Origin of the sequence: Halococcus sediminicola (genome assembly GCF_000755245.1) — an archaeon.
Lineage (GTDB): Archaea > Halobacteriota > Halobacteria > Halobacteriales > Halococcaceae > Halococcus > Halococcus sediminicola.
The window spans coordinates 1-53714 of record NZ_BBMP01000008.1; the positions used below are offsets into that span (position 1 = coordinate 1).

Sequence of the window (53714 nt, forward strand, 5' to 3'; positions counted from 1 at the left end):
TCAGCTCTAGGTCATGACTGTGTTGGCTATTGTGTGTTTGGTCAAGATCCATGTGTTAGTTGTGCACTTAGAGTTGTGCGGATCTCCGGCTTCACGTAGATATGCATGTTTACGAGTGTATTTGACTAATGCATGGTCTTATTTACTACTCTTTTTTTTTTTAATGATACGGCGACCACCGAGATCTACACACTGCATATCGTCGGCAGCGTCAGATGTGTATAAGAGACAGTCGATGCAGCACTCGATGCCGGCCCGACGCGCCCGTGCGTAGTCGTCGGCCGAGCGCGAGACCATGTGCATGTGCGGGTCGATGATCTCCATGCCGGCAGTTGTGGGCCGAACAAACTACTATGTACTGATTGTGCTATCGTCAGTTCACACTCCAATCGCTGTCGGGACGGTTGGCGCGCGGGAGTGCCGGAAGGCACGACTCGCGCGAGGGATGAGCGGAGCGAATCGGTTGGGGAGGCATGTGGGCGGTGCGGTTCTCGTTTGAGTCGGGATTCGTCGCATTGGAGCCGGCTGCTGTACTGAGCGTGAGTTCTACTCTTCAAAAATATCCGACCGACAATCACAGCGCTCGATGCCCACATCGCAAAGTAAGTGTGTCTCGGAACCCTTCTCTTAGAGGATGCAGCGACGGAGTTTCGCACCGACAGGGAAACAGGGGAGCGAATTACAGCCGTGCCAGAACGGGAAGCCGAGCACCACGACAGTCAGCGGGTGGTCGGGGTGAGCGCGGGCACGACCGGCGTCTGGCTCGTTGGCGCGCGCGGGAACGTCGCCACGACGGCGATGATCGGCGCGCGTGCCATCGCCCGTGGCGCGGCCGACACGACGGGGATGGTCACCGAGCGCGCGCCGTGTACGGGCCTCGACCTTCCGGGAATCGACTCGCTCGTCTTCGGTGGTCACGACGTCCAGGACGGCAGCGTCGTCGAGACGGCCGAGCGCCTCGCGGAGCGCAATGGTATTCCAGGCCCCACGACGCTAGATGCCGTCCGAGAGGATCTCGCCGCAATCGACGAACGCATCGAGACCGGCACGGCACGCAACTGCGGGCAGGCGGTCACGGAACTCGCCGACGGGGGCACCGACGAATCGCTCTCGCTGCAGGCGATCGTCGGGGACATCCAGGACGATTACGACGCGTTCCGCAAGGAGAACGATCTGGAGCGAGTAGTTATCATCAACGTCGCCTCCTCCGAGCCGCTACCGGCCGATCCCGAGAAGTACGATTCCATCGAGGCCATCGAGCGCGCGCTCGACGAGGACGAGCCGCTGCCGGCGAGTTCGCTGTACGCTTACGCCGCGCTCGCCGACGGGCATCCGTTCGTGAACTTCACGCCGAACGCCGCGAACGCGCTCGGTGGACTGCGCGAGCTGGCCGAGCGCGAGGGCGTTCCGCACATGGGCAAGGACGGCAAGACGGGCGAGACGCTGATGAAGTCCGCGCTCGCGCCGATGTTCGCCGGGCGCAACCTCCGCGTGCGCTCGTGGGAGGGCCACAACATCCTCGGAAACAAAGACGGAAAAGTGCTCGAAGACGATGCGAACAAGGCTGGAAAGTTGGCGAGCAAGGGTGGCGTGCTCGATGGCATCCTCGACGAGGACCTCCACAACCGGGTCCGGATCGACTACACGCCCGCGCTCGGCGACTGGAAGACCGCATGGGACGACATCCGTTTTCGGGGATTCCTCGACACCGACATGAAACTCCAGTTCACCTGGGAAGGCTCCGATTCGGCGCTCGCCGCACCATTGATACTCGATCTCGCGCGATTGCTCGCGTTCGCCGACGAGCGGGGCGAGTCGGGATTGCAGCGCCACCTCGCCTCCTTTTTCAAAGCGCCGCTCGGCGTCGACGAACACGACCTCTCCAAACAGTTCGGGATGCTCGAAGAGTACGTCGAAGCGCACGCCGCACAGCCGAACGCGGTCGGCGCGGAGGGCGACGATGACTGACGGCGACGCGGGGCGGGCGATCGTCCTCGACGTGATCGGGCTCGAACGCGAGCACGTCGAGAGGGGTCTCGCGCCGAACATCGCCGACCTCGTTGACGACGGCGCACGCGCTGACCTCCAGTCGCCGTTTCCAGCTGTGACGCTCCCCGTTCAGAGTACGCTCGCGACGGGCCAGTCGCCCGAAAACCACGGCGACGTGGCCAACGGCGAGTACGACAGGGGGAACGACACGGCGGCGCTCTGGGAGCGCGAGCGCGAGGACAGGAATCGCCTCTGGGAGAGTGCGAGCGAGGCCGGACTCACCACCGGAGTATTCTGTTTTCAGCATCTCATCGGCACGACGGCGGACGTCGCGCTCACGCCCTCGCCCATCGAGGACGAGGACAACAACATCCTTGAGATGAACTGCTGGACGAATCCTGATGATTTCTACGACGAACTCGAAGCCGAGTACGGCCACTTCCCGCTGCACACCTACTGGGGTCCCGGCGCGAACGAGGAGTCGACCGCGTGGATTCTCGACGCCGCCCGCGAGGCCATCGACCGCTACGATCCCGACCTCCTCTGGATCTACATCCCGTATCTCGATTACGCGGGGCTGGCTCACGGGGCGAGCAGCGACGAACTCCACGAGGCGATCGGTGTCGCCGACGAACTCGTCGGCGATTTCCTCGACTTCTTGCGCGAGGACGAGCGCTGGGGCGACACAGTAGTAAACGTCGTCAGCGAGTACGGCTTCAACGACGTCGACACACCCGTGTTCCCGAACCGTGCGCTGCGCGAGGCGGGATTGCTCGCGGTCCAGGATGACGGCGAAGGTGGCGAGGAGATCGACCTGAAGAGTTCGGAAGCGTTCGCGCTGGTCGATCACCAGGTGGCCCACGTCTATGCCGACGAGGACGTCGTCGACGAGGCGCGCGAGGCACTCTCCGGGCTGGATGGCGTCGAGCGGGTACTCGACGAGAAAGGAAAAGAAGAGTACGGCGTCGCCCACCCGAACGCCGGCGAACTCGTCTGCGTCGCCGAGCCGTCGGGCTGGTTCCAGTATTACTGGTGGCACGACGACGCGAACGCGCCGTACTACGCCCGCGACATGGATATCCACGCGAAACCCGGCTTCGACCCCGTCGAGTTGTTCTTCGGCGACGAGGGGCTCGTCTCGCTCGATGCCTCGAAAGTCGGTGGCTCGCACGGCCGTGCCGACGTCGACGGGTTCTACGGGCTGGGCGGTCCGGCTGCCCCCGATTCGGTGCCCGACGACGTTGACGCCCGCGCGGTCGCGCCGACGCTGACCAATCTGCTCGGTGTCGACGTGGCGATGGAATTCGAGCGCGACGCGCTATAAAAAGCGAAATCTACTCTTTGCGCCCGGACAGCAGCCGGGCCGCACCGATCGTCAGCCCCGACAACGCCGCCAGAACGCCGAACCCGGGACCCGAATCGCTGCTCGTCCCGCCCGAGACACCGCTCTCGCCGGTCGTTTGCGCCGCTTCGGTCACCGTCCGTCCGGCCGTTTCCCGTGCAGTCGCCGGCTTTGTGGTAGCGGTCGATTCGCCGATGCCGGTCGTGCCGGGAGTTCCGTTCGCGGCGGCCGTGGCGTTCGTGGTGACTGTGGCATTTCCGGTGGTCGTGGCGTTCGTGGTGGCCGTGGCGTTCGCGGTCGTCGCCGAACCGTTTGGGGCGCTCGCGTCGCCGGTGGCGGTCCCGGTCCCCTGAGATCCTTTCGACGGGACGATGCGGTGGACCGCGCCGGTCGCCTCGTTGCCCGGGTTCGCGGTCGTCAGCACGTAGAGCCGTCCCTCGTTGTCTCGGCCCAGCGCGAGGATGTAGCCGCCGACGAACCCGCTGTCGGTGTTCGCGATGGAGAGCTCCGCGACGTCCCAGAGACCCTCTTCGGCTGGCGTGGCCGCGAGCAGCGAACCCGTCGGGGTTTCGGTCTCCTGTGTCTTGCGGAAATCGCCGAAGACGTACTTTCCAGTGAGGGCCGGAATATCGTCGCGTCCGTAACTGTAGCCGCCGATGGCCGCCGACCCGACACCCTCACCTCCCTCGCTGTGTGGGTACTCGATGACCGGCGGGATGAGGCGCTCGCCGCCGCGGACGTCGGGGGGCAGTTTGCTCGGGCACTCCTCGGGCGGGTTGCGACTGCCCTCCGGCCCGGGTTTGAAACAGTGGGTTCCCTCGCGGACGTTCCAGCCGTAGTTCTTGTCCTTCTCGACGATGTCGATCTCCTCGAAGCCATTCTGGCCGACGTCCGAGGCGAACAGTTCCCCGTCGGAGAATCCCATCCGCCACGGGTTGCGAAAGCCCCACGCGAACTGCTCGTCCAACCCCTCTTTTCCCACGAGTGGGTTGTCGTCGGGAATCCCGTAGGCCTTGTCGCCGTCTCGACCGTCGACGTCGATGCGCAGGATCGATCCCAAGAGGTTCTCGGTGACGTCCTGCCCGTTGCCGCCCTCGTTGTCCTCGTACCAGTCGCTCACGTGACCGAGGTCGGTGTCGTGTGCGCCGCCGCCGTCGCCCATCGCCACGTAGAGGTAGCCGTCGTCGGGCCCGAAGACGATCGCACCGGCGTTGTGCGTGTCGTACGGCGACGGGACTTCGAGCACCGTCCGTTCCGAGTCCACGAGACCGCTCGACCCGTCCTCGCTCGTCTCGAACTCGGCGAGGACTTCCGTGTGCGAGAACTCCTCGGGCGTGCCCTCCCGCGATGGCGCGCTGTAGCGCAGGTAGAACCTCCCGTTCTCCTGATAGTCGGGATGGAACGCCATTCCCAGCAGCCCCATCTCGCCGGTGATCTCGGTCAGTTCGTCGCTCACGTCGATGAACGGCTCCTCGTTCAGACTCCCCGACTCGTGAACGTACACTTGCCCGAGTCGGTCGACGACGAAGTATCGGCCGTTCTCGCCCGGCGGCACGCCGAAATCGAGCGGTGCGGTGAGCGTTCCCTCCGTGAGCGTCTCGATGCGTACCGTGGGTCCGTCGCCGAAGTACGACGAGGACCCGCCCTCCCCATCGTCGCTTTCGGTCGTGGTCGCCGTCTGTGTCTCCTCGCCGAACGAGATCGCGCCGTGCATCGAAGCGCTGTGTGGCTCGCAGACGTACTCGGCCATCGCCTCTTTGGCAGTGAACTCGACGGTCTGGGTCGCGCCCTGCTCGCTCATCACCTCGGTGCGCTCCAGTACCTCGCCATCGCCGTCGAGCAGTGCGAAGTTGTGGCCCTGGCCGTCGATGTTCTTCCAGACGACCCGATAGTCGGTGCCGGCGTCGAGGCGGAGGGTCGGGTTGCTCTCGCCGGCTATCGAGTCGGGTTTCCGACCCTGCCAGCCGGCGATTTCGCCACCGAGGCGGATCGTTTCGGGGTCGGACTGTGCACCGGCGAGACCGACTGCGCCGACGAACGCACCGGTCGCGGCGCTCGCACGGAGGAATCGTCTGCGGGTCGTTGCGTGCCGGTCTGTCGGTGAGTTCGTGGTCATTGCGGTTGTGGGGTCGTCGGTCGTACGCTGCTTGTCGTCTCGCTGCGACGGCGAGTCATGATGGCTCATTGCTCCTCGCCACCCAACAGGCGGGCAGCACCGAGGGCAAGTCCGGCAAGCCCGGCGAGAATCCCGAACCCGGGACCGTCGCCGCTCACGATGCCGCCGCTCTCACCACTGCGCGCCGTGCCGGTGCTGTTGGTCGTCTCGCTCGCCGTTTCGGTCGCCGTCCGCGTCGCGGGCGGCGTCGATGTCGGTTCGGGCGTCGCGGTCGCCGTCGGCGGTCGGGCTGGCGTCTCGGTGCTCGCGGTCTCGCGTGCCTCGGCCTCGGGTGGCCGCAGGCGATGGACCGCGCCGGTCTCGCCCTTGACGCCGAGGTTGTCGGTCGTCAGCGCGTAGAGTTCGCCGTCGTTGTCGCGGGCGACACAGAGGAGGTAGGCACCGAGTTCCCCGTTCTCACCGTTCGCGATCGAAACCTCCTCGACCGACCACGAATCACCTTCGACGGGCGTCGCGGCGAACAGCGAACCGCGCGGTTTGCCGTCCTTGCTGTAGTCGCCGAAGACGTACTTCCCCTGGAGATCGGGGATCGTCGCGTTCTCGTAGATGTAGCCGCCGATGACGGCGACGCCGACGCCCTTCGTCTCGTAGGTGTGTGGATACTGGATGACGGGGTCGATGAGCGGTTCGCCGCCGCGCACGTTCGCCGGCGTGTTGGTGGGACACTGGGAACGGTAGGGGTCTGCGCCCTTGGTGGCGACGAAACACTGCCCGCCCTCGCGAACGTTCCAGCCGTAGTTGCCGCCCTTCCTGACGACATCGATCTCCTCGTACCGGCGCTGGCCGACGTCGGCGGCGATCAGCGTCTCGCCCGAGAAACCGATGCGCCACGGGTTGCGAAAGCCCCATGCGTAGTGTTCGTCGAGACCCGCCTTCCCCACGAGCGGGTTGTCCTCGGGGATCCCGTAGGCCTTGTCGCCGTCTCGACCGTCGACGTCGATGCGCAGGATCGACCCCATCAGGTTCTCCTCGATGTCCTGGCCGTTGCCGCCGAGGTTCGCGCCGTACCAGTCGTTTGGCTGTTTCGAGGATTTGAGCGCGCCGCCGCCGTTGCCGATGCCGATATAGAGGTAGTCGTCGGGACCGAAGACGATCGCGCCGCCGTTGTGTGTGTAGTACGGCGAGGGGATTTCGAGCACCGTCCGTTCGGTGTCGGGCAGCGCTTTCGTACCCTCCTCGTTGATCTCGAACTCCGAGATGACCTGCGTATGGGTGAAGTTCTCGGGCGTTCCGGGGCGCGATTTGGCGCTGTAGTGGACGTAGAATTTACTGTTTTCCTGAAAATTCGGATGGAAGGCCAGCCCGAGCAGGCCGCGCTCGTCGATGGTCTTGATCTCGGGGAGGTTGTCGAAGTCGATGAGCTGATCGCGCACATCGAGGAACACGTCGCCGCCGCTGCCGTCGGCTCCGTACCGACGGATGACGCCGATCTGGTCGATGATGAAAAACTCCCCGCGCTCGCCGGGCGGGACTTCGAGACCGAGCGGGGCGGTGAGATCGCCGTCGACGACGGTGTCGGTTCTGATGGACGGTCCTGTGGGGAAGAATCCTTTCGGCTCGTCGGACTCGTCCTCGGTCGTCGTCTCGGTCTTCGCGCCGCCGTTCGAGAAGGTGATGTCGCCGCGCATCGAGTTGAGGTGGGCCTGACAGACGTACTCGTCCATCGCCTCGGTCGCGGTGAATTCGAGGGTCTGGGTTTCACCTTCGTTCGACATGTACTCGGTGCGCTGGAGGACGGCGTCCTCGCCGTCGAGCAGCGCGACGTTGTGCTGTGCGCCGTCGATGTTCTTCCACGTCAGTCGGTAGGTCGTGCCGATTTCGAGTTCGAGCGTTGGGTTGATGGTGCCCTGGATCCCTGACGGTTCGCGCCCGACCCAGCCGGTCGTCTCGCCGCCGAGACTGATCTCCTGTGGCTGGGATTGGGCCTGTACACCGGTGAAGCTGCCGACGCCAGCGAGACCGGTCACGCCAGCGGCGGCGGTGGCGGCGAGAAAGCGCCGGCGCGAGGGGGCAGCGGGGTCGGTGTCGTGTATTCCATTCGTCATGTATTGATCGAACCACTCCGCGGTTCCGACGGGGCGTTCGTCGGTGGTGGAGACTACGAGAAACCGGGGTCGGTATTCACTTATGGGTTGTGATACACTCAGCAGTGAGCGAAAATCGACCGACAGAACCCAGTGAGTCCTCTCGTCTCGACCCGCGTCAGTCGTGACGGAACGCGCGCTGACCGGTGTGGGCCATCGCGATCCCCGCTTCGTCGGCGGCCGCGATCACGTCATCGTCGTTCACGGAGCCGCCGGGTTGGACGACCGCCTCGATGCCCGCGTCGACGGCCGCCTCGATGCCGTCGGGGAACGGGAAGAAGGCGTCGGAGGCCATCACCGCGCCCGCTGCCGATTTCCCCTCGGCGTGCTCGTCGGCCTTCATCGCCGCGAGTCGTACGGCATCGACCCGCGAGACCTGTCCCATGCCGATGCCTACAGTCTCGGTGCCGTCGGCGAAGACGATGGCGTTCGATTTGACGTGTTTGATGACCTGCCACGCGAAACACATCGTTTCCAACTGCGCGTCGCTCGGTTCGCGTTCGGTGACGATCTCTAGGTCCGCCGGTGTGATCACCTGTTCGTCACGCTCTTGGATCAGTCGTCCGCCGGCGAGCGGTTTTTCGGCGAACTGCGCCGCGTCGGCGTCGAACTCCTCGATGTCGAGCACCCGGAGGTTGTCCTTCTCGCGCAGCACCGCGAGCGCGTCCTCGGTGTAGCCCGGCGCGAGGACGACCTCCTTGAACGACTCGACGATCTGCTCGGCGGTCGCCTCGTCGCACTCGCGGTTCAGCGCGACGATCCCCCCGAAGGCGCTCATCGGGTCGGTAGCGAGCGCATGCTCGTAGGCCGCCGCAAGTGTGTCGGCGGTCGCACAGCCCGCGGGATTGGTGTGCTTTATCACTGCGGCCGCCGGCTCGTCGAATTCTCTGACTAAGCCGAGCGCCCCGTCGGCGTCGTTATAATTGTTGTACGAGAGGTTTTTGGCACCGGGGTTCAGCTGTGGCGCATCGACGACGTTGGCCCCCGTGTCCGCGTCGGTGTAGAGCGCGGCCGACTGGTGTGGGTTCTCGCCATACCTGAGCTCCGCCGCGCGCTCGCTTCCCTGCACGCGCCGGGGCGGGAAATCACCGCGCTCGTCGTCCGTGACCCGTATCTCGCGTTCGTCGCCCTTGTCCTCGATGGTCAGTTTCCCTTCGGCGAACAGCCTGACGGCGCGCGGATAGGCTACGAACTCGGCCTCGTGAAGCACGCGCTCCTTGAGTGACTCTTGATCGTCGTCCGCATAGACGGCGACCGGCTCCTGGGTGACGATCGGGCCGGCGTCGACCTCTTCGGAAACGAGATGGACCGTGCAGCCGGTGACGTCGACGCCGGCATCGAGGACCTGCTCGTGGGCATCCATGCCTGGGAACGCGGGCAGCAGCGACGGATGAACGTTGAACGCTGGCGGCGCGCGCTCGACGAACTCGTCGGTGAGCACGCGCATGTAGCCGTCGAGACAGACCAGTTCGGCGTCGTACTCGGCGAGTCTGTCGAGCAGTCGTCGTTCGTGGGTCGCGCGCGATTCGTTCTCCTCGGGTTCGACGACTTCGGTGGGGATTCCGCGCTCGGCGGCCGCGTCGAGCACCGGCGCGTCGGCGTCGTTCGTCAGAACGACGCTCAGTGCCGCGCCACCGGGCGCGCGGTCGGCGATCCGAACGAGGTTGCGGCCGCGATTGCCCGCCAGTCCCGCGATCGGTGTCATGGCTGAAGGGGATGCGCCGTGCGCAAAGTGCGTTCGGATTCGAGAGCGGTGGCTGCGGGCCATCGTTCGATGAAATTCGCGAGAAATTCGACGCCCCACACGGCGCGAGGGATGAGTGAGCGAATCGGTTAGGGAGGTATGTGGACTGTGCGGTTTTTGTAGCCCCTAAGAGTGGGTTCGGCCACTGACGAACAGCTCTCACTCCGCCGAATCGGCCAGCTCTGCCGCCAGCCCGGTGTAGCCGGCGGGCGTGAGCGCACGTAGCTCCGCACGGGTCGCCTCGTTCACGTCGAGGTCGGCGAACAGCTCGCGGAAATCGTCGAGATCGGTGCGTCGTCCGCGGGTAAGTTCCTTCACCCGCTCGTAGGCGTCGGTGTGACCCTCGCGGCGGAGCACAGTTTGAACCGCTTCGCCGATGACTTCGGGGTTGTCCTCCAACTCCTCGCGCATCACTCGCTCGTTCGGGACGACCTTCGAGAGGCCGGCTTGCGTCTTCCGGTAGCCGATGAGGCTGTGAGCCAGCGCCGCGCCCACGTTCCGCTTGACCGTCGAATCAGAGAGGTCGCGCTGGAGGCGCGAGGTGGTGAGGGTCTCGGCGAGAAAGGAGAGATCGCTATTGGCTTTCGAGAGGTTGCCCTCGCTGTTCTCGAAGTCGATCGGGTTGACCTTGTGCGGCATCGTCGAACTTCCCGTCTCGCCCGCGTCGCTCTCCTGACCGAGATAGCCATCGGAGACGTAGCGCCACATGTCACGGTCGGCGTCGAGCAAGATTGCGTTCGCGCCCCGGAGCGCGTCGAACAGCGCAGCGAGGTCGTCACACGGGTTGATCTGTGTGACGGGTTCGACGTGGACGAGTCCGAGCGAGTTGACGAACTCCTCGGCGAACGCCCGCCAATCGACATCGGGATAGGCGGCGTGGTGAGCGGCGTAGGTCCCGCTCGCGCCGGCGAGCTTGCCCGCGAGATCGCCGGCGGCGCTCGCGATGCGCTCGATCGCTCTCTCCAGCCGGCCGGCATAGACGGCCGTCTCCTTGCCGAACGTCGTCGGCGTCGCCGGCTGGCCGTGCGTGCGCGCCAGCATCGGGGTGTCGCCGTGCTCGCGCGCCATCGCCCCGAACGCTTCCCGAATCACATCGAATTCGGGAACCAGCACTTCCTCGACGGCGGGCTTGAGCAGCAATCGGCGCGCGAGGTTGTTGACATCCTCGCTCGTCAGCCCGAAGTGAACCCACGGCGCGACGTCCGGGTCGGGAAGCCCATCGCGGACGAAATACTCGACGGCCTTCACGTCGTGGTTGGTTGCCGAATGCTCCGCGGTTCCCTCGGTCTCGATGCGCTTGATCCTGGCTGCGTCTTCCTTGGAAAAATCCTCGTAGAGCGCTCTGAGAACCGCTCGGTCGTCGGCATCGATCACGAGCGGGGTGGCGTCGAGGTCGGCGAGCGCGACGAGATACTCGACCTCGACGCGGACGCGAGCGCGCAGCAGGGCCGCCTCGCTCGCGTACTCGACGAGCGGTTCGGTGTAGCGTGCGTACCGGCCATCGAGCGGCGACACGGACGAAAGCGGACCGCGGTCTGTCATGCCTACGACTGACCCGAGTCCGGTGAAATGGGTGTCGAATCGCCAATCGCTCTCACGTGTCCGATTCGATTTTGGGTACGATGTCGTTCTTCCGAGTTACCAAATTCAGTCTCGATCAGCAGAGCGATCGTGACCGCGATACCTGACGACGATGATTCCTGCAACCGCGCCCTCATCCTCCCCAACCGATTCGCTCGTCGCTACACTCCTCGCTCATCCCTCGCATAATGTCCGCGCTCGGTGCTCGCTTGGCTCGCACACGAGCGCGAGCGCGCGCCATCGGTGGGAAAACAGCCGTCGCGCCGCGTCAGTCGTCGTATTCTTTCCGGTAGCCTTCGAACTCGGTGAGATGCTCCTCCTCGTCGGCGAGCAGTTCCGTAGCGAGGTCCTCGGTCACGGGGTCGTCGGCTTCCTCGGCGACATCGATGAGTTCGCGGTAGGTCTCGACAGCGCCCTTCTCGGCCTCGATGACGCCGTCGATGACGGCGAGCGTGTCGGTCGGGTCTGCGGGCGGCTGGAGGCTCTCTTGGCCCATCTCCAGTTCGAAGGAACCCTTCGGCTGACCCCCTAACTGAACGATGCGCTCGCCGAGTTCCTCGGCGTGACCGAGTTCCTCTTGGACGTCCGCACTCAGGCTGTCGGCGACCTCCTCGGCGGCGACGCCAGCGAGCGCGATGGCGTCGGTCTGGTAGTTGACCACCGTTTCGAACTCGTCGTTGCGTGCGTCGTGGAGCAGGTCGAGCACCTGCTCGTCACCCTCCATGCTCATGGGTCGCCTTCGACCGCCGCGTTCTTAAGTCCCAGTCTCCCGGAAGAGCGACGCGAGCACGTCGCCGAGCAGTTCGCCCGCGCGCTCGACCTCTGGAAGACGGACGTACTCGCGCTCGGCGTGGGCCACCGGACCGTCCGCGTCGGCGAGGACACCCGGCCCGAATACGACTGTGGGGGCCTCGGGGGCGAAATACGACGCCTCGGTCGCGGCGGTGAACGGACGTGTCTCACACTCAGCATTCCGAAACGCTTCCACTACCGCCGAATCGGACGGTGTCTCGAAGGCCTCCAAGAACGGCGTCTCGCGCTCGGTCAGCGCGAACGACACGGGCGAGTCCAGCCGTTCGCGGAGGTATTCGTCGAGCGCACGCTCGAACTCCATCGCCGTCTCGGGCGGCACGCTCCGCCGGTCGACGACGATGTCGCAGCCGGCGGGCACCCGATTGGTCGCCGTTCCACCCTCGACGACCGTCGGGGTGAGCGTCGGCTCGCCGAGGTCGGGGTGGGCCGCGAGCGTCTCGGAGTGCTCGCCGAATTCGGCGAGCGCTCCGATGACGGGCGCAGCCGATTCGATGGCATTCTCGCCAGTGTGCGGTTCGGCGGCGTGTGCGCTCTCGCCGTCGATCGTCACCGCGCCCTCGAAACGCCCCTTTCCAGCGGTACAGACGTCCAGCCCTGTGGGTTCGCCGACGATGACCGCATCGCCGCGCGCTCCGTCGAGGCCGAGTCCGGGAACGAGCGCCGCCGCCCCCGTCGAGTAGGTCTCCTCGTCCGGCGTCACCGCGAGCGTGAGCCGTCCCCGATCGGGCTCGCAGTCGAGAAACGCCGCCATCATCGCCGCGAGTGGTCCCTTTGCATCGCAGGCCCCCCGGCCGTGGAGTACGTCATCGTCCCGCTCGGCGGGCACGTGCGGCACGACCGTATCGAGATGGGTGTTCAGGACGATGTGCGGCCCGCTGCTGCCGCGCGTCGCCAGCACGCTTCCCCCGTCGTCGACGGTCGGCTCGACGCCGTGTTCGGCGAGTCGGTCGCACAGCAGCGCGCGCATCGGGTCGATGTCCTCGTGTGAGGGAGTCTCGACGGCCGTTTCGAGGAACGCGATCGGATCGAATCCCATCAGTCGCCCGCGGCCTCGTCGGTTTCGACAGTCGGCGACGGCCCTCTCGAAACGCGCCCCGCGAACTCCCGTTCCGTGGGGCCGGCGAGCGTCGCACCGCGGTCGGTAAACCGAACCGCTAACCGGCCGCCCGGCGGATGCACGTCGATGGAGTCGTGCTCGGTGAGATCGAGTTCGCGCGCGACCGCCGCGACTGCCACCGCGCCGGTGCCACACGAGCGCGTCTCGCCCTCGACGCCGCGCTCGTAGGTGCGCTGGTCGAAGCCATCCCCACGAGGACTGGCGAGCGTGACGTTCGCGCCACGCGGGAAGCGGTCGGCGTGGCGTACCGGCGGCGCGAGCGTTGCGAGGTCGGTGGTCGCAACGTCGTCGACGAACGCCACGGCGTGGGGCACGCCCGTATCGACTGCCGTCACGGACAGGTCCCCGACCGACCCCTCGACCAGTGACTCGTCGCCGGCGAGCGGCACGGCTTCGGGCGCGAACGTCGGACTTCCCATCTCGATGGTCACCTCGTCACCGACGGTCGCGCGCCGGGTGCCCGCCTGCGTGTCGACCATCACAGTCTCGGTATCGGTGCGCTCGGCCGCCCACGCCGCCGCACAGCGCGCGCCGTTGCCGCACATCGGCGCGGTCGAGCCGTCGGGCTGGACGAGCGTCATCACCACGCGCGGCGAGGCATAGCCCGTTTCGAGCGCGAGGAAGAGCACGCCGTCGGCCCCCGTCCGCTCGCCGACCGCGAGCCCCGTCTCGCCGTCACAGAACTCGATCGCGAGCCGCCGCCGGTCGGCGACGGGTTCGCTCGCGTCGATGATGAAGAAGTCGTTGCCAGTCCCGTGGTATTTCTCGACGTTCATGATTCGAGCCTCCCGAGGTCCGCAACCGTCTCGCGGCGCACGCACAGTTCGGAATCCGCTCCATCGAGCGCGACGACCGCCGGCCGGGGCCGGGCGTTGTAGGTGTTCGCCATCTCGTAGCCGTACGCGCCGGCGTTGCCGATTCCCAGCAGATTGCCGCGCTCCGGCGCGGGTAGCTCACGGTCGCGCCCGAGCACGTCGCTCGACTCGCAGACTGGCCCGGTGACGGTCGCTGCGACCGTTTCTCGCCCCTCGGCATCCGGCACGAGCGAGCGGATTTCGTGGAAAGCGTCGTAGAGCGCCGGGCGGGCGAGGGTGGTCATCCCGGCATCGACGCCGACCACGGTCGTCTCGGGTGTCGGCTTCACGGTGTTCACACGGGCAAGGAGCACGCCCGCGTCCGCGACGCAATACCGACCCGGCTCGATGCCCAGTCGGGCGTCCGCAGTGAACGCCTCGCGGGTCGCGCGAGCCAAAGCGTGGATATCGAGCGGCGGTTCGGATTCACGATAGGGAACCCCGAACCCGCCGCCGACGCTCACGGCGTCGAGAGCGATGCCCGCATCGGCGATGTCGCCAGCGAGTTCGCTCACCCGCTCGACCAGCGCGCGGTGGGCCGCGAGGTCCTCGGCGTCGAGGATGCCGCTGCCGGCGTGGGCGTGGATTCCCGCGACCGTGAATCCCCTCTCGTCGGCGTCGACGACCGCCTCCCGCGCCCGTCCGGCTGGAATCCCGAACTTCGGGTCGGTGCCCGTCCGCACCTTCGCGTGGTGACCCGCGCCGATAGCGGGATTAACGCGCACATAGACTGTGCCCGACCAGCCGCGCTCTTCGAGCCTGTCGAGCGTGTCGAGCGCGCCGATTGTGATGGTGATCTCGTTGTCGTCGGCATATTCGACCACTCTGTCGAGGTCCCTCGCCGGTGGATTGACGGCCGTGTAGCGCACGTCGGAAAACTCCGCCTCGCCCGCACGGACGACCTCGCCCGCCGAAGCGCATTCGGCCCCGAAACCCGTCTCGGCAATCGTTTCAAGTACCGACTTTCGGGAGTTCGCCTTCACCGCGTAGTCGATATCGGCGTCCGGGAACGCCTCTCGGAGGCGTGCGGCGTTCTCGCGTACGCGCTCGACGTCGACGACGTACAGCGGCGTCTCGTACTCATCGGCGAGGTCGCGCAGGCGCGCAGCCGACCAGTCGCCGAGCCGTCGAACTGGTGGGTTCGTCGCTACGGCAGCACTCGTCATCGAAGCGCCTCCTCGCGCTCGGTCGCCTCCAGCGTTCTGTCCTCGACGGCCGTCGCCACCACCGCCGGCTTGTACGCCCCGCCGTCGAAGAGGTCGTGCTCGCCAATCGAGGACTCGACGAAGCGGGTGAACGCGCGACGCTCCGGTGGCAGATGGCCGTAGACGACCTCCTCATCGACGAGGTCGTAGACCGGAATCCGCGGCGTGAGCAGCGTGTTCTCGCCGACCACCGAGTCGTGGCCGACGACGAACCCCGAGGTAACGCGACAGCCAGCACCCAACGAGACGCCCTCTTCGACGATCACGGGCGTGTTCTCGACGGGTTCGAGCACGCCGCCGATAAGTGTGTTCGCACCCAGTTTGACGTCCGCGCCGACCTGCGCACACGACCCGATCGTGTCACAGGAATCGACGAGTGTGCCGTCGCCGACGTGTGCGCCCGCGTTGACGAAGCTCGGACTCATCATGATCGCGTCGTCGCCGACGTACGCGCCGCGCCGCACGACCGTCCCGTCGGGCGTATTTCTGGTACCGCGCTCGCCGAGCTCACCGGTGGAACGGAGCGGAAGCACGTCGTGATAAGCCACGCCGCCGTACTCTCTCCGTTGGGTTTCGCGCAGACTGAAATTGAGCAGGATGCCCTGCTTGACCCACTCGTTGGCCACCCATCCGTCGCTATCCTGCTCGGCAGCACGCACCTCGCCCGCTTCGAGCGCGTCGAGGAATTCGTCGAGCGTCGCGCGCTCGTCCGTACCGGCGTCGCTCGTCGTCAATCCATCCTCCGAACGCTCCCACAGACTCTCGATATCGGACTGGAGACTCATGCGAGCACCTCCTCGAACTCGTAACGTCCGGGGTCGCGCCCGGCGAGCCAGATCGCCGCATCGAGCGCGCCCGAGGCGAACACTCCTCGACTTTCTGCGCGATGGGTGAACGTGAGCACCTCGTCGTTGCCCGCAAAGAGCACCTCGTGTTCGCCACGGATGCCACCCGCGCGGCGGACGTGAACGCCGATCTCGTCGTCGGCACGTGGCTGGTCACCCTCGCGGCCGTAGGTTCGGTCGTGTTCCCGTTCGCTCGCCGCGTCGATACCGTCGAGCAGCGTCGCCGCCGTCCCGCTCGGTGCGTCACGCTTGCGATTGTGATGAGTTTCGGTCATCTCGATGTCGTAGTCCGAAAGCGTCCCCGTGACGTCGGCGAGTGCCTCGCCAAGCGCGTGGACCCCCTGCGAGAAGTTCGTCGCCCACAGCAGGGGGACCCGCTCGGCGCTCTCGCGGAGCGCCGTGCGTTCGTCTGCGTCGAAGCCCGTGGTTCCGGTGACGAAGCTGACGCCCGCCTCCGCACAGGCCGCGGCGTACTCAGTAGTCGAGGCGGGACCGGTGAAATCGACTACCGCGTCGGGGGTGTGCTCGGCGAGCAGCGTGGGCAGGTCGGCCGCCGCGCGCACCTGCTGGCCGGCGACGCGCTCGTCGTCGGGCGAGCGATTGACCGCGAAACGCACGTCCACATCCTCGCGGTCGGCGGCCGTCTCCACTACTGTCGTTCCCATCGTGCCCGTTGCACCCGTGACGCCGACTGCCGTCACCGTTCGGCCTCCAGTAGCTGCTCGGATTCGAGGTCGTCGAGGATTTCTTGAAGTTCCTCGCGGTGCTCGGCGGAGAGCCGCGAGAGCGGCGTGCGCATGCTGGGGCTCGTATGCCCTCGCATCGACAGCGCCTCCTTCAGCGGGATGGGGTTGGTCTCCCAGAACAGTGCTCGAAAGAGCGGTCCGAGTTCGTGATGGCGCTCGCGTGCAGTTGCGAAATCTCCGTCGAGCGCCGCGTGGACCATCTCGCTCACCCGTCGGGGTTCGACGTTCGCCGCGACGCTGATGGTGCCACGCCCACCGGCCGCGAGTGTCGGCAGCGTGAGCGCGTCCTCGCCCGATAGAACTGCGAACGCCGCCTCGCGCGTGCGCTCTACGAGTTCGCTCAACCGGCCGAGGTCGCTGCTCGCGGACTTGTAGCCGGCGATATTGGGGTGGTCGGCGAGCGCCGCCGCGGTGTCGATCTCGATGCTCCTGCCCGTGCGCCCGGGCACGTTGTAGATCACTTGGGGGAGATCGATGGCGTCGGCGATCGTTCGGTAGTGCTCTTCCATTCCGGCGGGTTCGGGCTTGTTGTAGTACGGCGAAATCAGGAGGAGGGCGTCCGCACCCGCATCCCGCGTGCGCTCGGCGAGAGCGAGTGCCTCACGGGTCGCGTTCGAGCCAGCGCCCGCGATCACGGGGATCGAGACCGTTTCGACTACTGTTTCGACGACCGAAACGTGTTCGTCGTGCGAGAGGGTCGCGCTCTCGCCGGTGGTGCCGACGGGGACCAGCCCGTCGACGCCCGCCCGTTCGAGTCGTCGGGCTTCCGCGCGGAGTCGGTCGAAATCGATGCTGTCGTCCGATGCAAATGGCGTGACCATCGCGGGGAACACGCCGTCGAGGTCGATGTCGTGTGTCATGGTGGGTCGTGTCGCTACTCGGTGGGCTGTGCGCTCGAAAACGGCACGCGACGGGAGCGCTACGCCCGCCGCGCACCACACGCCGGGCGTTTTGTGTCCGCGCGAGCAGGAGTGCCACACCCGAGACTCGCCGTCCGAGCCTGCTGGGGTGTAGCGCCTCGCATACCCGACCCACTGCGCCCGGCACACTTATCGGTTGCGTCGTGTGCGATACCTGCCGGGCGCGACGACTCGTTTCGGTGACGAAACGCTTTAGCGGGCGGTCCGAGGAGTGCCGGCATGTCGAACGTCGTGCACTCGGCCCAGCGCGTCGCGGTGCTGGTCGACTCCCAGAACCTCTATCACACCACGCAAAGCGTGTATTCGCGCAACATCGACTACGCCGAACTCCTCGACGAGGCCGTCGACGGACGTGAACTCACTCGCGCCATCGCGTACGTCATTCAGGCGAACTCACCCGACGAGGACAGTTTCTTCGAGGCGCTCGAGAACATCGGCTTCGAGACCAAGATCAAGGAGATCAAGACCCACGCCGACGGCTCCAAGACGGCCGACTGGGACGTCGGGATGATCCTCGATGCGGTGACGCTCGCGCCCCATCTCGACAGCATCGTCATCTGTACGGGCGACGGCGACTTCTCTCGGCTCTGTTCACACCTGCGCCACGCGGGCGTCCGCGTCGAGGCGATGGCCTTCGGCGAATCGACCTCGGAAGAACTCGTCGGTGCCGCCGACGCCTTCACCGACCTCTCGGAGCGTTCCGAGCGCTTCTTACTCTAAACCGTTCCTTCCGAGGTGCCGATGAGCAACGAGCCGACGGCCATCGCGAGCGCGGCGACGACGGCGAGCGGGACCGGCACCGCGAAACCGAGGGTCGTGGCGGGAAACGCGAACAGAAGGATGATTATCGCCCCGATGATCAAGAGCACGCCGCCCGCACCGATCTGTGTCCGTTCGTCCATGACTGCTCCTGTGACCCACGGGATATAAATGGCTTCGAAAGCCCCGCGCCGGATGGTCGCCCTTTTGCCGGCCACCACCCGAACGGGGACATGAACGACGTCGCACGGCTACGCACGGTCGCCGACTACCAGTTCGGCGCGGGGGCCGGACGGGCACTGTTTCCCGAAAACGGGACGTTCACGGTGCGGCGCTCGCGGACCGGCCGGCCACAGCAGGTCTTCGCCGACGGCGAGCGCCTCGTTTCCTATGGTACTGACGGCCGCTTCACGCTCGGTCTCGCGGGCGGCGAACGACTTCGAACGACACTCGCCGCGCCACGGGGACGGGTCGTCGTCGGCGCGGAGAGCGATCCCTTCGTCAGGGAAGGCAAGAACGCCTTTGCGAAGTTCGTCCGCGAGAGTGATCCGGCCATCAGACCCGGCGACGCGGTCTGTATCGTCGACCCGGACGACGACCTCCTCGGTGTCGGACGGGCAGAACTGTCGGCGACGGCGATGGCGGACTTTTCGACTGGTGTCGCCGTCAAGACGCGCGAGGGAGCCGAAAAATAGAGGTTTCAGGCGAACGTCTTCGAGACCTCGTCGCTGTCCTCGTCGGTATCGATCTTCGCCCACGCCTCGTGGAAGTCCTCCATCCGCACCTCGGTCCGGTCGTCGCGGATGGCGAACATCCCGGCTTCGGTACAGATGGCCTTGATGTCCGCGCCGCTGGCCTCGGCGATGTCCGCCGCGAGCTGCTCGAATTCGACGTCGTCGGCGAGGTTCATCCCGCGCGTGTGGATCTCGAAGATTTTCTCGCGACCCTCGGCGTTCGGCTTGGGCACCTCGATGAGTCGGTCGAACCGGCCGGGACGGAGGATCGCTCTGTCGAGCATATCGAAGCGGTTCGTCGCGGCGATGATGCGGATGTCGCCGCGCTCCTCGAACCCGTCCATCTCCGAGAGGAGCTGCATCATCGTTCGCTGGACCTCGGCGTCGCCGGAGGTCTTCGAGTCCGTTCGCTTGGAGGCGATGGCGTCGATCTCGTCGATGAAGATGACCGCTGGCTCGTGCTCGCGGGCGACCTCGAAGAGGTCGCGGACGAGTTTCGCGCCCTCGCCGATGAACTTGTGAACCAGCTCGGAGCCGGCCATCTTGATGAAGGTCGCATCGGTCTGGTTGGCGACGGCCTTGGCGAGCATCGTCTTGCCCGTGCCCGGTGGACCGTGTAGCAGGACGCCAGAGGGTGGCTCGATGCCCACGTCGGTGAACATCTCCGGCGATTCGAGCGGTAGCTCGACGGTCTCTCGAACCTCGTTCATCTGCTCTTCGAGACCGCCGATGTCCTCGTAATGCACGCCCGGACTCTCCTGAACCTCCATCACGCGCGCTCGGACGTCGGTCTCGTCCGAGAGGTCGGTGACGATTGAGAGGGAGTTGTTCACCGCCACCCGGGAGCCGGGTTCGATCCCCTCGCGGGTCTCGTCGGTGACCTCGGTGAGCGCTTCCTGGTTGTTGCCGTGCTGTTTGATGATGACGCCGTCGTCGGTCATCTCTTGGACGGTGGCGACGAACAGCGGCGACTGCTTGAGCTTCTTGTTCTCGTGGGTGAGCCGCTCGAGTTTCTGTCGGTACTTGTTGTTCTCGGCGTTCGCATCGAGCAGTTTGTCACGCATCTCCTCGTTTTGGCTGTCGAGGATGTCGATGCGGTCTTCGAGCGATGCGATCTTCTCCTGTTGTGAGGCTTCGGTGTCGTATGGTTGGTCGACGTCGTCCACCGTATCGGTCATTGCCCGCGATAGGGCGCACTTTCATAAGAGCGTTCGGGTCGCCACGACCGTCCGGCCCGCGCGATGGCCGCGGCTCAGCGCCCCTCGTAGCGGATCGGCAGCGACTCGACGCCGTAGATGAACGAACTGCGCGTCGGCGAGAGGTCCGCATCCGCGAGCGCCAGCCCGTCGAGCGAGAGGATCTCGGAGAGCGCGACCCGCGCTTCGAGGCGGGCCAGCGGCGCGCCGAGACAGTAGTGGGTGCCGTGGCCGAAGCCGAGATGGCCGGTCGGCGCGCGGTCGACGGCGAACTCGTCGGCGTTCTCGAAGGCGCGCCCGTCGCGGTTCGCCGAGCCGAGCCACGCCACGACGCGGTCGCCCTCTTCGATGGTCGCGTCGCCGAGACTCACGTCGCTGCGCGCGACGCGGGTCATCGCCTGCACGGGTGCCCGATAGCGAAGCACCTCTTCGATGGCCGTGCCGATGGCGTTCTCGTCGCCCGCCAACTCGGAAAGGAGGTCCTGATTGCCGAAACAGCGCACGGCGTTCGTGATGAGGTTCGTCGTGGTGATGTTGCCGGCGATCAGTAACAACATACACATCCCGAGCGCCTCCTCCTGTGGAAGTTTGCTGCCATCGGATAGCTCGGCGGTCGCGATCGTCGAGAGGAGGTCGTCGCGAGGCTCCTCGCGGCGCTGCTGGATGAGATCGAGGAAGTACATCGCCATCTCGCGCTGGCTCTGCTGTTGGCGCTCGGCCGTCTCCTCGTCGCTCGCCGCGGCGACGAGCGAATCGGACCACTCCTTGAACTGCGCGCGGTCCTCGACGGGGACCCCCAGTAGCTCGGCGATGACGATGACCGGGAACGGGTAGGACAGTTCCTCGACGAGGTCCATCTCGCCGTCGTTGGCCGCGAGCGCGTCGTCCATGAGGTCGGCCATGAGTTCGCGCAGGCGTGGCTCCAGCTCGGCGACCGTCCGCGGGCTGAAGGCGTCGTCGACGATCTCCCGGAGGTCGTCGTGGCGCGGCGGATCCTGAAACAGCATCGTGTCGAGGATGAGACCCCCTCCCTCACCCTCGGGTTCGACGAAATCGCTCGCGGTGCGCGGGTTCACCGAGAACGTCTCGTCGTCGCTGATGACTCGTTTGACGTCGGCGTGCCGGAAAACGTCCCACGAGCCGCGTGCAGCGTCGTAGCGGACGGGTGATTCCTCGCGCATCTCGCGGTACCAATCGAACGGTTCGAGCCACGCGTCGGGTTCGGAGAGTGCCTCGGGGAACGCCTGTAATCCCTGCGGGTCTGCGGAACTCATCGCCTGTTAGTAGCTGCCTACTGACTATCAATCTTTCCCGCCGTTCGAACCGTGATTTTCGCCCGATGGCGGCGGAGGGTTTAAATACTGGCATCCCTTACCCATCATTGTCGAAGACTCCGTTGTACCGTCAGTCAACCCACCCATCCGAGCACGCGCTCACCCACCCGATATTGGAAGGCACTACACACATCCGACAGCGAGAACCGAGCGAACAGGACGAACGAGCCACCGAGGACGTCACCACCGACGAGACCGAGCGGGTCTGTCCCGAGTGTGGTGGCCGACTGGTCGAGGATTCGGCCCACGGCGAGACCACCTGCGCGGAGTGCGGGCTGGTCGTCTCCGCCGAGGAAATCGACCACGGTCCCGAGTGGCGCGCGTTCGATAGCGCCGAGCGCGACCGGAAGAAACGCACCGGCGCACCAACCACGAAGATGATGCACGACAAGGGGCTGTCGAGCCAGATCGGCTGGCAGAACAAGGACGCCTACGGCAACGCCCTGAGTTCGCGCAAGCGCCAGCAGATGCAGCGTCTCAGGACGTGGGACGAACGCTTTCGCACCCGCGACTCGAAAGAACGCAACCTCAAGCAGGCACTCGGCGAGATCGAGCGCATGGCCTCCGCACTGGGGGTCCCGAAGGACGTCCGCGAGACCGCCTCGGTCATCTACCGCCGCGCGCTCGCCGAGGACCTGTTGCCTGGGCGCTCCATCGAGGGCGTCGCGACGGCCGCACTCTATGCGGGCATCCGACAGACGGGTCTCCCGCGAAGCGTCGAGGAGGTCGGGGCGGTCGCGCGCGTCGACGAGATGGAGTTCAAGCGCGCCTACCGCTACATCAATCAGGAACTCGACCTCGAAATCGGCCCGCCGAACCCCAAACAGTACGTCTCGCGGTTCGCGTCCGATCTCGACGTGAGCGAGGAGACCGAACGCCGGGCGCGCGAACTGCTCAACGCCGCCGAGGCACAGGCCGTCCATAGCGGCAAGAGTCCCGTCGGGCTGGCCGGTGCGGCGCTCTACGCCGCCGGCATCCTCACTAACCGCAAACTCACCCAAGACGACGTCAGCGAGGTCGCCGAAGTCAGCAACGTCACCATCAGAAACCGCTACCACGAACTGATGGAGGTCGCCGAGGACACCGACGCCAACGGCCCGTCCGCGGCGGCCGCCTAGAGCCACACGCGGTCGACAGCAACCGTTTAGTGGTTCCGAAGCAAGGTTCGAGTATGCCGAGCGCGAAGGCCGAGGACTACCTCAAGGCGATCTATCAGCTCCGGGAGGGCGAGGAGCCGGTCGCCACCTCGACCGTCGCCGAGGCGCTCGACGTCACGGCTCCGACCGTCACGGCGACGATGAAGCGCCTCGAAGGGCACGGTCTCGTCGAACGCGAGGAGTACAAAGGTGTGCGTCTCACCGAGGAGGGCGAACTGGTCGCGCTCGAAACCATCCGCCACCACCGCCTGCTCGAACTGTTCCTCGCCGAGCATCTGAACTACGACTGGGCCGAAGTCCACGACGAGGCCGATAGGTTGGAACACCACATCAGCGAGCGCCTCGAAACCGAACTCGCCGCGACCCTCGGCGACCCGAGCGCCGACCCCCACGGAGCGCCGATTCCGAACGAGAAGTTGGAACCGACCGAAGCCGACGACGAGCCGCTCACCGAATACGAGGAAGGCGAGACGCTGGTCGTCACGCAGGTCGCCGACAGCGACCCCGACGTGCTCTCGTATCTCGCCGACGCCGGTATCCGGCCCGGCACCCGCCTCACGATCCGCGAGATCGCGCCGTTCGGGATGCTCACCGTCGCACCCGAAGAGCACGACGAAACCGTCTCGTTACCGGCCGAAATCGCCGCCGAGGTTCGTGTGCAAGCGGGCGAGCGCCCGGAAGACGAACCGGCGACCGCCGACTGATTCCCGCTGAACTCGGGGACTCCGTGACGACAGTTTTAATTGCCACTCGGTGAAATCACTCGGTAATGAAACGGCGAGGGTTCCTCCAGCGGACGAGCGCCGGGGTCGCTGGAGTGGCGCTGCTCGCGGGCTGTACGGGCACCGATAGCGGGAACGATGGCTCCGGAGCCGGCGGTTCTGGAACCACCGACGGGTCGGCAAGCGATAGCACGGCGACCACCGGAACTCCGTCGCCGAGCGGCACGTTGCGGGTCGCCACCTACTCGTCGTTCACGGGCGAGGGGACGGCCGGAAACTGGCTCAAAGCCGCCTTCGAACGGGAGTTTTCGGGAACGACCGTCGAGTTCGTCACCCCCGAAAACGGCGTCAACCAGTACGTCCAGCGCGCCGCGCAGGGCGCACCGATCGACGCCGACCTCTATGTGGGCTTGAACACGGCCGAACTCGTTCGCGCGCGGAAGACGCTCGACGAACCGCTCTTCCGGTCGGTCGGAAAGCGTCTCGACGGTGCCGAGAGGGTCAAAGAGGCGCTGCGCATCGACCCGCAGGAGCGTGCCGTGCCCTACGACACGGGCTACATCTCGCTGGTCTATGACGAAAACGCGGTCGAGGGGCCGAAAACGTTCGATTCGCTCCTCGAATCGCGCTACGAGAACAAACTCATCACCGAAAACGCCCAACAATCGGACCCCGGGCGCGCATTCTTGCTCTGGTCGATCATCACGCAGGGCGAGAAGCACTACCTCGACTACTGGAAGCAACTGCTCGACAACGGCGTCAAGGTGCTCACGGACTGGGAGCCGGCCTATCAGGCGTACTCGAACGGCGAGGCCCCGATGGTCGTCTCGTACTCGACCGATCAGGTGTACTACCACGGCCCGGACGTCGACATGGCGAAACATCGGATCGGCTTCCTCAACGGGCAGGGCTACGCCAACCCTGAGACGATGGCGCTCTTTGCCGACGCCGAGAACCCACGGCTCGCCCGGCGGTTCATGGAGTTCGTGCTCACCGAGAAAGCCCAGTCGAAGATCGCCGTCAAGAACGTGCAGTTTCCCGCTGTGCGGGGTGTCACGCCAAGCGAGGAGTTCGCGAAGTACGCCAAGGAACCACCCGAGGCGGTCACGCACTCCTACGACGAACTCGCGGGCAACGTCGAGACGTGGGTCGAGGAATGGTCGCGGCTGGTCGCAAGCGCGTGAACACCCGGCGCTGGGCTGAACGGCTCGTTTTGCCGGCTGCGTTCGCACTGACTGTGGGGGTGCTGGCGGTCGTCTTCTACTATCCCGTTTTGAGCGTGCTGCGCGAGGCGGTCGTCCGGGCCGGTTCGCTGACGGCCGCCCCGCTGCTCGACGTTCTGGGTGATCCCTTCTACATTGGCGCTGCCCACTCGCTGTTCACCGCGCCGCTTTCGGTGCCGGCCGGCGTGAGCGAGTGGATTCGAGCCGGATTCCCATCCGTCGGGTTCGGCTTGTTCGGGTTCACCGCCTATCAGGCATTCCTCTCGACGCTGGCGAGCGTTCTCATCGGGTTGCCGGGCGCGTACCTGCTCGCGCGCTTCGAGTTCCGCGGCCGACAGACGCTGCGCTCGCTAACCATTCTCCCCTTCGTGCTGCCGTCCATCATGGTCGCGGTCGGCTTCCTCGCCATGTTCGGCCAGAACGGCCTGCTCAACGATGTCCTTGGAGCGCTCGGTCTCGGGCAGGTGAACGTGCTGTTCACGCTCGAAATCATCGTGCTCGCCCACGCCTTCTACAACGCGCCGCTCGTGACGCGGCTGGTGACGACTGCGTGGGAGAGCGTCGATGCCCGGCGCGTCGAGACCGCCCGCGCGCTCGGTGCCGGTCCGTTCCGTGCGTTTCGTGACGTGGTAGTTCCCCACCTCGTTCCCGCGCTGCTGACCGCCGCACTGCTCACGTTCATCTTTACTTTTCTGTCCTTCCCCATCGTGCTGGCCCTTGGGGGACTTCGGCTTGCGACCGTCGAGGTCTGGCTCTACGCCCGCGTACAGGACCTCGAACTCGCCGAGGCTGCGACCCTCGGGACCATCGAGACGGTGCTGTCGCTCGCGCTCACCTACCTGTATCTCCGCTACGAGGCCCGACAGACGGCCGCGAGCAGCGCCATCGCACTCGCGCGCCGACCGCTCTCGCTGGGCTGGGCCACCCTCCGCGACCCGGTTCGGCTGGGTCTCGCACTCTACGGAGTCGGGGTGCTCGTGCTGTTCGTCGGCCCGCTTGCGAGCATGGTCATCGAGAGCGTCACCGGTCCCGGCGGGTTGACGAGTGCGTACTACGAGTTCCTCCTCAACCAGCAGGCGACGACGGCCGCCGGCACGACGAAACCCCTGCCGGCGATCGTGAACTCGCTCGCCTTCGGCGTCGGAACCCTCGTGCTCGCGGTGCCGATGGGCGTCGTCGTCTCGGTGATGGCGGCACGGGGCGGAACTGGCTCGCGGGTGGCCGAGACGCTGATGAGCGCGCCGCTCGCCGTCAGCGGCGTCGTCGTCGGGCTGGGACTGCTCCAGACGCTCGTCTTCGGCACCACGATACTGGGCTATCGGTTCACCGCCGGCGGCGCGCTCGCCATCGTGCTAGCCCACGCGGTCGCGGCCTACCCGTTCGTGACGCGAAACGTCGCCCCGGCGCTCTCCAGTGTCGATTCCCAGCTCGTGGACTCGGCGCGCTCGCTCGGTGCGAGCCGGTTCCGTGCCCTGCTCGATATCGAACTCCCCCTCGTGTGGACGGCGGTGCTCGCCGGCGGTGCGTTCGCCTTCGCCATCTCGATCGGCGAGTTCGACACGACGGTCTTACTCGCCGAGGGCGTCGAGAGCTACACGATGCCGGTCGCGCTCGAACGGTATATCGGGAATCGCTCGCTCGGGCCGAGCCTCGGCCCGGCGACCGCGATGGGCACAGTTCTCTTGCTGGTGACGGCCGCGAGCTTTCTGGTCATCGAGCGCCTCGGCGGGCGGTGGGAGCCGTGACCGACACCGGAACCACAGCACCGTCCGGCGTCGAACTCGAAAATATTACTGTGGAATTCGGCGGCGTCACCGCGCTCGACGACGTCTCGATAGCGGTCGCCGAGGGCGAGTTCTTCACGCTCGTCGGTCCCTCTGGCTGTGGGAAGACCACCACGCTCCGAGCCGTCGCTGGCTTCGAGACGCCGACCGCCGGCGAGATCCACATCGACGGCGAGCGAGTCACGGACCTCGCGCCCGAACAGCGCGACGTCGGCGTCGTCTTCCAACACTACGCCCTGTTCCCTCACATGACCGTCCGCGAGAACGTCGCCTACGGGCTTCGCTTCCGCGACTCACCCGACAATCTCTCGAACCGTGAACGGGTCGACGAACTGCTCGCGCTGGTCGATATGGAGGGGATGGGCGAGCGCGAGCCGACACAACTTTCGGGTGGTCAACAGCAACGCATCGCGCTCGCGCGGGCGCTGGCTCCCGGTCCCGATGTCCTCCTGCTCGACGAACCGCTGTCGGCGCTCGACGCACGCCTCCGCGAACGCCTCCGAGTGACCATCCGTGAGATCCAGCAGGAACTGGAAATCACGACGATCTACGTCACCCACGACCAGAGCGAGGCGCTCGCCATCAGCGACCGTGTTGCCGTCGTCGACGATGGAACCATCGAACAGGTCGCCACCCCCGAAACCGTCTATCGAAACCCGAGTTCCCGGTTTGTCGCGGCGTTCGTTGGCGAGAACAACCTCCTCGATGGCGAGGTGACGTCGGCGACCCCACCGCGTGCGACTGTCGAGGGCGTCGCCATCGCGCTTCCCGAAACGGCGTCGCTCGCCGTCGGCCAGTCGGTGACGCTCTGTGTGCGCCCCGAGGTGATTGCCTTCGGCGAGGAAAACGACGATTCTCGACCGACGAATGAATCGCACGAAAGCGGGACGACGCTGACGGCAACCGTCGAACACCGCGAGTTCCTCGGCGACGCCTACCGGGCACACTGCTCGTGGAACGGCCAGTCGCTACTGGTCAAAACCGATGGTCGCGACCCACCCGACGGCACCGTTCGGTTGCGTATCGACGCGGCGGACGTCCACCTGCTCGCGAGCGAAGTGCACTGACTCTCGAACTCACTCCCGCCGAGTGCGTTCGAGATCCTCGCGCGTGTCGATGTCCGTGACTGTCCCCGCGTCGTCGGTTTCGAGCAGCGCACCGTCGCTGTCGAGGAGGATTCTCCGCCCGCCGACGTCGCCATCGACCGAGCGGAGCGCGTCGAAATGTCTCGCCCCGAATAGGACAGGGTTGCCGCGCTGGCCCTCGAAAACGGGAGCCACGGCGTCGGCCACGCCCCCCTGAAAGGTACCGACGAGCAGGTCGACGGTCGCGCTGTCGACGAACGGCATGTCGCCGGGAAGGAAGACTGCCGCGTCCACACCGCTCCCGGCGGCCGCACGCGCACCGCGCTCGACCGATGTCGACAATCCCCGTTCGTAGGCATCGTTCTCGACGAACTCGACGTCGAGGTCGGCGAGCGCGTCGCGGACGGCGCTCGACTGGTGGCCGAGCACGGCGACGATGCCCGACACTCGTGAGTCACGCAGCGTGCGGGCGGCGCGCCGGACGAGCGGCGCGCCGTCGATCTCGGCGAGGAGTTTGTTTCGCTCGCCGAAGCGCGTGCTCCCGCCCGCCGCGAGCAACACGCCGAGCACAGTCGAATCGCATCCCGAGCGCTCCGAAAGCGCCTCCCTGACTGTACTTTCGTCGATGTGGCGCAACGCCTCGCTCATTCGAGCACCCGATAGGGAACGACTTTCACCGACTCACCGGCGTCGAGCGAGTGCTCGGCGAGGACGATACCATCGGCCGTCGTGACGCGCGTGTTCGCGGAGACGAGACCGGGCGCGAACCGTTCGTCGTAGATCCGGAGCGCCGACTCGGCGTGACCCAGCGGAACGGCCACATCGTCGTCGAGGACGACCGGCACCGCGTATTCGAGGCCGTCGTCAGGGAGTTCGACGCGGTGGGAGAGCGCTGCGGCGATGGAGGGAAGCCGCTGCTCGCCGGTGAAGAACGGACGGGCGACGAGCACGGCGGCGGTGTGAGCCGCGAGGGGCTTGCCCGGAAAGCCGATGGCGAGCGCGCCGTCGACGACCGCCGCCATTACGGGTCGCCCGGGGCGGAGGCGCACGCTCTCGAAGAGGGGGTCGTGTGCGCCGAGCACCGTGGCGACGTGGTCGGCGCTGCCGACGCTCGTGCCGCCGGTCGTGAGCACTACGTCGTAGTCCTCGGCGGCGCTCTCGATGGCGTGGCGCACAGTCTCGGAATCGTCGGGCACGCTTTCGAGGACGGTCGGCTCGTGGCCCCACTCCCGGACGAGTCCGGCCAGAAACGCCGAATCGCGATCGGGCTGGCGACCCTCGTGAATCTCGGTGCCGGTCGCCACGATAGCCACCGAAAACCGCTCGTGGACGTTTACCTGATCGATGCCGACGTCGCACAACAGCGCCGCGTGCCGAGGCGCGAGTCGCGTCCCGGCCTCGAACAGCACCTCGCCCGCCCGTGCCGTGCCGCCACGCGGCGAGACGTTCGTTCCCGGCGCGAGTTCCGGTCCCGACACGTGATCGTTCTCCACGGTGGCGTCCTCGCGTTTCAGCACCGCATCGGTCCGGGCGGGCAGCGGTGCACCGGTGGCGATCCGCGCGGCCTCGCCGGCATCGAGTTCGGGGGGAGCGTCCTCGGGAAACACTTCACGGACCACCGCCGGCGATTCGTCGTCGGTTGCGACGGCGAAGCCGTCCATCGTCGCGTAGTCGTGCGGCGGTACGTCCTCGGGCGCGCGCACGTCCGTGGCGAGCGTGCGCCCGGCGAGCGCGTCGATGATCACGTCCTCGGTCGAAAGTGCATCGAGCGCCGCCGTGCGGCGGACGAGCAGCCGCTCGACCGCATCCGTGCGGGTGAGCGATTCCATTCGGCTCATATCGGGGACGGGGCGAGCACGACCATATCGCTTCGCCCTCCGGTGTGCTGATCGAGGCGATTATCGACCGACAGTATATCAACGGGCCCACTCGAAACGCGCTCGATGGTCGGAGGGACGGCTCTCGCGGTGTCTGTCGACGGCGAGACGTCGCCGGTACTCGTCGTCGGGCTGGCGGTTGCTCTCGTGATGGTTCACCTCGGTGCCGGTCGGGTGGGACTGACCGGGCGGATTCCGCGGAGCGGCTGGCTCTCCTTCGCCGGCGGGACGTCCATCGCGTACGTGTTCGTCCACCTCCTGCCGGAACTCGAAGCCGGCGGCCGGGAGATAGCACCGGTCCGCGAGGCCCTTCCGTCGTTTCTCGAATACCACGTCTATCTCGTCGCCCTCGTCGGCTTCGTCGTCTTCTATGGGTTGGAGCGGTTCGTCACGCGGGCACGAGCGGGCGACGAGACAGCGCCCGACGGCGTATCGGGCGATGGCGTGTTCTGGATTCACGTCGGCTCGTTCGCCCTCTACAACGCGCTCGTGGGCTACTCGCTCTACGAGCGCGAGACCGCTCTGGCGGCGGTCCTGTTCGCGGTTGCGATGGGGTTTCACTTCGTCGTGAACGACGCCGGGTTCCGTCGGGACGACGAGGCACGATACCATCGAATCGGGCGGTGGGTGCTCGCCGGTGCCGTCCTCGGCGGAGCGCTGGTCGGGACCGTCGTCAGCGTCGACCGGGCGCTGCTCGCCGTCGTCAATGCATTTCTCGGTGGTGGCGTCATTCTGAACGTCATCAAGGAAGAACTCCCCGAGGAACGCGAGAGCCGTTTCGTGGCGTTCGCCGCCGGAGCAGCGGTCTACGCCGCTGTCCTCCTCGTCGTCTGATGGCTCCCAATCGAATCCCTTGATGGGCTAGCACCATCGCCACCGTCATCGGCACTCGGCCAGCGTGTCGGGAGAGTTTTGCCGAACCGGTGTGAACGACGGGTATGCCCAACGCCTGCATCGTCCGGGGGGAAATTCCGGCCGACGAGTTCGCGCTGTACGAAGCACTCAGTTCGCTCCCCGACGTCGAGTTCGAGGTCGAGCGCATCGTCCAGAGCGGCGACGAGGCGGCCATGCCACTGATGTGGATCCGCAACGCCCCGGCCGACGCCGTCGAGGAAGCCTTCGGGCGGGATCCGAGCGTCGAGGAACTCGAACTGCTGTCGGCATTCGACGACGAACAGCTCTACCGCATGCAGTGGGTCTCCGAGGTCGAGATGGTGCTCCAGATGCTGACGAACTCCGAGGCGACCATCACCGACGCCTACGGGACGGACGGCCGGTGGTACCTCCGCGTGCTCTACCCCGACCGCGACTCGCTCTCGAAGACGGTTCGGTTCGCCGAGGACAACGGGCTGACCTTCGAGGTGCGAGCCATCCGGCAACTCGAAGGCGAACCCGCCGGTCGCTACGGTCTCACCGAAGCCCAGTTCGAGGCGCTCGAAACCGCGCTCGAAGCGGGCTACTACGAGGTTCCCCGTCGGACCGACCAAAGCGACCTCGCCGACAGACTGGAGATCTCCCATCAGGCGCTCTCCGAACGGCTGCGCCGGGCGACCGGCGCGCTCGTCGAGGACGCGCTGCTGGTCGGTGCGGTCGAGACGCGCCGCGACGACTCCTGACGCAAGCGACAGAATATAACTGCTCGCCGCCGAAGTGGGTAGAAATGAGTTCGTCAGGTGCCGAACAGCCGACCGACACGCGCGAGGAGATCATGGAAGCGACCTATCGCGCGCTCTGCAAGCACGGCTACGCCAACCTGACGATGCAGGCCATCGCCGACGAGTTCGAGAAGACCAAGGCCGTCTTGCACTACCACTACGACACGAAAGACCAACTGCTCGCGGCCTTCCTCGAACACCTCCTCGATCGGTTCACGGGTCGGCTCGACGTCGACGACGACGATCCGGACGCACGCCTCGACGCGCTCATCGACGAACTCCTCCTCGGTCTCGGCGATGGAAGCGAGGAGAACCGCGAGTTCCACACGGCGTTGCTCGAACTGCGCGCACAGGCTCCGCACAATGCCGCCTTCCGCGAACAGCTCACGGCGAACCACGACCTCCTCCGGGAGCTTCTCACGACCGTCATCGACGATGGCATCGAGCAGGACGTCTTCCACGAGGTCGACGCCGAGCGGATGGCGGTGCTGATTCTGGCGACGATGCTCGGCGGGCGCGTCCACCACATCACCCTCGACCGCGAGGAGGCGGCCCTCGACGTGCGCGACGCCCTCGAAGCCGAAGTCCTCACAAATCTCCGAAAGGACTGAAATTCCGGCTCTCAGCGCCGGAGACGGCGCGCCGCCAGCCCACCGATACCGGCGAGCGCGGCGAGCACGCCAAAGCCCGCCCCGTCGCCACTCGTTTCGGTTCCGCCCGTTTCGCTCGATGCTGCGGTCCCGTTTGCGCCACCCGATTCGTTCGCGGTGGCTTCCGGCGCGGTCGCCGCGCCGCTCGTCGTCGTTTCGCCCGTGGCAGTCGTCCCGGTCGCGTCATCGTTCGCTGTGGCCGCTTCGGTCCGTGGCCCGGTCATCGCCGTGGCCTCGGTGGCGGTCGCGTTCGTTGTCCCGGCGGTTGCCGTTCCCGTTGTCCCCGTGGCGGTGATGCGGTTCACCGACCCGCCGAGGTCGCCGGCGGAGGTCAGGGCGTACAGTTCGCCGTCGGCGTCGCGGGCGATGGCGATGAGGTAGCCCTCGACCACACCGCCCTCCGCGCCCTCAACCTGTAACTGCTCGAACTCCCACAGTCCCTTCCTGGTGGGGGTGGCCGCGAACAGCGATGCGCGCGGTTCGCCCTCTTTGCTGTAGTCGCCGAAGACGAACTTCCCGTCGAGGGCGTCGATCGAGCCGTCGTAGAGATAGCCGCCGATGACCGAGATGCCGATGGTCTCGCCGTCGCGGGCGTGGGGATACTCGACGACCGGCTCTCTGAGCGGTTCGCCGCCGCGCACGTCCGTCGGGGTTCGACTCGGACAGTTCTTCGGCATGTCGCTCAGGCTCTCGGTCCCGTAACAATGGGTGCCCTCGCGGACGTTCCAGCCGTAGTTGCCGCCCTTCACCACGCGGTCGATTTCCTCGTAGCGGTTCTGGCCGACGTCGGCGACGTAGAGTTCCCCGTCGGAGAATCCCATCCGCCACGGATTGCGAAAGCCCCACGCGTAGTGTTCGTCCAACCCCTCCTTCCCTACCAGGGGATTGTCGTCGGGGATGCCGTAGGCCTTGTCGCCGTCGCGGCTATCGACGTCGATGCGCAGGATCGATCCCAAGAGGTTCTCGGTGACGTCCTGCCCGTTGCCGCCACGATTGCGCTCGTACCAGTCGTCGGCGTGGCCCGCCCCTGCATCCCGTGGTCCGCCGCCGTCGCCGTAGGAGGCGTAGAGATACCCATCCGGCCCGAACGCGACCGCGCCGCCGTTGTGGACCTTCCGGGGTTCGTCTACTTCGAGCAAGATCCGCTCGGAGTCGGGCCGTGCGCTCGTTCCGTCCGGGGTCGCCTCGAACTCGGCGAGAATCTCGGTGTGTGAGAACTCGTCGGGGGCGTCGTCGGCGAGCGGGGCGCTGTAGCGCACGTAGAACCTGCGATTTTTGGCGAAGTTCGGATGGGGCGCGAGACCGAGCAGGCCGCGCTCGCCGGTGAGTTCGGCGAGGCGGTCGCGTACGTCGAGGAACGGTTCCTCGCGGAGTTCCGTTCCCTCGTTGAGATAGGCGACGCCGGGGAGGTCGACCACGACTCGTCGGTTCTCACCCGGAAGGAGTGCCATATCCGTCGGCACTTCGAATCCGCCCACGACCCGTTCGAGACCGATCGTCGGGCCGGTCGGCACGGCGCTCTCGGATGAGTTGGTCGTCGTCGCGCTCGCGGACCCATCCGACCCGAAGCGCACGCTTCCGCGCATCGAGGAACGGTGTGGCTCGCAGATGTACTCGGCCATTGCCTCGCGCGCGGTGAATTCGAGGGTTTGGGTCGCCCCCTGCTCGCTCATCACCTCGGTGCGCTCGACGACCGCACCGTTCCCGTCGACCAGCGCGAAGTTGTGGCCCATCCCGTCGAGGTTCGTCCACGTGATGCGATAGTCGACGCCGGTTTCGAGATCGAGCGTCGGGTTCTCCTCGCCGGCAATGGACTCCGGCGCGCGGCCCTGCCAGCCGGCGATCTTCCCGCCGAGTTCGATGGTGCGGGTCTCCTGTGCGCGCCCGCGTCCGGCGGTGGCAACGCCCGCGAGCGCGCCGGCCGCCGTCAGCGAGAGAAAGCGCCGCCGAGTGGCCCGACTCCGTTCGTTCCGTGTGTGCTGTATCGAGTTCACGTGAGCGTTCGCTCGAAGCGAGTGGCGCTCGGAACAAAATCGTGACGACTCGCCGGCCATCCACCCCGAAAGCCGACCGAAAGCACTCGCTAAAAACCTCAAATAGCGATATGTTCCGGCTCCCATGCTGAATAGAGCGCGCGTATGCGGCACATCGTCCGCGCTCAATGCCGAGATCTACCCTGCAAGATCAGGTTAGCGAGGTCTTGACCTGCAACCGGCTGGTTCCTACGGCAATTTCATCTCGCGTAGTACCGTATGGGTAGGTAGATGCCCACTATTCAGACGGACGATATTGAGACCTACTACGGGGTGAGCGGAAACGGCCCACCTATCGTCTTCATCCACGGCGCACTATGGCAGGACTCATTCGCCTTATAGGTTACAACCGTGCGAAAAGCCTCATGTTGTGGTTCGGACGCAAACTAGAGCGCGATCAGACCACGATCTCCGTCCCGACACTCATCCTCTACGGCGAGCACGAAACCTCCATAATCAATCGCCACGCCCCGACACTATCCGTACAAATTCCCAATTCGACCGTCCAGGAAGTCCCTGACGCAGGCCATGCTTCTCCCTGGGATAACCTCGAGTTCTTCAACAGCACAATTCAAACGTTCCTCACGAACCAAACCTCAATCAAGGCAGAATAGAACGACATTTGTCTTGCCAAATCTGCTCTCTCCATAGTACTGGGTGTATTGCCAAGAAAGACGAGAAGCTACCGGTGGTGAACTTGTCGGAGTGCGTCGGCAGTAGCGGTTCCAGATATCCGGATGTACTTCTGAGCCGTCGCGAGATCGCTCCACCCCATGAGAGCCTGCAAAGGAACCGGTGCTACGCCTTTATACGCGTGGTAGCTGGCCGCTGTCGCCCGGAAACAGTGGGGATAGAGATTCGTCCGGTGAGGTCGGCCTCCTTGGCAGCTTCTTCGACCCGCCGATTGACGGTCACCCGTGACCGTGGAAACCCATCGTAGCGATCAGCAAATCGCTCGATGCACAACTCGATACGAAGCGATAGGTCGAATGGAATCGACCGGGCCGAGGAGACCGTTTTCGGATGCCAGCGTGAAGCGAGGGCACTGGCGACGCTGAGGTGATTGTTGTGCCTTGCTTCCTGTCGAGTCTGACGTCGACAGTAACCACAGCCACACGGCTCATGCTGTGGAATCCGGATGAGCTTGCGGTCCCAATCGATCCATGAGATCTGGAAGTGGGCTATCTCCCCTGCACGGAGGCCGAGTCGACCACCGACGAGACAGACGAGTCGCGCTTCGAATCCCTGCGGATCCGGAAGTGCGGTACACGCTTCGAGCAGGAGTTCAAATTTGCGGTCATTCAGTACATCCTCGTGGGTATGGCGGGTGGTCAGCGCCTTCCGGTGGCGATCCGCCCACTCGTTGTTGGAGCTTGGATGGTGAACCATCTCGTACGGACGTGCGTCGACGAGGAATGTGTCTTCCTCTCAGTGTGACGATAGCAACAATCCTTCTTACTGGATAGAGGAGCAATTGTACAGCGACTGGTTCAATGGCGAGATCTGGTATGTAGACAAGACAATGCTCTTCGGTCTACGTAATCATTGATTGGATCGAGATACCTTCTACAACTATCATACTCATGTTGGGTCTGTCGAGCAGTTCAAGAGAAGTGTGAGACTATGCACCGTCGGTCGAAACTCGCTACATCTCTTAGGTAGGGAAACCAAGGGACGACGAAGTGATCAATGGGATCCGTTCAGCAAATACTTCGACCATAGTGAGGGGTCTACCTACTCGCTTGTTCTTTGGCTCGGTTTGAGATCTGGAAAGGACACCTGCCTGAATTTTTCCTGTCTACAGGTGCGGCAGGTGCGTTGACCCAATGGAACGAGGCGGTCACGATTCGTCCACTGGCCTGCGAGAATGGTTCCACAGTTCTCACACATCAGTAGCCGATCGTTATCTGTTCTGCTGCTTTCCCGTTGCTGGTGAGAGGGCATCAACAGAAGTTTCTCGCAGTTTTGCTTACCCGTTCAGGTTGAGCACTCATGCTATCTTAGTTCGTCAGCCCAACCCCACAAATAGCAAGATTCCCACGATGACCCTCCATTCGAGCAGAGCCGTCACAGCGCAAGAGGACACAATCTTGCTTCCCTTTGCTGATCACGGTCTCAGTCAGTCAAATCAGTGATGGGGTATTGTGTAGCTGAGTAGAGCGTTCAGCCGCTCTCGCTAAGTAATAGCTGTCTATGACTCTACTCCCCTCGATTCTCTCATATTTCGATCATTGAATTCAACCCTCGGATCGTCATATTAGAGCACTTGGTCAGTCAGGGGATTCCTATTCTACGTCCTGAACGGCAGTCATGATCGATGCAAGAGTGTCAAAACTGTGGAGGCGAAGTCACCGATCAGTACGCACGCGTGTTCGCTCCGCCAGAGCTACACGGTGTGCGTCTATCCGAACTGTGAGGACAAACTTCGGGACGGAAAGGGTCAGGTCCGCGCATTGTGCTTCGCTGAACCCATCTCAGAGTTGGCCAGACGAGAGCTGGTAGGGATATAGTAACTCTGGACGACATGCTGACTACACGGCGCATATTCAGCGCAGATAAAGCTACACTATGAGGCCATTCAGGTCGCTCAAATATACTGCGAGACGAACGCTCGGTGTTCAGCCGCACGTTCGTCACGCTCCGAGGGACTGGCGTCGCGGTACCAGAGCGGCAGGCACGCCATCGCATCGATGCGACATGCGACCCGATAGACATCCATTCGTTTGTGAGTAGTGTTATCAAACGACCATTCTGGACGCATCTCGCTATAGCCAGATCGGAACGTTTGACGTAGCTCCTCCGTCCGGTCTGCGGGATCAACATCCAGCGTAAGGAGAAGTGATTCCGTGTTCGCGAGATTGTATGCGGGAGCACCAGCCGAGAAGATGCCCCAATCAAGGACTGCCTGTGCGTGACCGGTCGCCGACTCTACGAGGAGATTTCCACATCAATAATCATTATGACAGTATGTCGATGGCTGGGATGTCGGGAGTTCCGGGACCGTCTCTCTGAGATACTGTTGAAGGCTCGGGACGAGGTCAGCGAACCGCGCCTTGTCGTCAGCAAGATCCGGAAAGTATCCTCCTGAAGCGAGGGTATCTACATTGTCTTCGTAGGAAGCGAGCAGCCACTCGTGGAACGAGTCATAGGCAGGAAATTCAGCGGTGTCCAGTACAGTGAGTTCGCCGTCGACGACGCCGATCCTGCCGGTTTTGTGAAGCGGTCCAAGCATATGGAGCTTTGCGAGATTCTGCCCTGCCTCGTGAAGAACCTCTGTGCGTGCGGTCTTTGAGAGGCTGCGAACCCGCCCCTCGTAGTTTGCACCCTGAACGTGACTCATCAGATAAAATGGCGTGGGATACTCCGCGTGTTCATCACAATACCCGTACACTGTTGGGACTGGTATCGAAGTCTCTCTGCCGACGAACGAGAGGATGCGTGGTTCAGCGCGGGCTGTTTCGGGAGCTACATGATCGGCCGTCGTTACTTTGAGGACCGTTGTCAGTGGCCCGTTCGATGCTTGAACGTCCACGCTGGCCACAAGGTCGGTGCCGCTTGCGACACGGGCAATAGCCTCTACGTTCCATAACGGCCTGAGGAAGTGGATCATCTCAACGATGGTCTCATCGCTGAGATCCTTATCGAGTGATGAACCAGCAGTCACACGGTATGCTACGGGCGCTCATTTAAGAGATGACCGGCGCGGTCGGAGAATGACCTAATTAACTCTCTCGACTGCGGACTATTGCTCTGTACTGAATGAGCGCTGGGATCACCAGCACCAAGGGCTTGAGATGATACTGGCCGCTTGCTGAATACACCCTTTGTATGCAGCAAGCATTTTGGCCCACACCCGAGTAGATCAAGGATATGGACGTTCTTCGATTGCTTGACGAGCTCCGTGTTCTGGCTCAGGCTGGCCTGTTCTGGGCGGAGCGCAACGACCATCCGTATGATAAAGAGCGGTATGAGCGCATTCTCAAACTCGTCGCTCAACAGTACGATGAAACGTTGGAGGTACCCACAGAAGAGGCTCATGAGCGTCTCACCTGCAATCTCGGATATGTCACTCCGAACATCGGCGTCAAGGCAGCGATCTTCGACGAGGAAGGACGGATGTTGCTGATGGAGCGCCCTGACGAACCCGTGAAGGGGACGTGGGATATCCCCGGTGGTGCGGTCGAACCGTTTGAAGGACCAGCCGAAACTGCGGTACGCGAGACATGCGAGGAAACCGGGCTCGATGTAGAGACTGTCGAAGTGGTTGACGCCTACCCCATGGAACCCAATGCGCTCAATCCACACGGCCACGTTCTTCTGCTGTATCTCTGTGAAAAGATCGGCGGGACACTACAATTGTCGAGAGAGGGGACGGATCTCCAGTACTGGGATATCGAAGACGTTCCCGAATGGACGCTCAAATTCCAACAACCAGCGCTTGATGCACGTCAGCGATGGGCCAAAGAGAAGTAGATCCAGCATCGGTTGATTTTCTATTTGGACGAAGAGTAACGAATTTCATCTTCAACTACCGGCTATGCTGAATACACGCTCTGAATCAGTCAGGCGAGAGCTGGTAAGGATAGAGCAGTTCTTAACGACGATGCTGACCACACAGCGCGTGTCTTGCATCCGCTGGCTAAATTTATAGTTGGCCCCGGACACGTCTCTGCATGAGCGAACCGCTTCCCGAAGACCGATCTTCGGAACCGGTCACGGTCGATTCGATGGTGAGCGACCTACACGCTCTCGGCATCGAAACCGGCCACACGTTGCTCGTCCACGGGTCTCTCTCCTCGCTCGGCTGGGTCTGTGGCGGTGCGCCCGCCGTCGTAGATGCGCTCCAGTGCGTCGTAGGCGAGGACGGGAATGTCGTGATGCCGACGCATTCGCCCGGGAACAGGGATCCTTCCGATATGGAAAACCCGCCGGTTCCCGACTCGTGGTACGATACCATTCGCGAACAGATGCCGCCATACCGACCAGCCGTCACACCGACTCAGGGGATGGGTGCAATTGCCGAGTGTTTCCGTTCCTATCCAGATGTCCACCGGAGCGACCACCCACAGGTTTCATTCGCAGCGTGGGGCGCTGACGCTCAGTTCGTCACCGAGTATCATTCATTCAGCTATTCGCTCGGCGAGGAATCACCGCTGGCCCGTGTCTATGATCTCGGCGGCGACGTACTGTACCTCGGTACTTCCTATGCAACCAGTACCTCGCTCCATCTCGCTGAGTACCGCGCTGACCTTGATCTCGCCACGGAAACTCACGCCGGCGCGGCGCTTGTCGACGGAGAGCGTGAGTGGGTACAGTGGAAAGAAATCGATTATGATGACGGAGACTTTCCGGCCTGTGGCGAAGCGTTCGAGAGCGAGAATCCTGATGCCTTCGAGACGAGCACCGTCGGTGTCGGCGACGCTAAAATCGTCTCACAGCCGCCACTCGTGGATTTCGCGGTCGGATGGTTTGAGGCCAGTCGAGAGTGATATGTGATTTTTTAGTCACGGCTCTGCTGTACCCAGCCTCTACCTAGGGTGAAATCCTGACAGGTTCTGACTAGATTCGTGATTGATGCTCATCCTGCCTGCTCTGTAGTATGAGTGAATCAATAGGAGCAGGTGCGTCTCAGACCAACCAAAATTCGACGGGAGATCGCTCACTTCAGCCAGTTTCGTGACTGTAGATTCTGTGTCACTCTTTCGGAGCAGGTGGTTCATCGTGCCACGTTTCCCAGTTGTTAGCTATCGTGTCAGCAACAGCACGACCGACGCGATAGGCGTTGTCACAGGACGGGCCTTGCATGCGCCACTCACTATCCACTTCGCCCGCTTCGTCGGCATTGACTGGCGGCCGGTCGAAGTTTGATGCGGCACGGATACTGAGATAGCGATCAAGCGCACCGAACCGATCACAGGCAACGGCCGTGGCGAAGCCCTCGCACTCGGTTGTGGCGTATGTTCCCGCATCGTATCTCGAAACTAACGATTCGACTGCTGCAGCGCGGGTATGGCCATACCAGAAGTCCGCACCAGCAACGGATGTTCCAGTTTCCAATCGGGGAGGGTCAGTTGCCGGCGGTGCATCATACTTCGTCCGGTGTTCGCGGGCAGCGGCAGAATCTCGGAGATCAACGCCATCCGCCGCGCCACGGGCGGCAGTCACGAGGATTGTGTTGAGTTCATACGACTGAGACGGACCGAATCCCCACGGCTCGACGGTTGTGCCACCATCGTAGCGCATTTTCGCATCCCAATTGACGATGTGATCCGCAAGGACGACCGATCCAACGGTCCCTGCATGCGGCGAAATGCCAGCAACGCCAGCAGTAAGCAGATACGTATTATCGGTGTCAAGCGCATCAGTAGCGAGAAGCGCAGCAACGCTTACACCTGCGCGAGCCGGCCCTATCCCAGTAGCCGTGACACCGACACCGTGATCGGTGATCCATACCGGTGTGGGCACTCCCGATACTGTAATTTCGTGGGCGAACTCGTCGTAGCCATCGAGCCACCGGCCGAGCTCGCCGCTTCCGTCCGAGGCCTCATCAGGACCAAACGCCGTCAGTACGAGAACTCGTAACGGTTGGGAAGCCACAGCAGAAGCTGTCTACGCCGCATATTATTTCTTGTGAATCTTCGGGCTAGTGAGAGTATAGTGTAAATGGCGGAATTGGGGAACAGTTATGACACCACCCTTTGTTAGCAAGGCTCTCTTCTGTTTACGGAGAAGTCAAGAGATCACGTCTAAGGCTCCAGTCAATGATAGAATCGAGGCCGCCACCGCGGATGAGTGGAAAGAGCCTACGCGGAATCAGTACTTTCGAGGAGCGCATCGCGTGCTGGCACGAGTAAATCGCGCAATCCGTCCACCGATGATTCTCTACTGGGTTCCCAATCGTTCACCATCACAAGATCAAGCGGACAAAGAAGTGCTCCAGCATCCACATCTCGGTATTCTGCGATGGAGAATATCGTCGCAGCTTCCATCTCGACAGCCAGGACGCCCTCATCACGATAATGTTCGATTTCAGCGTCCGTTTCACGGTATATCGCATCCGTAGTCCATGACGAACCAGTCTGATGTTCCAATCCAGCAGCACCAAGAGCATTCTCCAACTGCGTCACGAGCGTACTGCTCGCGGAAGCATACATCTCGGAAGGGAGATAATGATGCGAAACACCTTCGTCACGAATGGCGCGGTTGCAGACTATCGGCTCATGACGAGCAACGTTGCCACCTAACCCACCACAGCCGCCGACAATACAGAATGTATCAGTTCCAAAACCGATGAGCTGTTCCATAGCAATAGCTGTAGTAGGAGCGCCGATGCCAAAGTTCCCTAACACGCCGACACGTCCCTCGGTATCTGAAAGAGTATAGAATCGGTCAGGGCTAAGAATGAGCCGATCCTCACCGAGAGTTTCAATTTTGGTCTCCGCATGCTTTTCGACAATATATTCAAAGAAACCCGGCTGATAGCAGAGAACGACCGCCTCCGGAACTTCAACATCATGAGCGTCCCTTGATCTCTCCATAGCCTCGGGGGTGAGGTGTGCCGACGCACCATACTTGTCGGGGTAGTTTGGGAACGGCATGTGGTAATCCAACTGTGCCGCTCGCTTAGATGTTCCCCTCAATCAAATGACGAACAGTCTGGTGCTGATAGCGATTATCGGAGCAACTCGTAGTTTTGCGCGAACCCTTCCCAGCAGTTGGGACGTGCAGCATGCGAGATACAAGGGGGGCGTATCTTGCAACCCAACTAATGGAACACTTTCGCAGGTCCCAGAGGTAGGTTGGGGAAGTGGCAATTACCCCGTCCACATCGAAGCAGTACATTTTTGATTAACCACATGAACTATCGAACAGATCGTTTTATGACCCACCGGTTCACGGCTCGCCCGGTATTCGACCCCTTCTCGCCGCCCGCTGCCTGACGGGCCCGATAGCCGCAGCACTCGGGTTCGTTTCGCTGCCTCTCCGGTAGCCGCACTTCCTCTCGACCACACACGCACATGCCGAAACCCGCCGAGTCGCCGGCCCAGCGTCGGCGCTCGCACGACCGCGTACCGACACACGAATCACGACCGAACCGCCCGCGCCGATGCCCGAAACTCTGGTGGGGGAACTGCCCGCCCACCCCACTCAAAGCCGTGCCGATGTCTCTGGCGGGTGATCGCTGATGAACGCTCTCGACCGGGTGCTGTGGCACAACGCCGATTTCCGACGCTTCTTCGCCGGGCAGTTCGTCACGAACGCCGGGGACAGCCTCTACACGGTGGCGATGCTCTGGCTCGCCTTCGAGCTGAGCGGCTCGACGCTAGTCACCGGCGCGCTGAACTCGATACTGCTGTTGCCGTGGCTATTACAGGTATTCGCCGGACCGCTCATCGACCGCCTGCCGCTCGAACGCGTTCTCGTTGGCTCGCAAATGATTCAGGGCACCGTCGTGCTGGCCCTGCCGCTAGCGGCGGCGACAGGGTACTTGGACGTCGGCGTCCTGTTCGTCGTCGCTCCGGTGTTGATGCTCGCGTCGCTGCTGATGGCACCGATGGAGACGGCGCTATTACCCCGTATTGTCGACGACGAACGTCTTTCCAGCGCGAACTCGGCGCTCTCAACCGTGACGCTCGGGCTGGACATGGTGTTCGACGCGCTCGGCGGCGTCTTCGTCGCCGTGTTCGGCGTGACGGCCCTGTTCCTCGCCGACTCGGTCACATTCGCCGCCGCTGCGCTACTGTTCGCCGGTATCCGGATTGGAACCGCTTTGGGGACTGACGGGCGCACGGAATCGAGGGATGAAACGGTGGACCCGACCGTCCGTTCGGTACTACGCTCGTACGTCTCGGACCTTCGGGACGGCGTCGCGGTGCTCCGCGGGACGGTGTTCGTCGAACTGATACTGATGACTGCAGTGGCGAATTTCACAACCGGCGTCGCGCTGGCGATACTCCCGGCGTTCGGCGACGGCCTCGGTGGCCCCGCCATCTACGGTCTGCTGCTGGGTGCGCTCGGAATCGGCCGACTCGTCGGTTCGCTTGTCAGTCCGTGGGTCGAGGACGTGCGCTACGGCAGGCTGCTCCTCGCCCACGGGCTGGGTGCCTGCTGCTGGGTCGCGGCAGTCCTGGTGTCGTCGCCAGTATTCACGGTCGTCCTGTTCGGCCTCGCGTGGGTTCCCGCCGGTGTCTCGGGCGTACTTACGGCGACACTGAACCAGCGAGTGTTCCCGGCCGACCTGTTGGGTCGAGTTGCCGCGACGAAGGGTACCGTTTCTGGGGCGACACTCCCGCTGGGATCACTTATCGGTGGTGCGGTCGCTGAGGTGCTGGGAACAACGACGACGATGGCGCTGACCGCCAGCGGCTTCGCCTTCACAGCGGTCTACGTGCTTTTACGCCCGCGGCTTCGACGGCTCCCCGCCGTCAGGGCGGCCAAGCCGGAGGATTTCGACATCCAGACTGAGACGGAGTAAATAGTCAGGTGGTGGGACCGCTCTAGTCGGCCCGCCTCGTCATCCAAACGGGGCACTACCTAATGCTGTTTCATCGTTAATCTTCTTGCTGAATACAGCCTCTGTATCTCGCAGGCGATATCTCCCAACTACTGGGAAGGATTTCGCGCAAAACTATAGATTGCTCTGATAATTCCTATAGAACTGCTACTACCGCACCAAAAAGAGCGTATCCAACTCGAGACAGTCCCTCTGTTCATTGATTAAAATGATACCAGTGATCTCCCAAACCCATTGAGATACAATGATACTATATTATAAAACCCCGACGGTAGTGAAGTAGCCCGTTCATGCTCCGTTCACTCAGCATGGGCGCGACCTAATCGATATTCAAATACGGCGAACTCAGTCACGCATCCAGACCTGATAAGCAGTTGTTCCGATCCACAAAACGGCCAGTACGCCCAGAAGGAGTATGCTATCAGCATAGAAGGCAGATAGAAGCATGGCGATGAAAAAGAAAGCCTGTATTCCCCCGTATCCAGTAATCTCGCTATAGACCATTCCGAGTAGACCTACCGCGATTTCAGATTCTACCCTTTTATAGATAGCTATCCATCCAGTTTGTGAAATTAAAACTCAGACAGGCCCGCTTGCCAATCATACGATCTCTCACAACAGAGACAGCAGGCTTCCCAGAAGTTCCCACGTCGAAGTTCGTCCGCTATCTCATTCGAAACGAATTGGTGGCCTAGCGTGGCTGGAATCGTGAATCGAACGTCCATACAGACCGTAAAGACACGAACGTCAAAAAGATTTGGGCGATATCGTACGAAGAGCTATCGGAAACGTCACAAACCACTTGCAGGGGCGACGATCAGAGTGGGGAACCTCATCATCTCCGAAAAGGATGTTTGAGATCGGGTAGGCCAGTCTTTCACAGAATACCCTGTCGACAATCAAGTGTCTACTGACAGGATAGATGGCGGCTTAGACAACTCCCGGAACCTGTTATCTCGCTTCAACCACGGGCCGTGAATTATCGAACGCGGGTCACTGTTCCGACGATTTCTTGGTCTCTCCCGGTTCGAGGGTCGTCCACAGATCACCGTTCTCGTAGATTTTCAGCGTTGCCGAGCCATTGTTCTCCGCACTGTAGAGCGGGCCGTTCGTCGAATACGTATCGACGCCATCCGCTCCGACGAAGCCGTATGCCCCCGACACGTAGCCCGTATAGTCAGGATTATCGGCGGTCGTGCCGGGATTCGCTCTGTCCTCGTAGAAGAACGTCTCCGTACCGGCCTCTCCGGCTGAGAGCGTGTAGTTGGAAGCTCCGTCACCGACCGCTTCGACTTTGATCTGATTCGCTCCCTGTGGCGGTGCGTCGGGGTCAACGCGCTCGCCGTCGGTTCCTTGGCCCGCTGGCACAGTCGTGTAGAGTTCGCCATCGAGATAGACTTTCAGCGCCACATCGCCATCGTTGATGAATCGGAGCGAGGGGTCGTTCTCGACAGTCGGACTGTACTGGTAGCTATCGACGCCGTTCGCGCCGACGAACCCCTCGGAGTAGTACGGATCATCGAGGATCACGTGATCTTCATACTCGGCCGAATCCTCGGTGTCGGCTTCCTCACCCAACTCGATGCTCGGACCACTGCCGCCGTACATCCGGTAGTAGGAGCCACCTGCACCGTCCGCGACGATGGTGACGTTATACCAGCCTTCGCGCGACGAGTCCGTTTCTGTGGCTGTCTCACTCTTGGTCTCCGAATCGGTCGCTGTTGGTGTGTCGGTCGGCGTTGCTGTCTCTGTCGGCGTTGGTGTCGCGGTCGCTGTTTCGGTTGGTGTTGGAGTAGGCGTCGCTGTCGGTGTTTTCGTGGGTGTTGGCGTTGGCGTATCGGTCGGTGTGAGCGTAGGCGTGTCGAGCGCCGTTGGCGTGCTGGTCGAGAATGGAGTTGCGGATGCTGTTGGCGATGGAGTACCTGTGGGTGCCGGTGTCCCCGTCACCACCTCCGTCGTGTTGTTCGTCGACTCACTCGAACCGTTCGCAGCCGGGGTTGCCGTTGAGGACTCGCCCGGCGCTTCGGAAAGGAAACTACAGCCAGACAGCACCATTAAGACGACCACCGAGACGACGACCAGCGAGCGGTGGTTCACGGTGTTCTCACCCGCTGTTGTATGCCAATCGACGAATCCCACAAAGTCGACGTTCCATCCCTGTGAGGTAGGTTCTGAACCATTTCCTCGAATATCATACCCTTCGCATATCAGCATTGTGGGACCGCAACTAATCGTACTCGTCTCTCTGGAGACGACGATTTATCCACCTCCGAGAGGTGCGATGTGTCCGAACATCGTCCAGCGGACGATCGCAGCGGCAGACCTCGTCTCAGCACAGCTCGCCCAGCGAAACACCAGCTGTCTCCGGAACCCGCTTCAGTCACTCGGCGTCGTTCGCGAGACGGCCCTCGATGCCACCATCACTCACCATCTCGATCACGCTTTGGATGCTATCGAGAGCGGTGACCAAGAAACGTTCGAGCGTCGGTGCGAGCACGCGGGCCGACTCGCCCGCTGGCACATGCCCGAGCGCTTGAACGACGTTGAACAGTTGCTGGAGTCACATTCTGGCCGTCGAACGTGAACAGCGAATCCTCCGCTTAGTGTCTCCACAAGCAGTTTGTTTTCCCCAAAGGGGTGGAATGAATTTGAACTGCCTGCGACACCCGCTCCGAACGCTCAAGAACGTCCACGCATCGCTGGTCGATCAAGCCATCGACGCGAACCTGCGGTGTGCAGCCGACCATGCCGCCAGCGGCAACTACCAAGGTTTCCACCGCCACTGCGGCCATGCCGAGAACCTCGCTCGCCGGCATGAGCCCGAACGCCTCGCCGAGGTCGAACAGGTAGCGATGAAGGGCGTCGAATCGATCACGAACCCTTCCGAATCGGGTCGGCCCGAACCCACCGCACCTGCTGCCAACGCAGCGCTGGTTGAGGCTCCATCCGTTCATTCACCGACCGATTCGAGGAGTAGCGATTAAGGATCATGCGCGACGTTCTCACTCATTACGAAGTCGCCGAACAGCTCGTTGGCGAGACCGATGCCTGGTTGGCACGAGTTGCTCAAGAGTTCGCGAACGGCCGCGGGATCTTCCACGATCACGTCGACGCCTCGGAAATCGCCTCGAACATGGACCGTGAGCAGCGACGACGCTTCGAAAACGCGAATCTCTGATTCACAGTTTTCCGCAAGTCCTTCCCAGAAGTTGAGAGATACATCGTGCGAGATACAGAGGCTGTATTCGTTAGAGGTTCAATTCTCTTTGATTTCCTGATCACAACTTTGTCGGGAGCGACCGTCGCGGCCGTTCTCACCTGTCCATTCGTTCAACATCGATGACGGTCAGCATTTCGTTGAGCGTAAGCAGGATGGCGTCGGCTCCCAGTTCGACCTTGATGGTGATTCGCACCGGATCCTCGGAAACCAAACTACCACCCGAACCGCCGACGAAGCCGAGCTCGAGGTAGTCGCGGTCGCGGATGTCGACGCCGTGGTCGTTGCTGAACGAGACGACGGCGGGGTGGTCCACGACGCAGGTGCTGACGGGAAATCAGAACGTCATCCCGCAACGTTCGCAGGAAAACCGCGCGAGCAGTTGTGTTATCTCTGCATCGTCGTCGGCGTCGGCCCGGCTTTTGAGTAACGACGCGGGGTCGGCGGGTACAGTGATGGTCATCCGTCCCCAACAATGCGGACAGGTCTCGTCACGGGCGTGTTCGAGGGTGTGTCGCGCGTCGCGGTCCGCGAGTGCGAGCAGTTCGTCCACCGAGCGGCCGACGGTCGCGCCGGGTGGCACCGTGTTGGCGAACAGCCTACTGTGGTCGGGACACTCCACCCGGATGTAGTTGGCCTCGTAAATCGCCTCCAGCGTGGCTTCGCACGACGGGCACTGCCGGTCGACCTCACTTCGGCGGGTGTCGGTGCACTGAGTATACGTGCCCGCACGAATCGCTCCCGCGAGTTCGAGACCCGCGTTGTGGAGCACGTACTCGTCGCTACGCTTGTAGACGAAGTGGTCTCTGAGCTTATCGAGGTGGTAGTTGAACTTCCCGGCGTCTGCGACGCCGACCGCCTTACGCAGCTCGGCGAACCCCAACCCTGCCGGCCGCCACTGAGTGCGACGGTGTTTCGCCAACTCTTCGATGATGGCAAGCCGCGTCTCATGACCCAAAATCTCGAATATTTCCGACGGCGTGGATTCCGTTTCCGCACCCATGCCGCCCTCTACTGGACTACCGACGAAAAACTTCGGCAAAGCTATCAAACTTCAAACTGAATTGTGGCTCCGGAAATCGTTAATATGAGTGCCAGCGACAAACAAATCGAATGAACACGAACGCACCGCTCGAACGGGAGCACACGAGCGACCGTGAAGCAACGGAGCCGGAACGGCTCGCCGTCTCGGTCGACGGACTCGAAAAAACGTATGGAAGCGGAAAAGACGCGATTCGGGCCGTCGATGACGTTTCGTTCGATATCGAACCGGGCACCGTCGTTGGTTTGCTAGGACCGAACGGTGCTGGCAAGACGACCACGATCAAGGCGATTCTCGGGCTGGTGGTCCCCACCGCCGGAGCAATGACGGTCGATGGCGTAAACGTCCACGAGGAGCCGCGGACGGCCTACCGGAGAGTGGGCGCGATGCTCGAAGGCGCGCGGAACGTCTACTGGAAGCTCACCGTTCGGGAGAACCTCGACTTCTTCGCCGCCCTGTCGGGCCGCCGGCCCGCCGCGATGGCCGACCGCCACGACCGACTGCTCGACCAGCTCGGATTCGAAGACAAAGCCGACGAGACGGTGAACGAACTCTCGCGCGGGATGAAACAGAAGGTCTCGCTCGCGTGTACCCTCGCGCGCGACGCTTCGGTAGTCTTTCTCGACGAACCGACGCTCGGGCTTGACGTCGAGAGTTCGCTCGAACTCCGGCAGGAACTCAGGCGACTCGTCGAACAGGAGTCGATGACGGTCGTCCTTTCGAGCCACGACATGGACGTGGTGCAGGCGGTCTGTGACCGCGTAATCATCATGAACGACGGCCGAATCGTCACGGACGAAACGGTCGAAAATCTCATCGACGTGTTCCGGACGCAAGCCTACCGCGTCACCGTTGATGGCCTGTCCGCACGAGCGCGTGAGCGCCTCGAAGTCGAATTCGACGCCGGTGGTTTCGAGGATGTCGGCGACCGGACGCGCTTCGAGGTCGCCCTTCCCGAGGGCCGGGCGCTGTACGGCGTGATGGATGCGCTCCGCGAGGCGGGCGCAGTACCGGAAACGGTGGAATCGGTCGAACCAGATCTTGAAGACGTGTTCCTCGAAGTCACCGGGAGGACCGAGTAGTGAGCACAGAGACCGAGAGCCAGCCGCTGGGCACGGAGGGCAGAGACCGACCGGCAGGTATGAATACGAATGGTGGATTCTTGACACTCGTACGTGCGGTGGCGAAAAAACGTGCGCTGTTGATGGTGCGCTACCCGGTGAATACGCTCTCGCAGTTCGCCATGACGTATTTCGTCTTCCTCATCATCTTCTTCGGCGGACAGGCGCTCGCGGGTGCGGCGCTCGCCGACTCCATCGAGGGCATCATCGTCGGCTACATGCTCTGGAGCGCGTCGATTACAGCCTACGCCGGGCTGGCGTGGAACGTCACCCGCGAATCCCAGTGGGGAACGCTCGAACAGCTGTTCATGTCACCCTTTGGCTTCGGTCGCGTGATAGCCGTGAAAACCGCCGTGAACGTGCTGGAGGCGTTTCTCTGGGGCATCGGTATTCTGGCACTCATGTTGCCCACGACGGGACAGTCGCTCGTCATCAAGCCGGTGACGGTGCTCGTCCTCGGGACGTTCGCGGTCGCGCCCGCCGTCGGTATCGGCTTCGTCTTCGGCGGATTGGCGATGCTCTATAAGCGCGTCGAGAACGCCTTCAATCTCGTCCAGTTCGTGCTGATTGGCTTGATCGCCGCACCCGTTGGCGAGTATCCGCTCCTCAAATGGCTCCCGCTCGCACAAGGGAGTTATCTCCTCGGGCAGGCGATGACCGAGGGCGTCCGTCTCTGGGAGTTTTCCGCGATGGAATTGGCGGTGCTGGTCGTCACCGCCGTCGGCTATCTCGGCATCGGCTATCTCGCCTTTCACCGGGCACAGCGGCGTGCGCGGCGCAAGGGAGTGATGGGTCACTACTGACCTCGATATCGGAACGGTCGGTTTCTCCGACTCGTGGGCCCGCCACACTCAGGATGGAGGCAGGTGGAGTGATAGGGCTGCTTGAAGTCGTTCGTACTACAAACTGAACAAACGTCCGGCCTGCCCGTCACCTCGGCGTTGGCTCGCCGTCGTGATCCAGTTCGTAGCCGTCCCGGTTTCGCGGACGAAATATGAACGGAGCTTCGTCAGGTGATAGTTGAACCTGCCCGCGGTCGATGATTGGGTGCGGCAGTAGTTCAAGGGGATCAGGTCGGTAACCAAGGTGACCGATACGCGCTCTCTATCCCGAATACCGGTTTCAACAAGACAACAACCTGTGATATGAGAACTCCGAAGATCAATGTTACAGGCTGGTTCCCCAATCTGTGGACTAGCGAATACAGATATATGGCAAAGATGGAGTTTTACTGTCTGGCCACGAGAGAACTTCTGTGGAACTGGATGATAACCATCGTGGCTGGGCCGAACGCTCAGGAGAATTCTCGCCGGCATACTACGCCCAGCTCGGCGCGAACAAAGTAAGTGAGATCCTCGCTTCTGTGTGTGAGTACTACCTGCCAGAGGACGCCGCGATTCTCGAAGTCGGCTGTAGCTCTGGCCGCCATCTCACCCACCTTCGTGAGAACGGATTCAGCGATCTCACTGGTATCGACATCAACGACGAATCATTTGACGTGATGGCCGACCAGTATCCCCAACTCGCTGCAACGGGCACGTTTCGAACTGGGATGATCGAAGAAATCGTCCCTGAGTTCCCCGACAACGCCTTTGATCTCGTCTACTCGGTAGAAACGCTTCAGCACATTCAACCGCAGAACACGTGGGTATTCGAGGAGTTGGCTCGCATCACCAGTGACCTGCTGATAACCGCTGAGAACGAAGGTAACAGCCCACAGCGTGGCCGAGCGGATACGAATGTGAGCTACGTCAGCGGCGAGTTTCCGCTCTACTACCGGAATTGGAAGCGAACATTCTCTGATCTTGGCTTCGCCCAACTCTCATGCGAACCAAGCAAGCGCGATACTATTCGCACATTTCGGGCACCCTGACCCCGAGAAGGCGCAACTACAGAATAGAAGCTATCGCTCTCGGTTGGCTTCAAACCATCTGACAGCGAAATCCACGAGCACCAGCTGTGAGGAGAGCCTGGCATCGTCGACACCGATGGTGCCTGTCTTGAAAACGTCGGGTATGTCTCGCTTCGAGAACTGCTGAACGGTATCGTATAGGTTACTCACGGGCGAATGACGAGCTTTCCGAACGCATCCCGACTCTGCATATCAGCGAACGCTTGTCCCGTCTCATCCAGCGTATACTCGTCCCCGATGACTGGATCGACCACGCCATCTGCCGTGAGGCCAACGAGCGTTTCGAGATCCGGTTGGGTGCCCATCGTGCTGCCGATGACGTGCTTGTGGCCCAAGAACAACCGCGGGATGTTGATCTCCGAGGTGCCGCCCGCGGTGCGTCCACACACGGCCATTCGACCGCCCCGTCGGAGGAGTTTGAGCCCCAGTTCCGTATACTCGCCGCCGAGGTGGTTCAGGACTGCGTCTGCCTCCCCGATCTCGGTCGCTACCTCCCGAATCTCGTTGGGGTTACTCGATTCGATGACGTGATCCGCACCGATCTCGGCCAACTGGTCGGCTTTCGCGGACGAGGTCGTCGTCCCGATCGAACGAGCTCCGAGAGCGTCAACAAGTTGGATGCCAGCAACGCCGACGCCGCCGGTTGCTCCGGGGATGAAGACGAGATCGTTCGCCCCGACATCCGCGCGGCGGAGCATATGATAGGCAGTCATGTACGCGGTCGGGAGTGCGGCCGCGTCGGTGAAATCTACCGAGTCTGGAAGCTCGACGAGCCGATCGGCCTCGATGAGCGCTTTCTCTGCAAGCCCGCCGTGATACAGGCTGAACTGTTCGCAGAGGTTCTCGGGGCCCTCGCGACAGTACCGACAGACACCACACGTCTCGTTCGGACAGAGCACTACCCGATCGCCTGCTGAAACTGTGTCGACGTCGGTTCCCGTGTCGGCGACCTCGCCGGCGACATCGAGGCCACTCACGAATGGGAGATCATCTGTATCAACCATCGCCGAGTCGCCTTCAAAGATCCAGAGGTCGTGGCGATTGATCGACGCTGCCGCGACGTCGAGAACGACTTCAGTCGGGTTCGGCTCAGGATCATCAGTCTCCTGGACAGTAACGTTGTCGGGACCGTCGAAGCCGGTGAATGCAGCAACGCGCATGGTCGGATGACGACGGCACCACGGAGTAGGCTTTCGCCCTCATTACGGTCACCACGATATTGCAGCACGAAATTTTACAGGCGTTCTCCGACAACCTCCTCGTATGGCTGAACTCATACAGCGAACTGCAACAGCAATCGACTCAATCTGACAACCGGATCTTTGTGCTGGCACTGCAAGTGTTTTGCAACCAGGTTGGTTACGAGTGAACGACCGGAATTGATGGACGCGTTCCCTTCTCTACAACAGGAAATAGGCGCACTGTGGTCCGATGGAAAAGGAAAGAAGCTGATTGCAATCGCTCTCGGATGGGGGCTCTTGAACGGAACTCGGATGATCTATCCAGTGTTGCTGCCATCATTGAGCGAGAGCTTCGGTCTCACGCTCACCACTGCTGGCCTGTTAGTAACGATTATCTGGGTCACCTACGCGATCGGTCAGGTCCCAAGTGGCGTTCTGGCTGATCGATACGGTGAGCGGACGATATTGACAACAGGGCTGATGATCGTCGCTGGTGCCGTATCGTTGGTGGTTCTCGCTCCGACGACGTGGAGCCTGTTCGCTGCAACCGGATTGATCGGTGCCGGGTTGTCTCTGTATCCAGTCGCACGGATCACTGCCCTCTCGGATCTCTACCCTGATCGTATCGGTCGTGTGCTCGGAATAACGATGGCAGCGGGTGACACTGGTCAGACAGTCCTGCCGTTAGTCGCTGGCGTCCTCATCGGTCTCACGTGGCAGGTAGGTCTCGTCTTTGTCGTGCCACTCCTCGCAGTTGTTGCAATCGCTGTCTGGCGAGTTCTCCCACCAACCGTCCCGTCTGACACAACAAGCACGGAGCTGTCTCTCCAGCGGGCAACGACTGTTCTCCGAGAACTCTACCATCCGACATTGGTGATCATGGCGATTATTTTGTTTCTGTATATTGGTGTTCTACAGACGTTTTCGGCGTTTTATCCCACGTATCTGATCGATGAGAAGGGATTCTCTTCGACGACAGCAAGCGCGTTGTTCAGTCTGTTTTTCGCGTTCGGCATCGCTGCCAAGCCGCTTGCTGGCGTCGCATACGATGTGATTGGTATTCGGCGCTCGCTGCCGATCGTACTCGGCGGAGCCATCATCGGGTTTGCTCTGCTGCCGTTTCTCAGCAATTTCTGGTTGCTCGCAGGGGACACGGTTCTGATCAGTTCGATGCTTGGTTCGGGCGCAATCACTCAGTCGTATCTCTCGGAGACGATTCCCCCGGAGATAGAGGGTACTGGACTGGGAGCTGTCCGGTCAAGCGCTTCTTTGTTGGCTTCTACAGGTCCGGTTCTCTTCGGCGCGGTCGCCGAACGTGGTTTCTTCGACGAGGGCTATCTCTCGTTGGCGCTCCTCATGGGGGTTGTTACGCTACTCACCCTCCGACTTCCTGGCGAAACGGATTAGAGCGGTTTGAGTTCGAAGAACTGTCGTTCCGGCCGTAGTGTTTTGTGCCAGGAGTACCTACATAGAAGTGTGTCAGGAGACGATTTCAGTTCGATCACGGGCCTGCCGGAAGAACTCAACATCGAGGATGACCTTGAGCGCTCGGAACAGCAGATTTCAATTCGAGTGGACGAACGGCGCTATGGCAAGGCCATGACCATCGTCGAAGGCCTCGATCTGCCGGAAAGCGATGTTTCGGACCTCGCATCCGAGTTGAAGAGCCAGCTTGCCACTGGCGGAACGGTTGATGACGGCCGCATCGAATTACAGGGCGACCACACCAACCGCCTGCCCGACCTGCTTGAGGAACGCGGGTTCACCGTCGGAGCTACACCCGGCTAGGTCGATTCGTTATGCGGAGCCCTACACGAAAGTCAGACTGTTGAAACTGGTTTGATGTGCTTTATTGAAAATGCGGTACGGGAGTACGATCATAGCGTCTCGGCGAGCTTCTTGATGTTGTTGAGCGCGAACATGAGAACGATTTCACGAAATTGACGATACCAGAATCGCGAACGCAGGGCGGAGTCCTGCGTTCGCTTGACCGTCGAATAGGACGTCTCGGACATCCATCGCTGGGTGTAGCCTTTTGCTCGGATGAGCGCGTTGTTCGCAACAGCCATCGATCTCGATCCTTGGTGATGAACGAGGTAATT

At 62.9% G+C, this 53714-nt stretch carries 46 protein-coding genes and 3 pseudogenes; 24 read left to right on the forward strand and 25 right to left on the reverse strand.

The features are described 5' to 3' along the window. Window positions 1–231: 231 nt before the first annotated feature. Window positions 232–324 (reverse strand): annotated as a pseudogene (locus ACP97_RS21250) (TatD family hydrolase); the annotation flags it as partial. 474 nt (window positions 325–798) lie between these two features. Here ACP97_RS21250 and ACP97_RS06275 point away from each other — a divergent pair. Both ACP97_RS06275 and ACP97_RS06280 read left to right on the forward strand, forming a co-directional pair. Next, window positions 799–1968, forward strand: coding sequence for an inositol-3-phosphate synthase (locus ACP97_RS06275; protein ID WP_161782619.1), 1170 nt, complete (start codon window positions 799–801; stop codon window positions 1966–1968). Then, complete coding sequence (locus ACP97_RS06280) at window positions 1961–3313, forward strand: alkaline phosphatase family protein (RefSeq protein WP_049996993.1); 1353 nt, start codon at window positions 1961–1963, stop codon at window positions 3311–3313. Before ACP97_RS06275 ends, ACP97_RS06280 begins: the two co-directional genes overlap by 8 nt. 10 nt (window positions 3314–3323) lie before the next feature. Here the strand turns inward: ACP97_RS06280 and ACP97_RS06285 are convergent, their stop codons facing one another. The 11 genes from ACP97_RS06285 to dapA form a co-directional block, all read right to left on the reverse strand. After that, a complete protein-coding gene (locus ACP97_RS06285) occupies window positions 3324–5447 on the reverse strand; it encodes a PQQ-dependent sugar dehydrogenase (protein WP_049996994.1) in 2124 nt (707 codons plus the stop codon). A gap of 65 nt (window positions 5448–5512) precedes the next feature. Beyond that, on the reverse strand, window positions 5513–7552 hold the full coding sequence (locus ACP97_RS06290; RefSeq protein ID WP_079977569.1) for a PQQ-dependent sugar dehydrogenase: 2040 nt from the start codon (window positions 7550–7552) through the stop codon (window positions 5513–5515). Window positions 7553–7709: 157 nt separating this feature from the next. Beyond that, window positions 7710–9296 (reverse strand): bifunctional phosphoribosylaminoimidazolecarboxamide formyltransferase/IMP cyclohydrolase, encoded by a 1587-nt coding sequence (gene purH, locus ACP97_RS06295; RefSeq protein ID WP_049996995.1) that lies wholly within the window; start codon window positions 9294–9296, stop codon window positions 7710–7712. Window positions 9297–9494: 198 nt separating this feature from the next. Further along, window positions 9495–10877: an adenylosuccinate lyase gene (purB, locus tag ACP97_RS06300; RefSeq protein ID WP_049996996.1), complete on the reverse strand. Its 1383-nt coding sequence runs from the start codon at window positions 10875–10877 to the stop codon at window positions 9495–9497. Window positions 10878–11184: 307 nt separating this feature from the next. Beyond that, the gene (locus ACP97_RS06305; protein ID WP_049996997.1) at window positions 11185–11646 is read right to left on the reverse strand and encodes a ferritin-like domain-containing protein; all 462 of its coding nucleotides are present in this window, start codon (window positions 11644–11646) and stop codon (window positions 11185–11187) included. 24 nt (window positions 11647–11670) lie between these two features. Beyond that, window positions 11671–12765: a M20 family metallopeptidase gene (locus ACP97_RS06310; protein ID WP_049996998.1), complete on the reverse strand. Its 1095-nt coding sequence runs from the start codon at window positions 12763–12765 to the stop codon at window positions 11671–11673. Beyond that, on the reverse strand, window positions 12765–13622 hold the full coding sequence (gene dapF / locus ACP97_RS06315; RefSeq protein ID WP_049996999.1) for a diaminopimelate epimerase: 858 nt from the start codon (window positions 13620–13622) through the stop codon (window positions 12765–12767). Before dapF ends, ACP97_RS06310 begins: the two co-directional genes overlap by 1 nt. After that, on the reverse strand, window positions 13619–14866 hold the full coding sequence (gene lysA / locus ACP97_RS06320) for a diaminopimelate decarboxylase (protein WP_049997000.1): 1248 nt from the start codon (window positions 14864–14866) through the stop codon (window positions 13619–13621). Before lysA ends, dapF begins: the two co-directional genes overlap by 4 nt. Beyond that, entirely contained in the window at window positions 14863–15690 is an 828-nt protein-coding gene (locus ACP97_RS06325; protein WP_049997001.1) for a 2,3,4,5-tetrahydropyridine-2,6-dicarboxylate N-succinyltransferase, read from the reverse strand. Before ACP97_RS06325 ends, lysA begins: the two co-directional genes overlap by 4 nt. Then, a complete protein-coding gene (gene dapB / locus ACP97_RS06330) occupies window positions 15687–16451 on the reverse strand; it encodes a 4-hydroxy-tetrahydrodipicolinate reductase (RefSeq protein WP_079977570.1) in 765 nt (254 codons plus the stop codon). The genes ACP97_RS06325 and dapB overlap by 4 nt, the downstream gene beginning before the upstream one ends. Beyond that, on the reverse strand, window positions 16448–17356 hold the full coding sequence (gene dapA / locus ACP97_RS06335) for a 4-hydroxy-tetrahydrodipicolinate synthase (RefSeq protein ID WP_049997002.1): 909 nt from the start codon (window positions 17354–17356) through the stop codon (window positions 16448–16450). The genes dapB and dapA overlap by 4 nt, the downstream gene beginning before the upstream one ends. 279 nt (window positions 17357–17635) lie before the next feature. On the opposite strand from dapA, the gene ACP97_RS06340 reads away from it, so the two are divergent. Further along, on the forward strand, window positions 17636–18136 hold the full coding sequence (locus ACP97_RS06340; RefSeq protein ID WP_049997003.1) for a LabA-like NYN domain-containing protein: 501 nt from the start codon (window positions 17636–17638) through the stop codon (window positions 18134–18136). Here ACP97_RS06340 and ACP97_RS06345 read toward each other — a convergent pair. Next, on the reverse strand, window positions 18133–18318 hold the full coding sequence (locus tag ACP97_RS06345) for a hypothetical protein (protein ID WP_049997004.1): 186 nt from the start codon (window positions 18316–18318) through the stop codon (window positions 18133–18135). The two genes, ACP97_RS06340 and ACP97_RS06345, sit on opposite strands and share 4 nt — an antisense overlap. A gap of 90 nt (window positions 18319–18408) precedes the next feature. Between ACP97_RS06345 and ACP97_RS06350 the strand changes: the two genes are divergently transcribed. Beyond that, a complete protein-coding gene (locus tag ACP97_RS06350) occupies window positions 18409–18870 on the forward strand; it encodes a PUA domain-containing protein (protein ID WP_049997005.1) in 462 nt (153 codons plus the stop codon). Between the two features lie 5 nt (window positions 18871–18875). Here ACP97_RS06350 and pan1 read toward each other — a convergent pair whose 3' ends face one another. Then, window positions 18876–20087 carry a proteasome-activating nucleotidase Pan1 gene (gene pan1 / locus ACP97_RS06355; RefSeq protein WP_049997006.1) on the reverse strand — a complete coding sequence of 404 codons (1212 nt, stop codon included), beginning with the start codon at window positions 20085–20087 and terminating at the stop codon, window positions 18876–18878. A gap of 74 nt (window positions 20088–20161) precedes the next feature. Next, window positions 20162–21379 (reverse strand): cytochrome P450, encoded by a 1218-nt coding sequence (locus ACP97_RS06360; protein ID WP_049997007.1) that lies wholly within the window; start codon window positions 21377–21379, stop codon window positions 20162–20164. 173 nt (window positions 21380–21552) lie between these two features. Between ACP97_RS06360 and ACP97_RS06365 the strand changes: the two genes are divergently transcribed. The 5 genes from ACP97_RS06365 (at window position 21553) to ACP97_RS06385 (ending at window position 27392) form a co-directional block, all read left to right on the forward strand. Beyond that, a complete protein-coding gene (locus tag ACP97_RS06365) occupies window positions 21553–22557 on the forward strand; it encodes a transcription initiation factor IIB (RefSeq protein ID WP_049997034.1) in 1005 nt (334 codons plus the stop codon). Window positions 22558–22610: 53 nt separating this feature from the next. Then, window positions 22611–23300, forward strand: a complete 690-nt coding sequence (locus tag ACP97_RS06370; protein WP_049997008.1) for a metal-dependent transcriptional regulator — start codon at window positions 22611–22613, stop codon at window positions 23298–23300. A 65-nt stretch (window positions 23301–23365) separates the two neighbouring features. Beyond that, entirely contained in the window at window positions 23366–24502 is a 1137-nt protein-coding gene (locus ACP97_RS06375; RefSeq protein ID WP_049997009.1) for a thiamine ABC transporter substrate-binding protein, read from the forward strand. Further along, on the forward strand, window positions 24475–26286 hold the full coding sequence (locus ACP97_RS06380) for an ABC transporter permease (RefSeq protein ID WP_049997010.1): 1812 nt from the start codon (window positions 24475–24477) through the stop codon (window positions 26284–26286). The genes ACP97_RS06375 and ACP97_RS06380 overlap by 28 nt, the downstream gene beginning before the upstream one ends. Further along, complete coding sequence (locus tag ACP97_RS06385; RefSeq protein WP_049997011.1) at window positions 26274–27392, forward strand: ABC transporter ATP-binding protein; 1119 nt, start codon at window positions 26274–26276, stop codon at window positions 27390–27392. Before ACP97_RS06380 ends, ACP97_RS06385 begins: the two co-directional genes overlap by 13 nt. Window positions 27393–27401: 9 nt before the next feature. On the opposite strand, the gene ACP97_RS06390 is transcribed toward ACP97_RS06385, so the two are convergent. Continuing rightward, a complete protein-coding gene (locus tag ACP97_RS06390; protein ID WP_049997012.1) occupies window positions 27402–28058 on the reverse strand; it encodes a nucleotidyltransferase family protein in 657 nt (218 codons plus the stop codon). Then, window positions 28055–29248 (reverse strand): molybdopterin molybdotransferase MoeA, encoded by a 1194-nt coding sequence (locus ACP97_RS06395; RefSeq protein WP_049997013.1) that lies wholly within the window; start codon window positions 29246–29248, stop codon window positions 28055–28057. Before ACP97_RS06395 ends, ACP97_RS06390 begins: the two co-directional genes overlap by 4 nt. A 105-nt stretch (window positions 29249–29353) precedes the next feature. On the opposite strand from ACP97_RS06395, the gene ACP97_RS06400 reads away from it, so the two are divergent. The 3 genes from ACP97_RS06400 to ACP97_RS06410 all read left to right on the forward strand — a co-directional run bounded on the left by ACP97_RS06400 (window position 29354) and on the right by ACP97_RS06410 (window position 31553). After that, on the forward strand, window positions 29354–30121 hold the full coding sequence (locus tag ACP97_RS06400; RefSeq protein WP_237561110.1) for a hypothetical protein: 768 nt from the start codon (window positions 29354–29356) through the stop codon (window positions 30119–30121). Window positions 30122–30225: 104 nt separating this feature from the next. Continuing rightward, the gene (locus ACP97_RS06405; protein ID WP_049997014.1) at window positions 30226–30903 is read left to right on the forward strand and encodes a helix-turn-helix domain-containing protein; all 678 of its coding nucleotides are present in this window, start codon (window positions 30226–30228) and stop codon (window positions 30901–30903) included. Window positions 30904–30947: 44 nt separating this feature from the next. After that, on the forward strand, window positions 30948–31553 hold the full coding sequence (locus ACP97_RS06410) for a TetR/AcrR family transcriptional regulator (RefSeq protein ID WP_049997015.1): 606 nt from the start codon (window positions 30948–30950) through the stop codon (window positions 31551–31553). Window positions 31554–31564: 11 nt separating this feature from the next. On the opposite strand, the gene ACP97_RS06415 is transcribed toward ACP97_RS06410, so the two are convergent. Next, on the reverse strand, window positions 31565–33586 hold the full coding sequence (locus ACP97_RS06415) for a PQQ-dependent sugar dehydrogenase (RefSeq protein ID WP_049997036.1): 2022 nt from the start codon (window positions 33584–33586) through the stop codon (window positions 31565–31567). A 2356-nt stretch (window positions 33587–35942) separates the two neighbouring features. Between ACP97_RS06415 and ACP97_RS21400 the strand changes: the two genes are divergently transcribed. Beyond that, window positions 35943–36041 carry a DUF7563 family protein gene (locus ACP97_RS21400; protein ID WP_449404918.1) on the forward strand — a complete coding sequence of 33 codons (99 nt, stop codon included), beginning with the start codon at window positions 35943–35945 and terminating at the stop codon, window positions 36039–36041. Between the two features lie 531 nt (window positions 36042–36572). Here ACP97_RS21400 and ACP97_RS20760 read toward each other — a convergent pair. Then, on the reverse strand, window positions 36573–37289 hold the full coding sequence (locus tag ACP97_RS20760) for a phosphotransferase family protein (RefSeq protein ID WP_237561111.1): 717 nt from the start codon (window positions 37287–37289) through the stop codon (window positions 36573–36575). 206 nt (window positions 37290–37495) lie between these two features. On the opposite strand from ACP97_RS20760, the gene ACP97_RS06435 reads away from it, so the two are divergent. After that, window positions 37496–38098 carry an NUDIX hydrolase N-terminal domain-containing protein gene (locus ACP97_RS06435; RefSeq protein ID WP_079977571.1) on the forward strand — a complete coding sequence of 201 codons (603 nt, stop codon included), beginning with the start codon at window positions 37496–37498 and terminating at the stop codon, window positions 38096–38098. 200 nt (window positions 38099–38298) lie between these two features. Continuing rightward, window positions 38299–39114 carry an aminoglycoside N(3)-acetyltransferase gene (locus ACP97_RS06440; RefSeq protein ID WP_049997018.1) on the forward strand — a complete coding sequence of 272 codons (816 nt, stop codon included), beginning with the start codon at window positions 38299–38301 and terminating at the stop codon, window positions 39112–39114. 205 nt (window positions 39115–39319) lie between these two features. Here the strand turns inward: ACP97_RS06440 and ACP97_RS18995 are convergent, their stop codons facing one another. Both ACP97_RS18995 and ACP97_RS06450 read right to left on the reverse strand, forming a co-directional pair. Continuing rightward, window positions 39320–40222 carry a phosphorylase family protein gene (locus tag ACP97_RS18995; protein ID WP_079977572.1) on the reverse strand — a complete coding sequence of 301 codons (903 nt, stop codon included), beginning with the start codon at window positions 40220–40222 and terminating at the stop codon, window positions 39320–39322. A 206-nt stretch (window positions 40223–40428) separates the two neighbouring features. Beyond that, complete coding sequence (locus ACP97_RS06450; protein WP_049997020.1) at window positions 40429–41223, reverse strand: nucleoside phosphorylase; 795 nt, start codon at window positions 41221–41223, stop codon at window positions 40429–40431. 587 nt (window positions 41224–41810) lie between these two features. Here ACP97_RS06450 and ACP97_RS06455 point away from each other — a divergent pair. Continuing rightward, complete coding sequence (locus ACP97_RS06455; RefSeq protein ID WP_049997021.1) at window positions 41811–43100, forward strand: MFS transporter; 1290 nt, start codon at window positions 41811–41813, stop codon at window positions 43098–43100. 1032 nt (window positions 43101–44132) lie between these two features. On the opposite strand, the gene ACP97_RS20765 is transcribed toward ACP97_RS06455, so the two are convergent. After that, window positions 44133–45278, reverse strand: a complete 1146-nt coding sequence (locus tag ACP97_RS20765; protein WP_237561112.1) for an integrin — start codon at window positions 45276–45278, stop codon at window positions 44133–44135. 142 nt (window positions 45279–45420) lie between these two features. Here ACP97_RS20765 and ACP97_RS19810 point away from each other — a divergent pair, with 142 nt between their 5' ends. The 3 genes from ACP97_RS19810 to ACP97_RS06475 are packed head-to-tail and all read left to right on the forward strand — an operon-like array spanning window position 45421 to window position 46317. Next, complete coding sequence (locus tag ACP97_RS19810) at window positions 45421–45723, forward strand: hypothetical protein (RefSeq protein ID WP_049997022.1); 303 nt, start codon at window positions 45421–45423, stop codon at window positions 45721–45723. A gap of 58 nt (window positions 45724–45781) precedes the next feature. Next, a complete protein-coding gene (locus ACP97_RS06470; RefSeq protein WP_049997023.1) occupies window positions 45782–46123 on the forward strand; it encodes a hypothetical protein in 342 nt (113 codons plus the stop codon). A gap of 5 nt (window positions 46124–46128) precedes the next feature. Then, on the forward strand, window positions 46129–46317 hold the full coding sequence (locus ACP97_RS06475; RefSeq protein WP_049997024.1) for a hypothetical protein: 189 nt from the start codon (window positions 46129–46131) through the stop codon (window positions 46315–46317). 136 nt (window positions 46318–46453) lie between these two features. On the opposite strand, the pseudogene ACP97_RS06485 reads toward ACP97_RS06475, so the two are convergent. Continuing rightward, window positions 46454–47359, reverse strand: a pseudogene (locus ACP97_RS06485) (winged helix-turn-helix domain-containing protein). Window positions 47360–47469: 110 nt separating this feature from the next. Here ACP97_RS06485 and ACP97_RS06490 point away from each other — a divergent pair. The 3 genes from ACP97_RS06490 to ACP97_RS06500 all read left to right on the forward strand — a co-directional run bounded on the left by ACP97_RS06490 (window position 47470) and on the right by ACP97_RS06500 (window position 50392). Then, the gene (locus tag ACP97_RS06490) at window positions 47470–48480 is read left to right on the forward strand and encodes an ABC transporter ATP-binding protein (RefSeq protein ID WP_049997027.1); all 1011 of its coding nucleotides are present in this window, start codon (window positions 47470–47472) and stop codon (window positions 48478–48480) included. Between the two features lie 59 nt (window positions 48481–48539). Continuing rightward, on the forward strand, window positions 48540–49322 hold the full coding sequence (locus ACP97_RS06495; protein WP_049997038.1) for an ABC transporter permease: 783 nt from the start codon (window positions 48540–48542) through the stop codon (window positions 49320–49322). 452 nt (window positions 49323–49774) lie between these two features. Further along, window positions 49775–50392: a class I SAM-dependent methyltransferase gene (locus ACP97_RS06500; RefSeq protein ID WP_049997028.1), complete on the forward strand. Its 618-nt coding sequence runs from the start codon at window positions 49775–49777 to the stop codon at window positions 50390–50392. Window positions 50393–50577: 185 nt separating this feature from the next. Here the strand turns inward: ACP97_RS06500 and ACP97_RS06505 are convergent, their stop codons facing one another. Continuing rightward, on the reverse strand, window positions 50578–51591 hold the full coding sequence (locus tag ACP97_RS06505) for an alcohol dehydrogenase catalytic domain-containing protein (protein ID WP_049997029.1): 1014 nt from the start codon (window positions 51589–51591) through the stop codon (window positions 50578–50580). Window positions 51592–51924: 333 nt separating this feature from the next. Between ACP97_RS06505 and ACP97_RS06510 the strand changes: the two genes are divergently transcribed. Further along, window positions 51925–53019, forward strand: a complete 1095-nt coding sequence (locus ACP97_RS06510) for an MFS transporter (RefSeq protein WP_049997039.1) — start codon at window positions 51925–51927, stop codon at window positions 53017–53019. 69 nt (window positions 53020–53088) lie between these two features. After that, window positions 53089–53400, forward strand: coding sequence for a stress response translation initiation inhibitor YciH (yciH, locus tag ACP97_RS06515; RefSeq protein WP_049997030.1), 312 nt, complete (start codon window positions 53089–53091; stop codon window positions 53398–53400). Window positions 53401–53489: 89 nt separating this feature from the next. Here the strand turns inward: yciH and ACP97_RS06520 are convergent. Continuing rightward, window positions 53490–53714, reverse strand: a pseudogene (locus ACP97_RS06520) (IS5/IS1182 family transposase); the annotation flags it as partial.

What these genes read in the sequence shown, in the direction of transcription:
- lysA (WP_049997000.1), bottom strand. Translation starts at nt 14,866, where the DNA reads ATGACGAGTGCTGCCGTAGCGACGAACCCACCAGTTCGACGGCTCGGC.
- ACP97_RS06280 (WP_049996993.1), top strand. Translation starts at nt 1,961, where the DNA reads ATGACTGACGGCGACGCGGGGCGGGCGATCGTCCTCGACGTGATCGGG.
- ACP97_RS06490 (WP_049997027.1), top strand. Translation starts at nt 47,470, where the DNA reads ATGAACACGAACGCACCGCTCGAACGGGAGCACACGAGCGACCGTGAA.
- ACP97_RS06310 (WP_049996998.1), bottom strand. Translation starts at nt 12,765, where the DNA reads ATGGGATTCGATCCGATCGCGTTCCTCGAAACGGCCGTCGAGACTCCC.
- dapF (WP_049996999.1), bottom strand. Translation starts at nt 13,622, where the DNA reads ATGAACGTCGAGAAATACCACGGGACTGGCAACGACTTCTTCATCATC.
- ACP97_RS21400 (WP_449404918.1), top strand. Translation starts at nt 35,943, where the DNA reads ATGCAAGAGTGTCAAAACTGTGGAGGCGAAGTCACCGATCAGTACGCA.
- dapA (WP_049997002.1), bottom strand. Translation starts at nt 17,356, where the DNA reads ATGACACACGACATCGACCTCGACGGCGTGTTCCCCGCGATGGTCACG.
- ACP97_RS06495 (WP_049997038.1), top strand. Translation starts at nt 48,540, where the DNA reads ATGAATACGAATGGTGGATTCTTGACACTCGTACGTGCGGTGGCGAAA.
- ACP97_RS06475 (WP_049997024.1), top strand. Translation starts at nt 46,129, where the DNA reads ATGCGCGACGTTCTCACTCATTACGAAGTCGCCGAACAGCTCGTTGGC.
- ACP97_RS06395 (WP_049997013.1), bottom strand. Translation starts at nt 29,248, where the DNA reads ATGAGCCGAATGGAATCGCTCACCCGCACGGATGCGGTCGAGCGGCTG.
- ACP97_RS06400 (WP_237561110.1), top strand. Translation starts at nt 29,354, where the DNA reads ATGGTCGGAGGGACGGCTCTCGCGGTGTCTGTCGACGGCGAGACGTCG.
- pan1 (WP_049997006.1), bottom strand. Translation starts at nt 20,087, where the DNA reads ATGACCGATACGGTGGACGACGTCGACCAACCATACGACACCGAAGCC.
- ACP97_RS06390 (WP_049997012.1), bottom strand. Translation starts at nt 28,058, where the DNA reads ATGAGCGAGGCGTTGCGCCACATCGACGAAAGTACAGTCAGGGAGGCG.
- ACP97_RS06360 (WP_049997007.1), bottom strand. Translation starts at nt 21,379, where the DNA reads ATGAGTTCCGCAGACCCGCAGGGATTACAGGCGTTCCCCGAGGCACTC.
- ACP97_RS06345 (WP_049997004.1), bottom strand. Translation starts at nt 18,318, where the DNA reads ATGGACGAACGGACACAGATCGGTGCGGGCGGCGTGCTCTTGATCATC.
- ACP97_RS06325 (WP_049997001.1), bottom strand. Translation starts at nt 15,690, where the DNA reads ATGAGTCTCCAGTCCGATATCGAGAGTCTGTGGGAGCGTTCGGAGGAT.
- ACP97_RS06505 (WP_049997029.1), bottom strand. Translation starts at nt 51,591, where the DNA reads ATGCGCGTTGCTGCATTCACCGGCTTCGACGGTCCCGACAACGTTACT.
- ACP97_RS19810 (WP_049997022.1), top strand. Translation starts at nt 45,421, where the DNA reads ATGTGTCCGAACATCGTCCAGCGGACGATCGCAGCGGCAGACCTCGTC.
- ACP97_RS06380 (WP_049997010.1), top strand. Translation starts at nt 24,475, where the DNA reads ATGGTCGCGGCTGGTCGCAAGCGCGTGAACACCCGGCGCTGGGCTGAA.
- ACP97_RS06470 (WP_049997023.1), top strand. Translation starts at nt 45,782, where the DNA reads ATGAATTTGAACTGCCTGCGACACCCGCTCCGAACGCTCAAGAACGTC.
- ACP97_RS06305 (WP_049996997.1), bottom strand. Translation starts at nt 11,646, where the DNA reads ATGAGCATGGAGGGTGACGAGCAGGTGCTCGACCTGCTCCACGACGCA.
- ACP97_RS06375 (WP_049997009.1), top strand. Translation starts at nt 23,366, where the DNA reads ATGAAACGGCGAGGGTTCCTCCAGCGGACGAGCGCCGGGGTCGCTGGA.
- purB (WP_049996996.1), bottom strand. Translation starts at nt 10,877, where the DNA reads ATGACAGACCGCGGTCCGCTTTCGTCCGTGTCGCCGCTCGATGGCCGG.
- ACP97_RS06275 (WP_161782619.1), top strand. Translation starts at nt 799, where the DNA reads ATGATCGGCGCGCGTGCCATCGCCCGTGGCGCGGCCGACACGACGGGG.
- ACP97_RS06410 (WP_049997015.1), top strand. Translation starts at nt 30,948, where the DNA reads ATGAGTTCGTCAGGTGCCGAACAGCCGACCGACACGCGCGAGGAGATC.
- ACP97_RS06350 (WP_049997005.1), top strand. Translation starts at nt 18,409, where the DNA reads ATGAACGACGTCGCACGGCTACGCACGGTCGCCGACTACCAGTTCGGC.
- ACP97_RS06455 (WP_049997021.1), top strand. Translation starts at nt 41,811, where the DNA reads ATGAACGCTCTCGACCGGGTGCTGTGGCACAACGCCGATTTCCGACGC.
- ACP97_RS06370 (WP_049997008.1), top strand. Translation starts at nt 22,611, where the DNA reads ATGCCGAGCGCGAAGGCCGAGGACTACCTCAAGGCGATCTATCAGCTC.
- ACP97_RS06435 (WP_079977571.1), top strand. Translation starts at nt 37,496, where the DNA reads ATGGACGTTCTTCGATTGCTTGACGAGCTCCGTGTTCTGGCTCAGGCT.
- ACP97_RS06290 (WP_079977569.1), bottom strand. Translation starts at nt 7,552, where the DNA reads ATGACGAATGGAATACACGACACCGACCCCGCTGCCCCCTCGCGCCGG.
- purH (WP_049996995.1), bottom strand. Translation starts at nt 9,296, where the DNA reads ATGACACCGATCGCGGGACTGGCGGGCAATCGCGGCCGCAACCTCGTT.
- ACP97_RS06440 (WP_049997018.1), top strand. Translation starts at nt 38,299, where the DNA reads ATGAGCGAACCGCTTCCCGAAGACCGATCTTCGGAACCGGTCACGGTC.
- ACP97_RS06340 (WP_049997003.1), top strand. Translation starts at nt 17,636, where the DNA reads ATGTCGAACGTCGTGCACTCGGCCCAGCGCGTCGCGGTGCTGGTCGAC.
- ACP97_RS06450 (WP_049997020.1), bottom strand. Translation starts at nt 41,223, where the DNA reads ATGCCGTTCCCAAACTACCCCGACAAGTATGGTGCGTCGGCACACCTC.
- ACP97_RS06285 (WP_049996994.1), bottom strand. Translation starts at nt 5,447, where the DNA reads ATGACCACGAACTCACCGACAGACCGGCACGCAACGACCCGCAGACGA.
- ACP97_RS06405 (WP_049997014.1), top strand. Translation starts at nt 30,226, where the DNA reads ATGCCCAACGCCTGCATCGTCCGGGGGGAAATTCCGGCCGACGAGTTC.
- ACP97_RS06510 (WP_049997039.1), top strand. Translation starts at nt 51,925, where the DNA reads ATGATCTATCCAGTGTTGCTGCCATCATTGAGCGAGAGCTTCGGTCTC.